Below are 57,671 nucleotides of genomic sequence, written 5' to 3'. Positions count from 1 at the left end.
GAGCCGTCCCCCTCGTCGCTCTACTTCACCGACCGGGACGGGTCGCATGTCTGGCGGCTGCCGGAGGTGATCGAGGGGGACCGAGCCCGGCCCGAGGTCGTGCGCTGAGCCTTTCGCCGGCAAGGCTCAGGAGAGGGGAGGAGTTCGCACAGAGACGCCAAGACGCAGAGAGGACGAGACGCAGCCGGAAAGACCTCCGTGCGTTGGTTTCCTCCGCGTCCTGGCGACTCCCTGTGAGGGCTCACACGTCGAGCGGCTCGTACAGCTCGGGGGTGCGGCTTTCAAGCAGGGGGATCAGGCCGTTGGCGACGTACTGGGCGAAGTGGGGGGCGGCGCGGTGGGCGTCGAGGGCGGCCTGGTCGTCGTACTGCTCGTAGAGGAAGAAGCGGCGGGGGTCGGTCGTCGACCGGTGGACGAGGTACATCCGGCAGCCCGGCTCGGCCCGGGTGGCGGGAATCAGGTCGCGGAAGAAGGCGATGGCGTCCTGCTCGCGGCCTTCCTTGACGACGTAGGTCACGGCGACGCAGATCATCGGCACGCGCTCCCGGTAGGAAGAGGCAAATGCGCCGCCCGGGCCGCCCCTCCTCGGCGTCAGGCGAGAGGGCAGCCCGGACGGATCACATCAAGGATCAGACGGACTTCGAGTCGATCCAGGTCATCAGGCTGCGGAGGCGCTTGCCGACCTCCTCGACCGGGTGCTCGCGCTCGACGCGGCGGGTGGCCTTGAAGCCGGGCTGGCCGGCGCGGTTCTCCAGGATCCACTCGCGGGCGAACTGGCCGGTCTGGATCTCGTGGAGGATCTTCTTCATCTCCTTGCGGGTCTCCTCGGTGATGATCCGAGGGCCTCGGGTGTAGTCGCCGTACTCGGCGGTATTGGAGATGCTGTAGCGCATGTAGTTCAGGCCGCCCTGATACATCAGGTCGACGATGAGCTTCAGCTCGTGCAGGCACTCGAAGTAGGCGCTCTCGGGCTGGTAGCCGGCCTCGACGAGGGTCTCGAAGCCCATCTTCACCAGGGCGGAGACGCCGCCGCAGAGGACGACCTGCTCGCCGAAGAGGTCGGTCTCGGTCTCCTCGGCGAAGGTGGTCTCGAGCACGCCGCCGCGGGTGCCGCCGATCCCCTTGGCGTAGGCCAGGGCCAGGGCCTTGCCCGCTTCGGAGCAGCCGTCGCCGGTGGCGATCAGGCAGGGGACGCCGCCGCCCTTCTCGAACTCGCTGCGGACCAGGTGGCCGGGGCCTTTCGGGGCGACCAGCGCGCTATCGACGCCCGAAGGGGGCTCGACCTGGCCGAAGTGGATGTTGAAGCCGTGCGAGCAGAGCAAGAGGTTGCCCGGCTTGAGGTTCCCCTTGATGTCCCGGTTGTAGACGTCGGCCTGGACCTCGTCGGGCAGGAGGATGTTGACGAGGTCGCCGGCCTCGGCGGCCTCGGCGGCCGAGACGGGCTTGAAGCCGTGCGAAACGGCCAGCTCGTAGTTCTTCGAGCCGGGTCGCTGGCCGACGACGACCGTGCAGCCCGAGTCCCTCAGGTTCTGGGCGTGGGCGTGCCCCTGGCTGCCGTAGCCGATAATGCTGATCGTCTTGCCCTTGAGCAGGCCAAGGTCGGCGTCCTGGTCGTAATACATCGTCGCCGGCATGGGCGGGTGTCCTTCTTTCTCTCTTCAGTCTGAGTCGGGCAGCACGGTGCACGAAACGGTGGGAGGGATGCGGTCGCGGAGGAGTCGGTTCGTCGCGCGCGGTCGAATCCCGCCCACGCGATTTGCGCGACTTCTTGGGAGGATGTCTTACCATAAGAGCGGGTCGGATCGCCAGATGGGTCGTCCGCCGGCCCGAAGATCGCCCGATTCTCCAATCCGTGCGAGGGCATGTTGAACGAGAAACACGGCCTGTTGATTCACCGCATCACCCCATTCAAATGGTTCGCATCACGCAAATGAGGCGTGCTAGGGTGTGCCCACGGCCGGGCCAAGGATTCCGAAGTCGCATCCGGACGGCCCTCGCCGATTCCCCCCGGAGGTTTCTCATGATTCGCTCGCTGTTGATTGCCCTCTGCCTGCCCTTGATCGCGGCCGCCTCGGTCGTCGCGGAGCCGGTCAAGTACACCTTCTCGGGCGTGGCCTCGGGTCGGGCAGACGGCTCGGCCTTCTCGCAGTCCTCGTTCCTGGTCGAGGTCCTGGCGGATACCGACGACGTGGTCCCGATCAACCTGACCGTCTCGGGCCAGGACTTCGTCATCTTCGCGGTGCAGAGCCAGCAGGCGTCGTTCTCGATCGATACGGTCGGCTCCGGCATGTTCACCACCGACACACTCGTGTTCGTCAACCAGACCGTCGGCACGGCAGGCTTTTCACAGGGCACGCCGACCCTCCCGCCCACGGGCCAGGATGTGTTCGCGCTTGCCAACGGTTTCTTCGCCTCGTACGACCTGCGCAGCTCGACCGGCCTGATCCCCGATCCGTCCCCGCAGGTGCCGGCGACGCTCGAGGCGATCGAATCCACGCTCGGCCTGATCCTGTTCACCTCGCTGGACGGCCCGGCGACCTTCCAGGCGACCGTCGTCCCCGAGCCGTCGAGCCTGGCGCTGGTCGGCCTGCCGGCCCTGATCGGGGTCTACTGGGGCCGTCGCCGGCTCCGCAACCGGGCCTGATCGCCCCGAATCCGCCCGCAAGGGCCGGCGCAGGTCCTTGATGAATCGGCGATTGCCTCGCCGTCGCGGCCCCGCGGGTTGGACAACGCAACTGTCCCCCGCCGGCCGCGCCGGATGGGCCTCGAACGGCCCGGACGAGCGCCGCTCAACGGTCTCCTCCGTGGCCATCGGCGGCATGGCCCGATAGAATGCGATCCGGGGCGGAGCATCGCCCCTCCCGGAGAATCGGACCATGCCGGTACACGACTGGACTCGCGTCGGCGCGGGGACCTTCCACGATTTTCACTGCTCCTGGATCACGCATCTCAAGGAGGCCCTCAACCTGCGCCTCCCGGAGGGGTTCTATGCCCTGGCCGAGCAGCATGCCGGGACGATGATCGCCGACATCCTGACCCTCCAGACGCCGGGGTCGCAGGCGGACGACCCTCCCGAGCAGGGGGCGATTGCCGTCGCCGTAGCCCCCCCCCGGACGCGACGACGGCTGATCCCCCCTCCCTCGGCCACCTATCGGGCCGAACGGAGGTCGATCGCCATCCGCCACACCAGCGGGCACCGGCTGGTGGCCCTGGTCGAGATCGCCTCGCCCGCGAACAAGGACCGCGCCTCGTCGGTCGGTGAGTTCGCCGAGAAGATCGTCTCGGCGCTGAAGGCGGGGGTGCATGTCCTCCTGGTCGACCTGATCCCCCCCGGCCGTCACGACCCGAACGGCCTGCACGGCGCGATCTGGTCGGCCTTCGCCGGGGAGCAGGACGAGATCGACCCCGAGGCCCCCCTGACCCTCGCCTCGTACGTGGGAGCCGCGCCGACGCGGCTCTCCGAAGCCTACGTGGAACCGGTCGCCGTGGGGATGCCCCTGATCGACATGCCCGTGTTCCTCGATCGGGGGAGGTATGTCAACGTCCCCCTGGAGCCGACCTCCGAGGCGGCCTACCGCGGCATGCCCGGCTACTGGCGCGAGGTCATCGAGGGCCGTCGCGAACCCGATCGGGCCTGATCGTGTCGGGGGGGGGGATCGACTCGCACCGGCGAGCCTCATCGTCATCGTCCCCGGCGTGATCCGCACCCATGAACCGATCGACCGGCGCCGCGATCGCAAGGGAGACGCTGGCGATCCTCGAATCGGGCCGCTACCGGCCCCCCGGCGGCGGCGAGGTCGACCTCTCCGGCGACCTCGCCCGGGCCGTCTCGCGGACCAGGCTCTACGGGCCGAGGGACCTGCCGGGCGACCCGAGCCCGCCCGAGGGCGTCGACCGGCCCGGGACGGCGGTCGAGGTGACCGGGGAGACGACCCTGGAGGCCGCCCGACGCCTGGCCGAGTCCCTCGGCGTCGAGCCGCTCTGCCTGAACTTCGCCTCGGCCCGCAATCCGGGCGGCGGGTTCCTCAACGGGGCGAGGGCGCAGGAAGAGTCGCTGGCGCGGTCGAGCGGGCTGTATGCCTGCATCGCCCCGGTCGAGGGGTTCTACGGGCCCCATCGGGCCGGGCGGAGCCTGCTCTACTCCGATCGCCTGATCGTCTCGCCCGGCGTGCCGGTCTTCCGGGACGACGGCGGGACGCTGCTGGATCGCCCCCATCACGTCGGCTTCCTGACGGCGGCGGCGGCGAACGCCGGGGCGATGGCCCGGAACCAGCCGGATGAACTCCCCAGGATCCCCGCGGTGATGCGCCGGCGGATCGCCCTGGTCTGCTGGGCGGCCCATCGGGAGGGGTACGACCACCTGGTGCTCGGCGCCTGGGGATGCGGCGCCTTCCGGAACGACCCCGCCCTGATCGCCCGGCTGTTCGCCGAGCAGCTCGGCCCCGGCGGCCCCTGGTCGGGCGTCTTCCGGCGAATCGCCTTCGCCGTGTACGACCCGGGCCGGGAGCGCCCTTGCTTCACCGCCTTCGAGCGGGCGATCGGGGGGCAGTCACCGGCGATACTCCCCTGATCCGGACCTCGCCCCGGCCGGAGAGCATAAACGCTCGCCGATCACTCCTCCCCCTCGACGACCTCGATCACGCCGTCCATCGGCACGTCTCGGACGACCTGATCGGGGGCGTCGGGCCCCGGCCACCGGATCGCGACGGACTCGATCGCCGAGGCGTCGCCCAGGCCGATCGTCTGAGCCAGGGCGTTGCCGCCGAAGCTCGTGCCGGGAGAAACGAGCCGGTGCAGCCTTCGGGTCGAGCCGTCGGGGTCGCGCAGGGTGATCGTGATGCGGGCCCCCAGGGCCGAGCGGTTCGATCGGGTGCCGACGAGCCGGAGCGTCAGCCAGCGGTGGTCGTGCCCGGGGTTCTGGAAGAGGGCGTTGTACGAGCGGTCGCCCGGCACGGCCCCGCCGAGCTGGACGAACAGGTCGGCCGCGCCGTCGCCGTTGAAGTCGGCGATCGAGACGCCGTGCCCTTTCTGCAGGTGGCCGGTGCCGCTGGAGGCGGTGGCGTCCGCAAACCGGCGGCCGGCATCGTTGCGCAGGAGGACGTTGGGCATCAGGTACGAATAGCCGGGGCGTCCGGTGGCGAGGTAGAGGTCGACCCAGCCGTCGCCGTCGAGGTCGCCGAAGCCGGAGCCCATCGGCAGGACAACGCGGTCGAGGCCCAGGGCCGGGGCCTTGTTGGCGAACGTGCCGTCGCCGTTGTTCCGATAGAGACGGAGCGTCGGCGGGCCACTTTTCTCGGCCAGGAACAGGGCATCGGGGCCGGGGTTGTGAACCGATTGCTCCCGACGGGGCGCCGGCCCCTCGACCCGGTCGATCACGAAGCCGAGCAGGTCGGCCGAGTAGTCGGCGACGAACAGGTCGAGCCGGCCGTCGTTGTCGAAATCGAGCCAGCCGCAGGAGAAGCTGTCGATCGGCCCGAGCACCCCTGCCGCGAAGGCGACGTCCTCGAAGGAACCGTCGCCGTTGTTCCGATAAAGCCGGTTCGGGGCGGCCATGTTGGACACGTAGAGGTCGGGCCAGCCGTCGTCGTCGAAGTCTCCCCAGCTCGCCCCCTTCGCGTATCGGCCGTTGGCGACCCCGGCCTCGGCGGTCACGTCGGCGAAGGTGCCGTCGCCGTTGTTGCGGTAGAGCCGGCAGAAGCGCTGACGGTCGTCGCCGCCGAGGGAGTCGGGGTCGAGGAATAATCGCGATTCGTCCAGGTCGCCGCCGCGCGACTCGCCGCAGACGAACAGGTCGAGGAGGCCGTCGCGGTCGAAGTCTCCCCAGGCGGCCGACTGGCTGGCGATCGGTTCGGCGAGGCCGGCCTGCGCGGTCACGTCTTCGAAGCGCTCGCCGCCGAGGTTGCGCAGCAGGGTCATCGGCGCCGGGTTCTCCCAGCCGCCGCGCAGCAAGATCACGTCGAGATGCCCGTCGTTGTCGAAATCGGCCTGGGCGCAATTGACGGCCAGGACGTGCGGATCGAGCCCGAACCGCGCCGAGGCATCGGCGAACGTGCCGTCGCCGGTGTTGAGGAACAGCCGGGGGCCGAGGTCGGTCTCGTAGCTCGTCCAGAAGAGGTCGGGCAGGCCGTCCCCGTCGAAGTCGTCGAAGACGCTGCCGCCGGCCATGTCCGGCCCCGCCGCGAGCAATCCTGCGGCCTCGGCGACGTTCGGGAACCGGGAGAAGGTCCGGTCGTCGTCCTGACTGGGCAGGGGCAAGGCCCGACGCCCCGGATCGGCCGAAGGCTCGCCGAGCAGGTCGAGCGCCAGTTGCAGGACCCAGTGCATCGCCAGGTCGTCCGGCCGCCGACGGAGGTAGTCCGAGAGCCGGTCGGCCGCCTCCCTCGCCCCGTCGGGCAGGAGGTGGACGGCCCCCGGGGCGATCGGCCAGAGGCAGGTCGAGGGGCCGACGCAGCCGATGCAGTTCTCCGTCTCCCCTCTGCGGAGGGCCGCCACCCCCCGGAGCGCCAGCAGGTTCTGCCGCAATCCGACCGGCACGAGCGGATCGTCGGCCGACTTCGCGGCGCGGTCGAGCCACGCCTCGGCCTCGTCGAAGGCCCCTTCATAAAGGCATAGGATGGCGATGTCGCGCTCGATCGTCGCCCGCAGTTGGGGGGCGTCGAGTCCCTTCGCATCGATCGACCCCAGTTGCTCCTGGAGCGTCGCGATCCCCCTGCGATTCCTGCCCCGGATCGACGCCACCACCTGATCCAGGTTCCCCCGATCCGCCACCGGGCCGTTGAACCGGCAAGCGAGCGTGAAGCCGCTCTCGTCGATCGGCTCCGATCCGTAGGGCGGGATGGCGAGATACCGCTCCGCCGCCGAAAGGGCCGGAATGTCGGCCCCTGGCTCCGTCATCGGCCCGTGTTCAAGAGCCTTGACCGCCACGGCGGTCGGTTCGTCCTGCGGACTCGGCGAGCATCCGCCCGCGAGGGCAAGGATCAAAAGCAGTCGAATCGCCCGCCGACGTGAGGGATCAGTCGCCGTCGGGCTGAGCGTCCTCGGCTCGCGAGAGGATCTCTCGCAATTGATCGTGCAGTGCCTCGACATCGTTGGGGTCCATGTCGTCTCTCGTTCGGAGTTCGTCCAGGACTCGCTCGGCGTCTCGAAGCTGAGTCGGCGTCACGGCAAAACGATGCGTGTCCATGATGTTCAGGGCATGGCACTGGACCTCGTATCCCCCCAGGCCAGCCCATCGGACCAGTTCAGCGAACCGCGACGAGCAATTGAAGGTCCCGAGGACATGGACCAGGGTCCCGCGATTCTCCCGGTTTTCAGGGCGCTCGACCTGGCGGCAAAGTTCATCGACAGCAGCCTCGGCGAACTCCTGGATGCGAAGCGCCGCGGCATTGCGGCGTCTCGGGTCGGACGAACCGAGGGCTGCAAGCAGGGCGGTCAGCGTCTCGTGACGGTCGCTCAATGACGAGCCTCGAATCGCTTCAGGGTGGGAGTTCAATCACAACCCGTGTCTCGATCGGCGCCGAGGGCCTGGGTCATCGGCCTCGGCCGCCTCGGAGGCAAGGAGACGACCTTCCGGCCACCTTCTCGCTCCTGTCGTTTGAGGTCGCGATGAATCGCGTCGAGATCATACTGGAATTGCCTGGCATATGTATCCCGGGCGCGGCGAACCTCGTTGACGACGTCATCCGTCCTCATCCGTCCGATCCTCCAGGAGTTCCTCGGGCGTGCAAATGACCGGGGGTTCGTAGCCGTCCTCTCGGCACACGGCCTCGATCCGGGGCCGCAAGACCGCGTTGGCGATGTGGTTGCAGTTCCAGGTCAAGGAGATACTCCATCCCGTGAACGGTCGCCACGGCGACATGGAGTGCGTCAATCGCGGCCCGTTCCGGCAAGGGGACGCGGCCCCGCAGGCTCCGGGCCAGCGAGACCGCCTCCTCCGTCTGCTCCAGCAACTGCAGGTCCCGGATGACCTCCAACCGCTCGGCCGCGGCCTCGGGGTCACCCGCCTGACACTCTCGGATCACGATTGTCTACCCAACGGAAATCAGGGCCACCTGCCACGGCCCATTGACGGTGGGATCTTGACAGCAGAGGCTATAAGAGCAGTTAGGCGGTCAGGTCAACGTAGAGTATGCATCCGAAGTCGAAGGCATGCGACGACGCTCCGGCTAGTATTCTAGTCGAAACAACAATCTCCCGGCCAATGCTCGGGCAATCGAAGCAACTCCCGAAGTGCCACGCCGCTCTTAAATGTCACAACCTCGTCGACGACGACCGCGTGCGGAAGCTCGATAAGCGGCCCTGTGTACGGCAATGAAGCCCAAGGGTTAAGCCAGAGGGTGAGCCCCGCAACGCCTAAATTATATGGATTCAGCGTACTGAATAACGCCGCCGAGACTCGCCGATGCTGTGGGCCGGTCGGGCCGAGCCAGAACCCATTCCGTTCACGACTTGCAGTCCCCTCGCCCGTCACGATGTTAACGGTCACATTCTCGGAACCGAAGAGTGCATCAACGAAATCGTTCCGACACGTTCCCCACTCACTCATTGAGTTTACTGCAATTATGAATGGATCAGCTAACTGGCCGTACTTGCTGCCCTTGCGCGTCAACGCTTTCCGGATAGCGCCTGACGAAGATCCCCACCGAGTCTTCGCCGGGAACATGCCAATCGCTCGCTTACCGACTCGACCGCGGGCCTCGAGCTTCACCGGGATTAGCGTAAACTCCACAAACGCGGGCCCCTCTTTGTACGTGAAGCGAGGTAACGCCTCGTAGTCGTTGACTGCGAAGACATTTAGAACCGCCTCATAGTCTAGTTGAGCCACTTGCTCCTGTACGAAGCGTCGGAATCGCCGTGCACTAGGTGGGCGGCCCGAAGGGATCTCGACCGATACCAGATCAAGGAAGTAGTCATTCAGTGAAAGTTGGTTAACTGCATCATAAAACACCGCCAAGGCGCGGTCCCTGCCAAGCTCCGCTGCGGATTTATCGGATGATACCCGAGCCTCTACAAAACAGACGCCGCATGCAGCTGTGGCAGCAAAGTCAGGCTTCGACGTTGTAGTGTGAAGCTTGGGATGAACGGTGACGCGATGTCCTAACTGAATGAGTACTTCATGAAGCATCAGTTCGAAGAAGGCAACATCAAACTCAATTTCGAATTTCCGTCGGAGCTCAGCCGACTCAGACATAGGGTAACGCGAGAACCAGACTTCAAGTAGGTCACGAACATTCGCGGCAAAGGGTTGGGCCGATGTTGTGAGGAAGCTAAACGAATCGGCAAAATGAGCCGCAGGAGCTCGACTGTCGCGCGGCACGTCTGGAAAGAGCGGCACTGTCACCCTCCAAGCAGGAAGTGTATGCGGAAGAGTGGCCGGGGCACGAAGACTTTGCCCTGGCCACTCGCTCGCAGCACCATCGGCACAATGCCGTCTAACTCGGGATGGTCGTCTCCACGTCAACACGAGGTTTCATGATGCGACAGGCCCCAGGCTGACGAGCATTGCCTCACGATCACCAGCCCAAGGCCGACGCAGACCGACATGCCGTGGTGAGACGACGGATCGATCGGAAGACGCTCAAAGCTGCGAGTGCCCGACGACTTCCTCGGGCTCGTTGTCGACGTCGGACTCGACGACCTCGCCGGGGGCGGTGCGGACCGGCCGGCTGGAGCGGACGAGGGCGATGCGGCCGGTCCGGGCCAGCTCGCGGATGCCGTAGGGGCGCATCAGCTCGATGAAGGCCTCGACCTTCGACTCCTGGCCGCTGACCTCGATGATCAGGTGCTCGGGGCTGACGTCGACGACCCGGCCGCGGAAGTCCTGGACCAGCCCGCGCAGCTCGGCCCGACGCTCGGGAGAGGCGTCGACCTTGATGAGCATCAGGTCGCGCTCGACGAACGCCTCCCGGGAGATGTCGATGACCTTGACGACCGTGACGATCTTCTCCAACTGCTTGCGCACCTGCTCCAGCTGGCTGTCGTCGCCGATGACGACGAAGGTGATCCGGGAGAGGTTGGCGTCTTCCGTCTCCCCCACGGCCAGGCTGTCGATGTTGTAGCCGCGCGAGGCCAGCATGCCGGAAATGTGGGACAGGACTCCCGGCTGATTCTGGACCAGGGCGCTGAGCACGTGGCGATGGCGGTGGCGGTCCCGGGCCGGGCGGTTCGTCTCGGACATCGATTCCTCTTCGAAAAACAAAGTGTGGCCCGCCCTCTCGGGCTGGCAAGCCTACCGGCCGGGCGGCCCGAGCCGCCCCGGTTCACCGATCTCGCCAATCGTCGCAGGGGCCCGGGCCGTCGCCGCGTTCGTCATCCATCGGGCACGGAACGCACGAGCACGGATTCCGATTGCCTGGTCCAGGAGGGCTGAATCCGTGGAGAAGGGGCCCCCTCCTCCTCCAGATTCGGTCCTGGACGCGCGGAAACCGCTCTTCAAGTGTACGGGCCTCGTTCCCGGCCCCGCAAGGCCGAGCGTCGAAGCCCGATGGTCGCCCGACACCGCGCAACGGGTCCCGGTTCGGGCCGTCGGGTCCCCGGCCCCGGCCCCGGCTCCCTTCGACCGAACGATCCTCGATGTCCCTTCGTAGCGTACGGAGACGGGGCCGAGACGCGTCCCGGCCCGCCGCCCTCCGACACATCGGCGACGGCCACGGGAGCGAACGGGCTCCGGCCCGCCGATCCGGCGATCGCCGCCCGATCTCCCGAAGCCAGGCGGGCCCCCGAGATCGGGCCGGCTCGGCCCCCCAAGGGGTCCCTGGAGACCGTTGCGAAACCGAGGGGCTCGTCACTAAGATGAACACCCCACAGAAACCGAACAGGACCGGCACGACGAGGCTTCGGCCCGAATTCCCCCGCGCCCGATCGGTCCGAGGCACCCGTCGCGATCCGCTCGCGGGGGCCCCCCGACCCGTCGGGCGAGTTGGGCCGGGCAAGCCCTGTCGGGCCGGGGCGTCCCCGCCCAGGCACCAACCCACCCCATATTCTGGCGTCGCGTGAAGGATGGCTCTGGCATCATGACCACCACGCCCGTGATGATCGAGGCCCGCGGCCTCACCAAGCAGTTCGGCTCGTTCCTGGCGGTCCGAGACGTGAGCTTCCAGGTCCCGAGCGGACAGGTCGTCGCCTTCCTCGGCCCGAACGGCGCCGGCAAGACGACGACGATGCGCCTGCTGACCGGCTTCATCGCCCCGACGCACGGCCAGGCGTCCATCGCCGGGATCGACGTGCAGGCCGACCGCATCGCCGCCGCCGAGCGGCTCGGCTACCTGCCCGAGAACGGGCCGCTCTACCCCGACATGACCCCCATGGCGATCCTCGAATTCTTCGGCCGGGCCCGGGGCATGGGCGCCTCGGCCCTGAAGGACCGGATCGAGGCGGTCGTCGGGCTCTGCTCCCTCTCGACGGTCGCCTACAAGCCGATCGCCAAGCTCTCGAAGGGGTACCGCCAGCGCGTCTCGATGGCGCAGGCGATCCTGCACGACCCGGACGTCCTGATCCTCGACGAGCCGACCTCCGGCCTCGACCCGAACCAGATCAAGGGGGTCCGGCAGCTGATCCGCGACCTCGGCCGATCGAAGACGATCCTCGTCTCGACCCACATCCTCCAGGAAGTCGAGCCGGTCGCCGACCGCGTGCTGTTCATCCACGACGGCCGCCTCGTCTTCGACGGCGCCCCGGCCGAGATGCGGGCCGGGGTCGCCTCGCTGGAGGAGAAGTTCTACCAGCTCACCGCCTCGCCCGCCTGATCGGCCTGGTAGGGTCGAGCCCTCGTCATTGAGGGCAAGCGGCCCCCGATCCTGGCCGTCTCGTTCGACAAGCTGAGCTGAACCAGACACTCGTTCATCCAAGTCATTTGTCTTGATTCGAGGGACCGCAACGGTGACGACGATCCAGAACGAATCAACCCGGACGACCGCCCCCGGGCGGCCCGCGGCGGGGGCCATCGCCCTGCCCTTGCCCCGGCCGTTCGTCGTGGGGGCCGTCTGCCGGCGCGACCTGGCCCGCTACTTCACCAACGTCGCCGGCTACGTGTTCATCGTCCTGTTCATTGTCACGAGCTCGGTGGCCGCCTTCTGGCCCGAGGCCTTCTTCGCCAACAACCTGGCGACCCTTGGCCAGCTCAACGACCTGATGCCCTTCCTGCTCCTGCTGTTCATCCCGGCGATCACCATGAGCGTCTGGGCCGACGAACGCCGACAGGGGACCGAGGAACTGCTGCTCACCCTCCCGGCCCGGGACCTTGAGGTCGTGCTCGGCAAGTACCTGGCCGCGCTCGGCATCTACACCGCCGCGCTCGGCTTCCTCGCCTTCGGCCTGACGGTCGTGCTCGCCTGGCTCGGCCGCCCGGATCTGGGGGTCCTGCTCGCCACCTTCCTCGGCTACTGGCTGATGGGGGGGATGCTCCTGGCGGTGGGGATGGTCGCGTCGTTGCTCTCGGGCAATGTGACGGTGGCCTTCATCCTCGGGGCGCTCTTCTGCGCCGTGCCGGTGTTCGCCGACCTGCTCGGCGGGCTCTCGGGGGCGGGGGCGGCCCGGGTGATCGAGTCGGCCTCGGCCCCGTCGCAGTTCCGCGAGTTCGGCCGGGGGGTCGTGCCCCTCTCGGGCGTGCTCTACTTCGTCGGCCTGGCCGCGGCGATGCTCTATGTGAACGTCGCCCTCGTCGGCCGTCGCCACTGGGCCGGCGGCGAGCGGAGCGTCGGATTGTGGGGTCACGCCCTGGTCCGGATCGTCTCGGTCGTGGTCGTCGTGCTCAGCCTCCAAACCCTCGTCGCCCGGGCCGGCTGGCGGCCCGACCTCAGCGCCGAGCGGCTCAACACCCTGTCGAGCGAATCGCGACAACTGCTCCGGGAGATCCCGAGCGATCGCCCCGTGTTCATCGAGGCATTTTTCAGCCCCGAGGTCCCGCGCGATTACGTCGAGGCCAAGCAGAACCTCGTCGGCCTGCTCAAGGAATTCGCCGCGATCGGCGGCAGCAAGATCCAGCTCAACCTGATCGAGACCGACCGCTACGGCGAGGAAGCCCGGCGCGCCGAGCAGCAATACGGCATCGTCCCCCGCCGCGTCATCACCATCAGCGCCGCCCGCCAGGGGTTCGACGAGATCCTGATGGGGGTCGCCTTCACGAGCGGCCCGGAACAGGTGGTCATCCCCTTCTTCGACCGCGGCCTGCCGGTCGAGTACGAGCTGACCCGGTCGATCCGCACGGTGGCCGGGGCCGACCGCAAGAAGGTCGGCATCCTCGACACCGACGCCGGCCTGCTCGGCAGCTTCGACTTCCGCTCGATGGCCTCGAACCGCGAGTGGCAGGTCGTCACCGAGCTCCGCAAGCAATACGAAGTCACCAGCGTCCCGGCCGACGCGCCGATCCCGAGCGACCTCGACGCCCTGCTCGTCCCGCAGCCGTCGAGCCTGACCGAGCCGCAGGTCGCCAACCTCGTCTCCTACGTCGAGTCGGGCGGGCCGACCCTCCTGTTCATGGACCCCCTCCCCCAGTTCGACCGCTCGCCGCAGATGTCGCTCGCCCCGACCCAGCCGAAGGAGCAGCCCGGCGGAATGTTCGGCGGCGGACAGCCGCCCGAGCCGAAGGGAGACATCACCCCCTTGCTCGATCGGCTCGGCATCGACTGGGCGCAGACCGAGATTGTCTGGAACCCGTACAACCCGCACCCGAAATTCACGGAGCTGCCCCCCGAGTACGTGTTCATCACTCCCTCCAGCGGCGCGGCCGACGCCTTCAACCCGAGCGAGCCGATCGCCTCGGGCCTGCAAGAGCTGATCGTCCTGTTCGGCGGCTACGTCCTGCCCCGCACCGGCGCCGACACCGACTTCACCCCCCTGCTCCGCACGAACGACGAGGGGGGCATCGTCCGCTTCGACAGCCTCGTCAGCCCCAGCTTCTTCGGCATGGGGATCGATCCCAGCCGCGCCACCCGACTGGCCACGAACCGCGCCTACACCCTGGCCGCCCGCCTCGAAGGCAAGGGGGCGGGTGAGGGTGACGACGACGAGGAGGGGGGCAACGGCGGCGTCAACGCGATCGTCGTCATGGACCTCGACCTGATCTCCGACGCCTTCTTCCAGCTCCGCCAGGCCGGCTCCGAGGAGTTCGAGTTCGACAACGTGGCCTTCGTGCTCAATTGCGTCGACACCCTGGTGGATGACGACTCGTTCATCGACCTGCGCAAGCAACGCCGACGCCACCGGACTCTCACCCGCCTGGAGGCCGCCGACCGCGCCTTCGAGGCCGACCGCCTCGACCAGGAACGCGAGGCCGAGGCCGAGGCCGACGACCAGCTCGAGGCGGCCCGCTCCCGGATGAACGACAAGATCGCCGCGATCGAGGCCAACACCGAGCTGGACGACCGCACCAAGCAGGTCATGCTCGCCCAGGTCCGCGAGGTCGAGCAGCGCCGCCTGACCGTGGCCGAGGCGAACATCGAGGACGCCAAGCTCCGCAAGATCGAGGACAGCATCGCCGCCAAGGAGACGCAGCTCCGCGCCATCCGAGGCCAGGTCCGCATGGCCGCCGCCCTCGTCCCCGCCCTGCCCGCCCTTGCCCTCGGCATCGCCGTCGCCGTCATCCGTTCCCGCCGCGAGAACCGCGGCGCCAACCCGAACCGATTGGCCTGATCGCAGGAGGCGGCGGGCGGTGGGCAGTAAGCAATCGGAAGTCAGAGCCTGGGAACCCTCCTCTGCCTGACTGCCCACTGCCTCACCCCTCTGCCTACTGCCTCCTGCCCCCCAAAGAGCCACCACCATGAACGAAACCGCCAAGACGCTCGCATTCGCCGGTGTCGCCCTGGTGACGCTGGCCGCCGCCTCGCTGGCCACCTGGCTGCCCGACTGGCGAGGCCCCGGCGCCGGGTTCGACGACCAGGGGGAGGCCTTCTTCCCCGCCTTCGCCGAGGCCGTCGACGCCGACCCGCTCGCCGCCAGGGTGCTCGAGGTCGTCTCGTACGACGAGGACACGGCCGAGGTCCGCCCCTTCCAGGTCGAGTTCCGCGACGGCGAATGGACGATCCCCTCGCACCACGACTACCCGGCCGACGCCCAGGACCGCATGGCCCGCCTCGCCGCCCAGGTGGCCGACCTGACCAAGGAGGCCATCCGCTCCGACCGCGCCAGCGACCACGAGGAGCTCGGCGTCATCGACCCGATGGACGAGAAGATCACCACGCTCAAGGGCCGAGGCACCCGCGTCACCCTCCGCGGCGCTCCGGGAGGCGAGGCGATGGCCGACCTGATCCTCGGCCGCCCCGTCCCCGACCGCGAGGGGCTCCGCTACGTCCGCATCCCCGGCAAGAACCGCGTCTATTCGGCCGCCGTCGACCTCGACCTGACCACCCGGTTCGCCGACTGGATCGACACCGACCTGCTCAGCGTCTCCGCCCCCCAGACCCGCCTCATCTCCTACGACACCCGCAAGGTCAACCCCGACGAACGCACGGCCGACGGCGCCTTCGTCGTCCGCCCCGGCGACCCGCTCGTCATCCGCCGCGACGACGCGAACGCGTGGACCATCGCCGACCTGGACCCCGACCAGGAGGTCGACGCCAGCAAGGTCGGCGACCTGATCCGGGCCGTCGATGCCCTGCAGGTCGTCGGCGTCCGCCCCCTGCCCAGCGCCCGCAACGCCATCCTCCGGTCGCTCGTCAGCAAGGGGTTCTACCCGACCCAGCAGGGCGACCTGCTCTCGAACGAAGGGAGCCTGACCCTGGCCAACGACGAAGGGGTCGTCTACACCCTCCGCTTCGGCGAGATCACCCTCGCCACCGGAGACGAGCTGACCGCCGGCGTCGGCGAAGACCAGGACGCCTCGGCCGAGGAGGAAGGCGAAGCGGCCGACGCATCCACGGATGAGGAATCCTCCGAATCCGGCCAGACCGAGGGCCGCTACCTCATCGTCTCGGTCGCCTTCGACGAGACCTACCTCGCCGACGACCCCGACGGATCGGCCGACACCCTGCCCGACGACGTCTTCGCCCGGGCCCCGGACGACCCCGCCCGCGTCGAGGCCGAGGCGAAGCTCGCCGCCGAGGCCGAGCGCAAGCAAGAGGCCCGCGATCAACGCATCAACGAAAGCAAGGACAAGGTCGCCGAGCTGAACCGCCAGTTCGCCAACTGGTACTTCGTCGTCCCCGGCGACGACTTCCGCAAGATCAATCTCGATCGCGAGGCGTTCCTCAAGGCCGCCGGCGAACCCGACGCCGCCGACGCCGACGCACCCCCTCCCCCGATCGGCCCCGGCGGCTTCGGCCCCGGCGGCGGGCTCCCGCCCGGCCTGAACCTCCCCGGCCTCGGCAGCCCGCAGGGTTGACCGGCTCGGCACCCCAGGCATTCGAATTCGGCCGCTCGCGTCGGAGGATCCATGACGTCTCCGCTCGATCCCCCCGACGCCCGGCCCGATCGCGTCATGCGACTCCGAGGCGTCCGGGTCCACAACCTCAAGGGGGTGGACCTCGACCTCCCTCGAAACGAGCTGATCGTCTTCACCGGCGTCAGCGGATCGGGCAAGAGTTCGCTGGCCTTCGACACCCTCTACGCCGAAGGCCAGCGGCGCTACGTCGAGACCTTCTCCCCCTACGCCCGGCAGTTCCTGGAGACGCTCGACACCCCCGAGGCCGACCGGATCGACGGGCTCCCGCCCGCCATCGCCGTCTCGCAGCGCCAGGGTAGGCGATCGAGCCGGAGCACGGTCGGCTCCGTCACGGAGGTGCATGATTACCTGGCGATCCTCTACGCCAGGCTCGGCCGGGTCTCCTGCATGAACTGCGGGCTTGAGGTCCGCCCGGCCGACGCGGGCTCGGTGATCGCCGCCGTCGAGGAGTTGCCCGAGGGGGCCCGCTACCAGATCGGTTTCCCCCTGGAGATCCGCCCCGACACCGACCGAAGCGCCCTGGCCGACCTCCTGCGCGAGGACGGCTTCCTCCGCATCCGCGTCGGCGATCGGGTCGAGACGATCGAGGACGCCCCCGTGCCCGACCCGGGCGACGATGCCTCGGTCGATGTGATCGTCGATCGCCTCGTCCGGGGGCGCGAGGACCCGGGGCGCCGGGGAGACTCGATCGAGACCGCCTTCGACCGCGGCCTCGGCCGCTGCCGGGTGATCGCCGACGACCTCGTGCGGACCTTCTATCGCGGCTGGCGATGCTCCGCTTGCGGCACCGACCACCTGGCCCCCGAGCCCCGCCTGTTCCGCCCGAACAGCCCGATCGGCGCCTGCCCGACCTGCCAGGGGTTCGGCCGGGTGATCGACCTCGACCTGGACCGGATCGTCCCCGACCCGTCGAAGTCGATCGAAAGCGGGGCGATCGCCCCCTGGACGACGCCGAACTACCGGGAACACCTCGACAATCTTGTGGGCCTTGCTCCGAAGCTGGGGATTCCGACCGACCGGCCGTTCAAGCTCCTGGAGCCGGAGCAGGTCCGCCTGATCGTCGAGGGGGCGCCCCGCCAGGGCTTCGCCGGGCTCCGACGCTTCTTCGACGCCTTGGAGCGGAAGACGTACAAGATGCATATTCGCGTCTTCCTCAGCCGATGGCGCGGCTACCGCCCCTGCCCCGATTGCGGCGGGGCCCGCCTGCGGCCCGAGGCGCTGGCCGTGAAGGTGGCGGGGCTGGACATCGCCGGCCTCTCGGCCCTGCCGATCGGCGAGGCCCGCGCGGTGATCGACGCCTTCGCCTCGACCGAGGGCGTGGCCGGGCCGATCGCCCGACGCGCCATCGAGCCGGTCCTGACGCGGCTCGGCTACCTCGCTCGCATCGGCCTCGACTACCTAACCCTCGACCGCCAGGCCCGGACCCTCTCCGGCGGGGAGACGCGGCGGGTCGCCCTCACTCGGGCGCTCGGCTCGGGCCTGGTCAACACGCTGTACGTCCTCGATGAGCCCTCGATCGGCCTGCACCCGAGCGACATCGACCGCCTCGTCTCGGCCCTCGTCGACCTGCGCGACCGGAGGAATGCCGTCGTGGTGGTCGAACATGATGAAGCGGTCATGCGAGCCGCCGACCGGATCGTCGACGTCGGCCCCGGGGCCGGGGCAATGGGCGGCCGCATCCTCTACAACGGCCCTCCCGAAGGCTTGGCCACCGCGGCCGACTCGGCCACCGGCGCCTTCCTCGCCCGGCGTCGTCGGGTCGTGCCCCCCGCCCGGCGTCGGGAACCGGTCAGGGACAAGGCCCTGACGCTCAAGGGGGCCACCGGGAACAACCTCAAGGATCTGGATGTCTCGTTCCCACTCGGCCTGATCTGCGTCGTGACGGGCGTGAGCGGGTCGGGGAAGAGCACCCTCGTCGATCGCACGCTCTACCCCGCCCTGCTCCGCCGCTTGAAGGGCGAACACGAGCCGGGCGAGCCGTTCCGCGAATTGCTCGGCACCGGGTCAATCGACGACGTGGTGCTCGTCGATCAATCGCCGATCGGCCGGTCGGCCCGGTCGAACCCGGCCACCTACGTCAAGGCCTTCGACGAGATCCGCAAGACCTTCGCCGCCACCCACGAGGCCAAGCTACGCAACTACGGCCCGAGCCGCTTCAGCTTCAACGTGGCCGGCGGCCGGTGCGAGGCGTGCGAGGGGAACGGCCACCAGATCATCGACATGCAGTTCCTCTCCGATGTCATGGTCCGCTGCCCCGAGTGCCACGGGACCCGCTTCCGATCCGAAACCCTGGAGGTCACCTACCGGGGGAAGTCGATCGCCGAGGTGCTGGACCTGACCGTCCGCGAGGCGTTCGCCTTCTTCAAGAACCGGCCCAAGGTCCAGGCAAAGCTGCGCCCGTTGATGGGAGTCGGGCTCGACTACCTCCGGCTCGGCCAGCCGGCCTCGACCCTCTCCGGCGGCGAGGCCCAGCGCTTGAAGCTGGCCTCGTACCTGCCGACCTCCGCCGCCTCGGCCGCGACCCGCTCGGCCTTGCCGTCGTCCCTCCTACTGCTGGATGAGCCGACGACGGGCCTGCACCCCTCGGATGTGTTGACGTTGATCGATTGCCTGAGCACGCTGGCGGACCTCGGCCATTCGTTGATCCTGGTCGAGCACAATCCCGAGCTGATGCTCTGCGCCGACTGGGTCATCGACCTCGGCCCCGGCGCGGGCGACGCCGGCGGCCGGATCGTCGCCGAAGGGCCCCCCGAGGCGATCGCCCGGGCCGACACCCCCACCGGCCGCGCCCTCGCCGCCGCCCTTGCCGCCGCGGCCGAGGGGCCGGATGATGGGGGGTGAGCTTGATGAAACCTCCGAATGGATCGAGGAGAACACCATGGCGACTCAACCTGATCTGGAAGCTCGTGTCGCAGCAATCGAGGACGATCTCAAACAACTGAAACAGTCCCTGGGACAGGCGACCTCCAAGGCGCCCTGGTGGGAGTCGATTGTCGGAACGTTCGAAAACGATCCGCATTTCGAAGAAGCGATGCGACTGGGTCGTGAGTACCGCGAGTCGCTTCGTCCGAAACCCCGGGCCCGTCGTCGATGATCCTCCTGGACACCGACCTCGTGACGATCCTCCTTCGCGGAACGGGTCGTGACCGTCAAAGGCTGTCCGAACGGCTCCGAGACCGATCGGCTGAGGCAATCACAACGACGATCATTACCTACGAAGAACAGACCCGGGGATGGCTGGCATATGTCTCCAAGGCCCGGACGATGCCCGAGCAAATCGTAGCATATCAACGACTTCAAGATCATCTCGACTGTTATCGTCGCATCGATGTGGTTCCCTTTGATGAGCAAGCCGCCATCGAGTTCCAGCGCCTGAGGCAGGCTCGGGTGCGGATCGGGACGATGGACCTGAAGATCGCCGCCATCGCCCTGGCCAGGGATGCGACCCTGGTCACGAGGAACCTGGGCGACTTCGCCAGGGTGCCCGGGCTGAGGGCGGAGGACTGGACGAGCGATCAAGAATCGGCAGACCAATAAGCTTGAACAATATGATTGGAGCACATGAATGATTGCCACGACGACGCTACTCTCGGTCTTGCTGGCGACCGTGGGGACGAGCGTGCAGGAGCAGGCGACGGAAGGCCAGACCGTGACCGTCGCCGATACGGGGGAACTGCGGAGGGCCCTGGGATCGGCGAAGGCGGGGACGTTCATCGCCCTGGAGCCGGGGGTGTATGAGGGGGGGACCTTCGTCCGCGACCTGGCCGGCGAGCCGGGGCGGCCGATCGTGATCGCGGGGGCCGACCCGGAACGGCCGCCGGTGATCCGGGGGGGCAACTCCGCGTTCCAACTGAGCGGCCCGGCCCACGTGGAGCTGCGGGACATGGTCTTCGAGGGGGCGACCGCCAACGGCCTGAACATCGACGACGGCGGATCGGGCGAGGGGTCGGCGCATCACATCGTCCTGCGTCGATTGGTCGTGCGCGAGGTGGGGCCGGACGGGAATCGGGACGGCATCAAGCTCTCGGGCATCGACACGTTCCGGGTCGAGGATTGCACGATCGAGCGCTGGGGGTCGGGCGGTTCGGGCATCGACATGGTCGGGTGCCACGACGGCGAGATCGTCGCTTGCGTCTTCCGGGACGGGGGCGGCCGGGGGGGCAACGGCGTGCAGGGGAAGGGAGGGACCGCCCGGGTCGCGGTCAGGCAGTGCCGGTTCGAGCAATCGGGCGATCGCGCCCTGAACCTCGGCGGCAGCACCGGCGAGCAGTTCTTCCGGCCGCTCGACCCGGGATACGAGGCGAAGGACCTGCTCGTCGAGGACTGCGTCGTGATCGGCGGCACGGCGGGGGCGGCTTTCGTCGGGGTCGACGGGGCGGTCGTCCGGCACTGCGTCTTCTACCGGCCGGGTCGGTTCGGCCTGCGGATCTTGCAGGAGAGCGTCGGCCCAAACTTCGTGCCGAGCCGCAACGGGCAATTTGTTGACAACATCATCGTCTATCGATCCGACGAGATGGCCTTGCCCATCAACATCGGCCCGAACACGGCCCCGGAGACCTTCACGCTGGCGCGGAACGTCTGGTATTGCCTCGATCAACCGCAGCGAGGCCCAAGGCTCGACCTGCCGGAGGACGGGGGCCGATCGGGGGTGGACCCCGGCTTCGTCGATCCGGAAGGGGGCGACTTCCGGCTCCCTCCGGACAGCCCGGCCCGGCCGGCGGGGCCTCGGGAACCGGGGCGGGACTGAAGGCGGGCGAATTGTCAAAGAGCGGGGCGAGGGAGACGTTGCGGGCGATCCGGCGAATGCACTTGCATTCAAACGCTCATCAGTCGCTCGGTCGAGCCAGGGTGGTCAGGACGAAGCGCCGGGCTTGACTCTGGACGCGAGGCCCCCTCACCCCGGCCCTCTCCCCGCGGGCGGGGAGAGGGGGGAAGGGATGGTTCGGCCAGAGGAGCGGACGGAGGTTCCATGGGGGTCATTGCTCCGAACCGAGAACCCAGGACTCATCAAAGATTGCGTGATTGACGACGGAGCGGCGGTCGGAGGTGAAGACGACGTGGATGCGGCCGTCGCGGGCCTGGAAGGCGATCGGGTAGCCGTAGTCGCGGTCGCCGTCGGCGAGGACGCGGCGGTGGGGGTAGGTGGCGTCGCGGTCGGTCGAGAGGGCGAGGGCGAGCGGGGTGCGGCGGGTCATGCTGTCGTTGTAGACAAGTAAGAGGTTGCCGCTGCGGAGCTTGAGGAAGTCGACGGCGGCGTTGGGGTTCGGGAAGGCGGAGTTGAGCCCCTCGGTCCAGGTCCGGCCGCGGTCGGCGGACTCGGCGCGGATGATGTAGCCGTCGGTGGTCGGGCCGTAGTCGCCGCCGCGTCGGCAGTAGGCGACGATCCGGCCGTCGGGCAGTTGCACGGGGGCGGGCTGGAGGTTCCCGCGGGCCGACCGGATGCGGCCCAGCTCCTGCCAGCCGGCGAAGGGGTCGACCGGGTCGAAGCGGTAGAAGACCGAGCAGGTGTCGGGGCCGACCGACTCGGTGTCCTCCCCCGTCTCGAAGTAGGCGGGGAGCAGGTACGAGCCGTCGTCGAGGACGATCGGCCGGTTGCGGACCATCATGCCGGCCTCGGTGGCGAGGATCGAGGCGTCGGACCAGGTCCGCGCGCCGTCCCGGGAGACCTTGAACTGGATCCGGGAGCTGGACCAGGTCTCGCCGAACCGGACGACGTAGAAGAGCCAGACGAGGCCCTCCGGATCCTGCCAGACGACCCCGTTGCCGGCCGATCGGAAGGGGTCCCGGGCGATGACCTCGGGGAAGGTCCAGGCGTCGGACCCCTTGGCCAGGCGCGACCCGTAGACGGCCGTATCCGTCGCGTACTCCCCCGCGCCGCCGTAGTAGACGAGGTACAGGTCGCCGTTGGCCAGCTCCTCCATGCAGGCCGGATGCTTGTACGGCCCGGTCTCGATCTCCGGCCCGAAGACGCGGCGGATCGTCGGCGATCCTTCAGCCGGGGCGTCGGCCTGGGGAGGGGCAGCGGCAATCATGACAAGGCCAGCGGCGAGCAAGAGGGTCGACATGGGTGCACAGTCCTGGAGTCGAGAGAACGGTCTGAGGTTGGCTCGGATTGGCAGCGGAGCAGAACGAATCGGATCGGATCGGATCGAGGGGTCGTCGGCGACCCGGCTCGGGATTGGATTGGGAATTACCCTATCGCCCGGGTTGGCGTTCGACAACGGCCTCGTCGAGCGTCAATGGGAGGGCGGTCTGGGGGAGCGGCCTGGACAGCGAGCGGTTCTCGAAGACTCGGTGCGGTCGAGGCGGGTGGGTGGCCAGGACGGGGCGCGGGTGCGCGGGACGGTGCGCCCCTGGGTGCGCTACGGACAAGGGGAGAGAGATTGGGCGTAAGGGGTTGATCCGAAAGGGATTTCCAGCCATGTCCCCGGAGTCCGTTTCGGGAACGGGGTCGTCGGCCGCTCGGGGGGGAGGATCGGGACGGATCGGCAGCGGGCCGAAGGCGGTTGGGTCGGCCGGTGCGCCCCCGAGTGCGCCGGGCGGTGCGCCCCCGGGTGCGCTTCCCCGGACGCCGCGGGGCACGGAACCTCCCTGCACTCAAACTGATACCCCACAGGAAGTTGCCGCAAATCAACCTGATCATGCGAGGGGGTCTGGACGGATTCGTTTCGGGAATACGGCCGCAGGGCGAGCAGTCGGGATTCGAGCCGGAACGGCCCTCGATTGATCCCGTCCGTAAAGGGGAAGGAGGGAGGGCGATTCGGATGATTCTGAGCCGCCGGGTGCGCGAGGCGGTGCGCCGCCGAGTGCGCGGGGCGGTGCGCCAAAGGCAAGGGACGGAAGGTGTTGCGGGAGCACGCCATCGGGAAAATCCCGGGGTTCGTTTCGTGAATCGGGAGAGGGTGGATGCTTCATGCTTCCGTTCGATCGGCAACAAGACAGCACGCAATTCCAATCACACAAACACCCAAGCAATCTTCATGAAGGAGGTTCGACCGACAGATCGGGGAAAGGCCCCAATCAAGAAGATCGTGAGAAAGGGAGGGGGTAGTCACAAAAAGCGGTTGGGGAAACCGGATTCCGATCGGAGGAGGTGGCGGGGGCGAGGGGTCTTGTACGCGGGAGGCCGGGGCAAGCGGGGGAGGGTCGAGCAGTCGTCGCGCGACTCGGGTCGGTCCGGAGGCTCGAACGGAGGAGCGTCAGAGGGGAGGAGAGAACGAGCAGGGCGAGAGGGGGGGGGAGGATCGGGGACGCATCGGGCAGAAGTCAGGCGCGTCCCCGATCGGGAGGACGGAGGAGGTCAGGGTGCGGGGGCGGGGGCGACGGGGCGGCCGTCGAGCAGGGTGTCGAGCTGGCGGGCGAGGATGTCGAGCACGGCCTCGCCGGTGCCGAGGTGGACGGCCTGCACGGTGCCGTCGCGGGAGATGAGGACGAGGGTCGGGATGGAGGTGATGCCGTAGGCGTCGGTCGCGCGGCCGTCGGGGTCGAGGGGGACGGGCAGGTCGACCTCGAGCGCGTCGAGGGTGCGGCGAATCTCCTCGGCCTCCTCGCCGACGTTGACGGCGTAGCAGACGACCCCGCGATCGCGGTACGGCTGCAGGGCGGCCGAGAGCCGGGGGAGCAGGTCGAGGCAGGGGTTGGCCCAGGACGCCCAGAAGCAGAGGACGACGACGTCGCGACCGGCGTGGAAGGCGAGGTTCGTCTTGCTGCCGTCGAGCCGGTTGAGGTCCAGCTCGGGGGCCGGGCCGCCGACCAGGGTGCCGGCCGAGCCGTTGGCCAGGGCGGCGTAGATGTCCTCGACCCGGGTGGCGTCGTCGGGAAGATCCAGGGCGAAGGCGTCGTCGGGGATCGGCCCGCCGAGGGTCCAGTCGAAGGTGGCGGTGGTGACGAGCCGGTCGGCCCGGCCCTCGCCGGTGGGGACGGTCAGGATCCGGACGAGCTTGCGGGGCAACGGCTCGGCCTCGGGGCCGATCCAGAGTTCCTCCTCGTCGCCCCGCCAGCTCAGGGAGTAGCGGTCGAGCGCCCGGCCGTCGAGTTCCTCGGTGCCGAGGAAGGCGCCGCCGGTCGCGTACGACCGGACGAGGTCGACCAGGTCGGGGCGCAGGAGGGTATCGATCAAGGACCCGCTGAGGCTGATGGCGACGATCGGGTTCCGTTCCAGGGCCCGGGCCGGGTCGTTGAGCTGTTCGGCCTGCGAGTAGAGGCCCCTGGCGGGGTAGAAGGTGGTCGCGGTCTGGCCGTCGCCGACGACGATGAGCGACGGCTCGGGGCGGTCGCCGGGCCGGACCTCGATCCGGAAGCGGCCGGGGCGCCGGACCCGGAGCCGGTAGAGGTTGGTGCCGGCCTGGTCGTCGTCCCGGGCCCCTTCGACGGTCCAGTCGAGCCGGACGGTCAGGTCGAACGCCTCGAGGTCGGCGAGGTAGCCGACCAGCCGCTCGTAGGCGGCGATCAGCTTCGGGTCGTTGGCGCCGGGGGCGTCCGGGGGCGCCGCCTCCTGGGCGGGGGGCGCGGGGACGGCCAGGGCCAGGACGAGCGTCGGGACGATCGAGAGCATGGAATGTTGACCCCATGAACGTGCTTCGAGGCGTTTGGATGCTCAGTACGGCGACGGCGATGGGGCCGGGGCCGATCCGGAGACGACGGCCCGGGCCTGGTCGATCAGGTCTCGGATGCGGAGGATCCGGGCGTTGTTCGGGCCGATCTGCCCCCGGCCGACGCGGAGGGTGCGGTCGACGAGGCGCCGGATGATCGCCTCGGACTCGGCCTGCTGGCGGCCGACCGCGGGGTTCCAGCCGCCGGCCGAGAGGCCCTGGCGGAGCCCGGTCAGGGCGTTGCGCAGCTCCTGGGCGTCGCGGTGGAACTGGGGGCCTTCGGGGATGACCGACAGGTTCGGGCGGATGCCGAGCAGGTAGACGTCGACCTCCCGGATCGCCTCGTCGACCAGGGGGACGGCCCGGGCCGTGGGGGGGAGCACTCCCCCGCCGCCCCCCGGGCCCGGGATGCCCGGCCAGGGGAGCTGGCCGTAGCCGGGGGGGTCGATGAGGACCGGCTGGTTCGGGTCGTACCCGGGATCGCCCCCAGGCCGAGCAGCCGGCCCAGCTCGTCGATGCCGCGCTCGACGTCGGCCCAGTTGCGGGCGATCCCGCGCGGGGGGCGGCTCCCCTGGATCACCGCCCCGGTGCGTCGGGCCTGGTTGCGGACCGGCCGGAGGACCGGCCCGAGCTGAGACGCCAGCACTTGCCGACGCGCGAGGTCGTTCACCCGGTCGAGCCCCGAGGCCATGCCGTCGAGGTCTCGGAGCACGCCGTCGAAGGGCGGGTAGGTGCCGACCTCGCGCCCGATCCGGTCGCGGAGGGCCTGGATGGCGGCCAGGGTCTGCCCGGAGAGGTCGGCCACGCGCCGCCAGTCGTAGCCGGGGGCCGAGGGGGGGCCGCCCGGCGGCCGGCCGGGGGGGGCCGGGAAGGGGGGCCGCCCGGGAGAGGGCGGGAAGGGCGGCCGGCCGGTCGGCGGGCGGCCCGATCCGCCATCGGCCCGGCCGCCCAGTTCGGCAACCATGCGGTCGATGCGGCGGGCCGAGGCGGCGGCCCGGGGTGCGGTGCCGGGAGGGCGGTTCAGCTCGCGCTGGACCTCGGCCAGGGCGCGTTCGACGCCGTCGAGGGCCTGGAGGAGGCGGTCCTCGTCGGGCCTTCGCCGTCGCGCCTCTTCCCGGTAGGCGTCGGCGGCCCCGAGCAGGGCATTGCCCCGGATCTCCAGGTTGCGTCCCTGGCGGGTGCCGGCGAGCTCGTCGCGGGCCTCCCAGAGGAAGCGCTCCGACTCGGCCACGAGCTGATCGGCCGGGACGCTCGGCGACCGGCTCGGGCCGAATTGGGCCGGGGCCTCCGCCCCGAGACTCAGCCCCATGACCAGGGTCACGACCGCCACGACGCAGGATCGGCACATCTTCGGGGATATCCTCTTTTTGTTGAGCGGGGGATGCGGCCTCCGAGATCGCCTTCCGTGGTCGCGGCCTCGCTCGCCCGATCGACCGGGCATCGGGGCGGCGGGCCTGGGCCTTGTTGATGTCACGAGAAGAACGGGAGCAAATAGCGGACCAGCAGCGCGGGGGGCTGCTTCGGCAGGATGAGCAGGAGGCCGATCGCGATGCAGGTCATCTGCGAGAGGACGGCCAGCCAGACGACGCCGAGGCTGACGGAGCGGGCCTCTCCCGAGGGCCGGGCGCGACGGCGGCGACTCCGGCCGGGGCCTCCCGGGCGCAGCATGCTCCGCGCGCGGTGGATGTAGGCGTTGCCGAGCGCGAAGTGGACCAGGGCGCAGCAGAGGACGCTGAAGAGCAGGAAGACGCTCCCGGCATGCTGCGCGACCCCTTCGCCGCCGCGGAGGTCCTGGAAGGCGAGGGCGGCGAAGGCCACGAGCGTGGCGTTGTCGGACCCCCTGAGGATCTCCTCGTTGCCGAACAGGAGCAATTCCTGGCGGACCCCCTCCTCCGGGGTCGCGTCCGAGGGGGGGGGCGTCTGATCCTCGGGGGGCGGGGAACTGCTCATGATTCCCTGGGGTTGGACACCGCGGAAGGGCGGCTCGGCGACCGCCCGGGGGTCTCGATCGGGCCAGAGGGCCGGATAACGACCAAGGGAGGCAACGGCTCACGACCGGGCCGATCGGACCGAGGCCGACCGGAGCGATTGCCGGATCCGGGAGCCTCCCCGGCGCACGGTCAGGGCGGCGACGATGAGGACGGTCGCCCGCATGGCGCCCGACCGGGTTTCGGCGCCGGGGTCGTCGTCGCCGGCGGCGACGGCGGTCGACGAGGCCGCCTCGGCGGCGTCCGCCGCGCCGACGGCCGGCGCGACGGTCGCGGTCTCGGGGGCCATCGTCGCGTCGGGGTCGGGGTCGGGGCCGGGGTCGACGACGGCGGGGGATGGCGAGGCCGAGGCGATGGCCTCGGGGCCGACGGCCGCGGCGTCCGGGGCCTCGGCCGATCCGGCGGCCACCCCGGCCGATTCGGTCGGGGGGGGCGGCGCGGCCGGCGCGGTTTGCTCGGCCGAAACGACGGCCGAGGGGGCCTCGACCGGGATCGGCGGCGGGGAGGATGCTCTCGGGGCCGGGTCGGGGGCATCCTGGCCGACCAGGGTGGCGATGGGGGCGGCCAGGGTCGCCGGGGACGGGGACGGGGCCGGTGCCGGGCGGCCGGGGCCATCCGGGGCGATGGCCAGGGTCGCGGGCCGGGGGTCGGCGGGATCGGCCGGCAGGAGGGCTTCGGCCAGGGCTTGATCGGCGGCCTGCGCGGGCGGGACCGGCTCGGGGGCCTCGACCGTCACGGGGACGCCCAGCACGGCGGACTCCTGGCGATCGTCGCTGACCGTGACCGTGATGACGAAGGAGCCGATGCGGTCGTACAGGAACGCCGATTCGAAGGCGGTCGAGCCGGGCGGCAGGTCGATCCGGGACGGTTCGCCGGCCCCCCAGTCGATCGAGACCGTCAGGGGGTCGAGGATTCCCGGGTCGGACACGGCGGCGGCCAGGTCGACCGGGGTCCCGAGCGTGACGCGACGGGGGGCGAGCACCTGCTGCAAGGCGGGGGGGGCGTTGCGCACCCGGACCAGGGCCGAGGCCTCGGACGCGTCGGCGCCGTCGCTCACGCGGACCGTGACGGAGTAGTCGCCATCCTGGAGGTAGCGATGGGGCCGGGGGGGGATCGGGCCGGGCCGATCGACCGGGAACGTCTCGACGGCCGAGCCGTCTCCCCAGTCGACCGCCACCGACCAGCCATCCTCGAGGCCGGGGTCGTCGAACGACCCGATCGCGAGGATGGCCTCCCGGCCTTCGATGGCGTCCTGGTCGGCGGCGACGGTCACGGAGGGGGCGGCGTTGCGGACGACGACGGCCCGCCCGGCCTCGTCGAAGGCCCCGCGATCGTCCTCGACCCGGACGGAAAGGCGGACGGTCCCATCACGGGGGACGGTCAGCCAGGCTTCCCCGGGGGTCTCGGACGGCTCGATCCGGCCGTCGCCTTCGAGGGCGAAGCGGAAGGTGATCGCGTCGTCCGCGTCGGGGTCGGAGGCGGAGACGATCACCCGGCTCGGCCGGCCCTCGACGACCGGTTCCTCGACCCGGAGGGAGGTGATTCGGGGGCTTCGGTTCTGCGGCTCGGGCGGGAGGTCGACGTCGATCAGGGCGGCGTCGATCCCGACCGTGAAGTCGAAGAAATTGTCGCCGGGGTCGTCGTCGAGGAGCTGCACGACGATCGCGCCGGTGTCCCGGATCGAGTCGAGGACGAGGCGGAGGACCTCGGGGTCGGTGACGTGGAAGAAGCCGGTGTCGACGCGGTCGTTGCGGAAGCCGCCCTCGGGGTTCTCGGACAGGATGGCGGTGCCCGAGGCGTCGGTCTCGACGGTCGGCACCCGGTCGAACCGGCCGACGGCGATGCCGTTGAGCAGGAGGGTGTTGTCGTCGCGGTCGAAGTCGCCGGGCCCGGTGTCGCCGTCGTCGACGGTCAGGCGGACGCTCAGCTCGGCCAGGGCGCCGCCGAGGGCGTCGACCACGGCGGGGGAGAAGCCGGGCCGCTCGCCGATCGTGCCCGGGTTGCCGCGGGACTCGGGGGGATTGCCGCCCTCGAAGTCGCCGACGAACAGGTCGCGGGCCCGGATCTGCGAGACGACGCGGCTGCCTCCCTCGCCGATCAGGTCGATCACGATCCCCCCGACCGGCGAGACCCCCGCCGGCAGCAAGGCGCCGCGGGTGGGGGAGGTCAGGGTGAAGGTCGTGAGCAGGACCTTCGGTTCGAGCCGCTGCAGCTCGGGCCGGGCGCGAAGCGATCGGGGGTGTCCGCGGGGCCGTGGCATGGCGTTGGACCGATCGGGGGAAGACGAGGGGTTGGCACGACGCGGGGGCCGGCCAGGCCCGCCGGCACGCCCCGGGGACCGGGCCCGATCCCGGGCCCCGTCGGCACGAACGTTTCGAATACCCGGACGGCGTCACGCATCCCATTGTAGCCGAGGGAGGCGGGTTCGGCGAGCACCCTCGCGTGATCCGCTTGAATGAACACAGGGACACGCAGCGCAATCGTCCGGGCGCAACGACGTGTTCAAGGCTTCCGTTGTTCAACGGTGCAACGATCCGAGGGGCCTGCCCGGCGCGTCGCCCCGCCCGAGAAAACCTGCAAAAGGGGGGGACGCGCACCACCCCGACACGGGCCACGACGGCCCGGTCGGGGCGGTGCGATCGGCCGTCGGGGTGCGTCCTGCCCGCCCGGGGGACCTCGCGCGACGGGAGTCGCGGGATCGGGCGGGGCTCGCCTGGGAAGGCCGGCGGATCCGATCAGCGGGGCAGGAACTGGACGGCGTCGAGCACGACGTGACCGTCGGTCCCCTCGTTGCGGACCTCGACGAGCGATTCGCCATCAAAACGGAAGGTGCCGAGCGACTGGAAGGGGCCGGGGCCGGCGGGGGCTTGCCGCTGGTTGAGGGTCAACGCGGCCTGCCCGTCGGCGTGCCGGATGAGGATCGGGACGTTCGTGGCGCGGTTCGAGGACGGCGCGAAGGCGATGCGGACCTCGTACGATCCCGGCTCCAGGGTGGCGCGGTAGGAGGCGGACTTGCCCCCTTTGTGCTCGTCGCCGTCGTGCCGGTAGCCGAGGTCGACGAACGGCCGGAGCGCGGAGCTGATGCCCCAGTTCCCGACGAGTTCGGCCGCTTCGTCGTCGATGACGACGCCGTCGAGGTCGGACGACTGGAACGAGACGTTCGGGCGGTTGGAGGTCGAGTCGGGCAGGTCGAGCACCTGGCCGTCGTCGAGGAGGCGGGCGGCGAGGGCGTCGGCCGGGATCCCCTGCACCGAGGTCCCGTGGTCGATCGCCAACACGGCCCCGGTGGCGGCTGCTTGGCCGAGGATCATGAAGACCGGCTCCATCCGGATCGAGCCGTAGGCGATGTGCGACGACGAGAGGCAGACGGGCACGACGAGGTTGGCGCACTCACCTTCCCTCGGCACGAGGGCGCGGTAGCTGATCTGATAGGGGCCGCCGGGGCTGATCTGGATGTCCCCCTCGTTGCGGGCGTGGCCGTGCTCGTCGACGTAGCGCTGGACGTTGTGGCTGTCCATGTTGTACGAGCCCATGCCGACGGAATCGGGCGTTTTGTCGACGCCGCGCAGGTGCCGCTCGGTCATGACGAAGTCGGAGACCATCCGGCGGGCCTCTCGGACGTAGATCTGATGCGGCCAGTGCCCGTTATCGGTGAACTCGTCGCGGGAGAGGCCGTAGCTGGCGGCCTTCGAGCGGATGTCGTCGGGGATGTCGGGGTCGTTGGCGAGGAAGTACATCAGGCCTTTCTGATACTGCTCGTGCTCGGCGATGATCTCGCGGCGGCGCTCGTACGAGGCCTCGGGGTAGTCGTAGTTCTGGCCGATGTTGTCGGTCGAGAAGGCGCCGTGGTTGTTGGTGTCGGTCTTGCGGTTCGGGATCGGGTCGAACTTGTTGAAGACCCCCTTGAAGCCGCCCTGCAAGTAGCGGCGGAGCAGCTCGTACTGGGCCGGGTCGTAGCCTTCGGGCTTGGCGAAGGGGACGCGGTTCTCGGGGTGGTCGGTCAGGCACATGCGGAAGCAATAGGCCTGGAGGCGGTGGTCGGCTTCGCCGTCGGCGCCGGGGTCGTCGTCGTGGATGAGGGGCAGGAGGCCGCTGGAGGGGTCGCCGGGATTGACGTAGGGGTCGACCGGGAAATCGAACTGGTGGCTGACGGCGCGTTTCTTCTGGACGCCGTTGAGGGTCTCGCCGTACCGGGCATTGGCCTCGCGGCCGACCGTGTAGGAGACGCCGGCGGCGGCCATCAGGTCCCCTTCATACGTCGCGTCGATGAACATGGCGCCGCGGAAGGTCCGGCCGTCGAGGGTGGTGATGCCGACGATCCGGTTGCCGTCCTTCTGGACGCCGCCCTCGCGGTCGAGCCAGGCGTCCCGGACGACCGGGATCTCGTGCTCGGCGACGAGGTCCTCGAAGACGGCCTCGGCGACGTGGGGCTCGAAGATCCACATGGTCCGGTTCTCGCCGTCGATGGCGGGGGTCCCCTGCCCCGCGTTGCCGTAGTCGTCGCGGGCTTGCCAGCGCCAGGCGTCGGGGTCCTGGTACTTCCGCCAGACGCGGTGGTAGAACTCCCGGGAGATGCCGCCGATGCCGTCCTTGCGGCCGCTGTCGGTCCAGCCGAGGCCGCCGCTGGAGAGGCCGCCGAGGTGGACGTCGGGCGAGACGACCACGACGGACTTGCCCATCCGGTCGGCCTGCACGGCCGCGGCGATCCCCGCAGACGTGCCGCCGTAGACGACCACGTCGAATGGCTCGGGCGGCCCGATCGAGGAGAGGGGGGTCGAGGACACGGCGGCGATCAGGAGCAGGAACGTCATCACACTCACCCAAGGCAAGGGAGAAAGAAGGGCGCACGGCGAAACGACCCCGAGGATCGATCCGCCGAGGGCCGGCGTCTCGGCCTCTCATTGAACCATCCGGGGCCGCTTCGAGCCATCGATTCCCGGCACTCGGGGCCCGTCAGGGCGATTCGACGACCTAGACTTCCCAGGAGGCGACGATCCCAAGTGGCCCTCCCCCGATCGTCCGGGATGGGCGATCCCCGACGCCGAACGCGATGAGGACGCGATGAATCCCCTCCGGGCTCTCCTCGGGATTCCGACGAAGGACGGCCAGCAACGCCGTCCGGGCGGTGCGAACCGCAGGCGTTCGATCCGTCATGCGTCCGATGTTCCGGTCGTGCTCGGCTGGTGGGACGAGGAGGAGTTCCGGTCGATCGCCGGGAACCTCGTCGACATTTCCCAGGGTGGGGCCGCGGTGGTCCTGGGCCCCGGGGCAGGCCCTCCCGGGGGGATCGCCCACCTTCGGCTCGACGAAGCCGAGGGACGCCCCTGGGTCGCGGTCGAGATTCGGTCTGTCCGGCCCTCGGAGGGGGGGGCGACGGTCGCTCACCTGGAATTCGACGGCGGTTGTTCCTATGCCTTGTTCCGCAAGGCGCTGCCCGCGACCCGCCTCGACAGCCCGGGGGCCGGTTACGCCTCGGGGGAATTCGACACGAGGACCTGGCGATGAGCCCGCCGCCCCCGCCCCGATCGCCGAGGCCCGGGCGCCGGGCCTCGGCGATCGCCCGGAGGGGAGGGGGCGCGGATCAGTTGGCCTTCGTCGGCAAGGGGGCCTCGAGGGTGTCGCCGTTGGGGGTGAAGCCGTCGCCGCCGAGGTCGAGGAAGATCGGGTTGGAGACGGCGATCGGCCGATCGTCGGCGTGACCGCCCTCCCCGAAGACGGCGCCGAGCGTCGAGCGTTCGCCGACGGTGGCGACGATCACGTGCGTATCGGCCTCGATCGTGAGGGGGATCTCGCGATCGAAGGCCACCGGGCCGTCGTCGCCGAAGGCGTCGGGGGTGTCGGCCCGGGTGTAGTTCAACGCCCCCGACGCCCGGCCGTTGAGGAAGACCTGGACGCGGTCGACGTCGAACCAGTTGGGGCACTGGACCCGGACGCGGAGCGTGGCCGAGCCGCCGGGGACCTCCAGGTCGCCCCCGGGGATGGCCTCGGCCCCGTTGGATCGGATGGCGACGTCAAGGAAGGGGCCGTTGGTCATGATCACCTGGCCGGATTCGGCGGCGCGGACCATGTCGGCGACGTCGATTTCCCTCGGGTCGTCGGTCGGGCTCTTGAGGTAGTTGCGCAGCCATCCGGAGCCGTGGAGGTTGTAGTGGGCGTCGGTGTTGACGACGCCGGGGAAGCGGTGCCCCTGGTTGATCATCTGCATCCAGTTGACGATCGTGTTGTTGTACGATCGGCCATTGCGCTCGATCCGGGCCGGCTCGAAGATGAAGTGGGGCGGGTGGACCTCGATGACGTCGATGTGGCCGAACATCCCCCGGAACCCCTGATCGGGCTCGCCGTCGCCGTTGCGGTCGAAGAAGACGTGGCCGAGGTCGGGGTGATTGAGCTGGATCAGCTTGTCGCTGTAGCCGTCCCAGAGGGCCAGGCGCTCGATCTGCATCTCGGGGTCGAGGTCTCTCATCGGGCCGCCGCCGTCCTGGACGTGCTCGCGGAGCACGAGCGGGAAGGCGTTCTGGTGGTTGACGTCGCCGGGGATGCTCGTCAGCTCGATCCCCGTGCAGGTGGCCATCAGGTGCTCGGCCCCGAGCGACCGCAGGTGCGGCACGTAGGTCGACAGGCGGTTGTGCTCGGTGCAGGGGGCGAACTCGACGTGCTCGCAGAGCAGGTTGAGCACCCGGCCGAGCTGGCTCGACGAGTTGTCGCCCGAGGGGGTCGAGTGGCTGTGGAAGTCGGAGCTGACCCAGCCGGTCGTGTCGACCGACCGCTCCAGGGTGGCGGCGAGGGTCGTCTCCTCCCCTCGATCGACGGCCAACTCGGTGAACACGGCGTCATATTCCGGCCCGTAGCTGACGATCACGTCGTACGAGCCGGGCAGGAGCGGGACCGAGAAGGCGCCGTCGTGGGAGTAGTAGAGGTTGCCGACGGCGTGCGTCCCGGTGTCGGGCCCGAAGTCGGGGGTCGGGGTGCCGTCCTTGCCGACGAACTGGACCTTGCAGGGAATCGGGCCGCCCTGCTCGCTCGTGATGCTGGCCGCGACCCGGCCCGGCCGGGGCAGCGTGGCGGCGTATCGGCCGGGGCCCTGCTCGGTCAGCTCGCCCGTCCGATCCCCCCACGGGGCGACCACCTCGACCCGGTAATCCGAACCGTTGTCGGGCACTCGGGCCGTCAACCGGCCTTCGGCGTCGGTCCGGCCGCGGCCGAACAGCTCCCCGTCCAGTTCCAGCGTCACGTCGGCCCCGGCGACCGGGGCCCCCGAGGTGTCCCGGACCGTCAACGAGGCGGGCGTCAGCCGATCGCCGCCGATCGCCGCCGCCTTGAGGCCGAACAGGTCGCCCGCCGGGAAGAACCGCCGCGACACCGAGAGCCGATCGCCGGGCTTCAAGGCCACGTCGTCCTGCTCATCGAGCACGTAGCGGAGGGTCGAGAGGTGCCCCCGGGTCTCGGCGTCGAGGGCCAGGCGGGCGACCGATCCCGAGGCCTCGGCCTCGCCCGGCTGCACCCCGTACGCCTGGCCGAAGTGGCGGTCCTCGGCCCAGAAGAGCGGGGTTCGGCCGTCGGCGGCCTTCTCGAAGGTCCGCTCGGCCCGCAAGACGTCGGCCGGATCGACCGTCAGGTCGCGGCCGGTGTCGTTCGTCCAGGTCGTCTCGATGGTGATGGCGTCGGCGTCGTCGGCCAGGGTGTAGCGCAGCTCGACCAGGGGGCGGTCGGGCCTCGGCTTCGACAGGAGCTTCAGGGTGATCGACCCGGCCCGGACGAACATCGACGGCCTCGCCTGGTTCGTGCCGTCCGCCTCATTGCGCTCGACGTCGAAGATCTCGGGTTGATCGACCTCGACGCCGGCAAACTGGAAGTCGTTCGTCGGCGAGGCGGCGAAGAGGACCTGGAGCTGGTCGCCCCCGCCTCCGTCTCGCCTCGCCAGGTCGATGATCATGCCGCCGACGTCTCGGACCATCATGTTGGCGTTCCGCATCCGGACCGGCCGGGCGATCACGGCCACGACCCGGTCGTTGCGCAGCACGATGTCGCCGTAGATGGCGTCGGCCTCCTTGCCCGTCGGGGCGTACGCATCCCAGGTCTGGGGGGAGAGGGTGACCAGGTCGGTCCCCCTCGCCCCCGGGGCCAGGATCGCCAGCAAGGCGCCGGCCAACCATCCGCCGCGAAGGAAGATTCTCATGGCATCGTCATCCCTGGAAACTCGAATCGGAAGTCAAGGGGGGCAAGCCTCTGGACCGGACTCATTGAACGCCCCCATCCCGCCGATCGCCAGCACTTTCTCCGACGTTCTCGCCGGTTTCACGAGACATTCATCCCGCCCCCGGATCGGGATCTTGCATATCCCGATCAAGAAAGGATAGATTGGCTCTCCGTTCCGATCCCACCCCCTTTGGTCTCCCGAGCCCGAGCCGTGATGGTGCGTATCTGCTGGCTGATGCTGATGCTGGTCATTGGCTGCGGGACTGTGGTGCTGGCCGGGCCGGCCGGCGACCCGACGGCCGTCGGGGACGGTCCGATCGCGGAGAGCCCCGCCGAGGGGGCCGAGGCCGGGGATCTCGTGGTCGAGGACGAGGCCGGGGCTGGGGCCGAGGCGGAGCGGCCGGCGCTCGGCTTCGGGGCCTGGTTCACGCTGGGATTGACGGCGATCGTCTTGCTGACGCTGGTCCGGGACTGGGCGCCGCCGGACGTCGTCTTCCTGGGGGCGGCGGTCTTGCTGGCGCTGGTGGGGGTCCTGGAGCCGAGCGAGGCGTTCGGCGGGTTCTCGAACCCGGGGGTGTTGACGGTCGCCGGGATGTTCGTGGTGGCCGCCGGCCTGCGCGAGACGGGGGTGCTCGACATCATCGGCGATCGCCTGCTCGGCCGGGTCGGGACGCCCGAGGGGGCCCGGAGGAGGCTGGCGGCCCTGGTCGTGCCGAGCTCGGCCGTGATCAACAACACGCCGATCGTGGCGATGCTCCTGCCGGTGGTCGTCGACTGGTGCCGGAGGCAGCGGGTCGCGCCGTCGTCGGTCCTGATGCATCTGTCGTTCCTGTCGATCCTCGGCGGCTGCTGCACCCTGATCGGCACGAGCACGAACCTCGTGGTGCACGGCCTCCTGCTGAAGCAGGACGACCCGACCTTGCCGGGGCTCGGGTTCCTGGAACTGGGATGGGCGGGGATCCCGTGCGCGTTGGTCGGCGTGGCGTATCTGCTGGTGATTGCTCCTCGACTGACTCCGAAGCGCAAGGACGTGCTGCAGCAGTTGAGCGAGTCGAGGCGCGAATACCTCTCGGAGCTGATGGTTTCCCCCGGCTGCAAGCTGGTGGGCAAGACGGTGGAGGAGGCCGGCCTGCGGCACCTGCCGGGGCTCTTTCTCATTGAGATCGACCGGGACGGCGAGGCGATCGGCCCGGTCGAGCCGGATGTCGAGCTGCACGCCGGCGACCGCCTGATCTTCACCGGGGACGTCTCGACCATCACCGAGCTGGAGAAGGTGCCCGGCCTGATGCCGGCGGCGCAGCCGGAGTACGAGATCGCGGCCGGCTCGGGCGTCGACCGGCCCGGCCACCGGCTCTGCGAGGCGGTGCTCAGCTCGGCCTCTCCCCTGGTCAACCGGAGCGTCCGCGAGGCCGGGTTCCGGGGGATGTACGACGCGGCGGTCGTCGCCGTCCACCGCAACGGCGAGCGCCTGGCCGGCAAGGTCGGCGATATCGTCTTGCGGCCCGGCGACACCCTCTTGCTCCAGGTCGGCCCCGACTTCAGCCGGGCCTTCCGCGACCACCGGGATTTCTACCTCATCTCCGAGGTCGAAGGGTCGACCAGCCCCCGGCACCTGCGGGCGCCGGTCGCGGCGATCCTGACCGGCTTGATGGTGCTGGCCATCGCCGCGAACCTGGTCGAGCCGGCCGTCGCGGCCCTGCTCGCCGGGGGCTTGATGGTCGCCACCCGATGCCTCGACCGCCCGGCGGCATTGCGGTCGGTCGAGTGGCCGGTCTTGCTGGCGATCGCCTCCTCGCTCGGCCTGGCCGAGGCGATGGACAAGACCGGCGCCGCCGCCGCCGGGGCCGAGCTGCTGGTCGCCGCCACCCGGTCGCTCGGCCCGATCGCCGCGCTGGCCGCGCTCTATCTCGGCACGATGATCCTCAACGAGCTGGTCACCAACAACGCCGCCGCCGCCCTCGCCTTCCCCCTGGCCCTGGAGACCGCCCGGACCCTCGGCGCCGAGACCCGCCCGTTCATCATCGCCATCACCCTGGCCGCCTCCTTCGCCTTCGCCTCCCCCATCGGCTATCAGACCCACATGATGGTCTACGGCCCCGGCGGCTACCGCTACGGAGACTTCCTCCGCGTCGGACTGCCCCTGAACCTCCTGCTCTGGGTCACGGCCGTGATCCTCGTGCCCATCATCTGGCCGCTCTGATCCCGCCCGGCCTGCACATCGGCCGGGCGGCCGGGGACGTCTCGACCAACCGGGGCCACCCGCGCGAAGCCCCGCCGTCCGGCAATGACCTTTATCTCCGGCAACCGCTGAAAGACCGGCGCCTGAAACAACCGGCTCTCGATCCTGGGATTTGCCGGGTTTGCCATGCGTCAGGATGGCGATGACGCGAGATTTCCTCGAAGGATGCAGGGCTCGTTCGCGATCGGGTGCGTCGGGAGACGCGAGGGGCCGCGTCTCCCGACGCCGGATCGCAAGATGTTCACTCGGCCGGCGCAGGACGAATGTGAGCGTGTGAACCTGGTTTGCCCCTCGGCGAGCACGTTGACGCCCCGGAAGGTCGTGGCCGATTCGACCGCCTAGCGGTCGGATTCAATGCTTCACACCGGCCCCGGGACGCATCAATCATCATGATCCTGGTCCAGGAGATATTTCTTGAACCAGGCCAGGTCCCACTCCATCTTCGCTTGCCTGTGCTTGTAGGAGCCGAGCGTGTGGCCGTCACCGGGGTAGACGACCAGTTCGACGGCGACGGGCGGGTCGTTGGGGTAATACCGCAAGGCGCGATGGAAGGCGCGGGCGTGCGAGGCCGGCACGCGGGCATCGTTCTCGCCGACGTGCAAGAGCATGGGCGTGCAATAATCCTCGCCCAGGCCGAACATCGGAGACGCCTTCCGGTAGGCGTCGGGACGCTCCCAGGGCAGCCCCCGGAGGTAATTCACGACGTGTCCCGGGGTGTCCTCCTCGGCCCATTGGATGGTCATGTCGAACACGCCGGCGCCGCTGCTGGCGGCCTTGAAGCGGTCGGTCCCCGTCGCGAGGCAATTGGCGAGGTAGCCGCCGTTGCTCCAGCCGATGACGCCCAGCCGATCGGGGTCGGCGATCCCCCGTTCGATCATCGCATCGACGCCCTTCAAGATGTCCTCGACCTCGATGTCGTTCTCCCGGCCGATGAGGTCGGTGAGGAAGGCGTCGCCGTAGCCGGTCGAGCCGCGATAGTTGGGGCTCAGGAGGGCATAGCCCTGCGCCGGCAGGAGCGTCCTGCCATAGAACCAGAAATGGAAGGAGTACTTCGTGGAGGCCGTCGGCCCGCCGTGCAGCTCGACGATCAGCGGCAAGCGGTCGCCGGGGGTGTAGTCGGGGGGCAATTCCAGGATGCCTTCGACCTGATCGCCCTCGGCCCCCTCCCACTGGACGAGCGAGATCTGCGGCAACTTCCAGGTATCGACCTGCGGGTTGAGGTTGACCAGGCGCTGCGACTCGCCGGAGTCCGAATCGACGAGGAAGAGGTCGCGGTGGTACGTCAGGCCCGACTGGAGGACGGCCAGCGTCTCCCCGTCTCGGGAATGGCTGAAGTCCTCGACGACGACGTCTCCCGGGGTCAGCGTGGTCGTCTCCGGTTGATCGTCGGAGAGCCCGTTGATGCAGTAGACGCGCTTGCGGGCATGGTGATCGCCGAGGTAACACAACCCGTTCCCCTCGCTCCGCCACGCGATCGGCCCCACGAAGAAGACGTCCTCCGGCCGATCCATCTTGCGGACCTGCCAGCCTTCGTCGCCTTCGCTCGCGACGAACAGCTCCGACGGGTAACCGTCGAACGCCACGGAGAAGGCCAGAGACTCCCCGTCGGCCGACCAGGAAGGGAACTCCAGCCAGCCGTAGGGGGACGGGGCCTGCTCTCGCCAGAGTTCGTCGGGGAGCGTCTGCGACTCGCCCGATTCCAGGTCGACGACCCGGACCTCGGACTTGCCCTCGTAATTGATGATCAACTCATCCGGCACGGCGATCAACGCGGCGTGCCGCCCATCGGGCGAGACGGAGACGTCGTGAATGTAAACATTCTCATCGACGAGCTTCTTCGTCCGCCAGGTTTCCAGGTCCAGCTCCCAGAGCAAGGACACCTGATGGACCCCATGACCGTAGTCCAGGTCGCTGAATCGCTCGCGTAACTCCTTCCACGAGTCCTCGACATGCTGCTTCGAGGTCGTGTAATAGAGCGTTTTCCCGTCCTCCGCGATCTGGAAATCGTCGATCCCGCCGGAGACCCGGGTGATCGGCGTCTCCCGGCCGTCGCGGACGTCGACCCGCCACACCTGTGCCTTGCCGTCGAGGGGAGGGGATTCTTCCCCCGGGCGTTTCCGGGCGCTCAGGAAGTAGACGGACCGGTCGTCCCGGCCCCACTGGGGGTCGGAGTCGGCGGCGGGATCGAAGGTGAGCCGCCGCGTCTCGGACGTGTCCGCGTTCACGACCCAGAGGTCGAGATTGCGCGGGTCGTCCGGCGTATCCCACCGCCACTCCGCATAGGCGACGTGATCCCCGCTGGGCGAGGTAACGCACGCGACCGCGAAGCCCTGCGTGAAATAGTCGTCGATCGTGATGTCATGGGTCCGCTCGACCTCGTTCGCCCCGGACGTCGCGACGAGCAGGGCGGCGAACACCGACACCCCCCGCATCGTGGTCATCATTGGTCGCCTGGAAACCATCCTTCGCTCCCTAATGTTCAAGATCACACCCGCATATCAAGGCATTCAAGGCTTAATTCAACAACATCATCCCGGGCTGACAAGAGGTTGCCGCGTTTTTCGCGATCAACCCCGCAAACCAAAGGCGGCCAGGAGAGCCATCGGAGCAGGCCGATCCTGTGCCGTTCGCCCCAGGACTCGCAGGACCGGGACACTCGGGGCGATCGACGCCTTGGCTCCGAGGCCCATGGCGGGGCCTTCGTCTTGATCGGCTTCAGGGGCCCTCCTCGGGCACCGCGGGCTCGCAGCCCGAGAGGATGCGCTCGCCCGAGGGGCCGTATGTCGGATTCGGGGGCGGCAAGGGAGGGGCGCTCTTGATGCAGGCGAAGGCAAGCAACCCGCCGAGCACGACCCCGCCGAACACGACCGCCCAGGAGCCCCCCCCTCCGGTCTCGGCCCGCCCGGCGGCGAAGACGCCAAGGACGAGCGCCGTCGTCAGCAGGAGATAGCCGGCGAGGCTCTGGTCGGGGGCGTGGCCGATGCCCAGGATCCCCGCCGGGCAATCGAGCACCCCCGAGCGGTCGAGGTAAACGTGAAACCCGGCCAGCGAGAGGCCCGCCACCGCCATCGGCAGGGCCAGCGGGGCCAGCGAACCGGGACGCGGCACCGGGAGCACCGCCATCCCCATCACGAGCAGGCCTACAACGCCCATGACGAACGTCCGCTCGTAAAGGCAGAGCGGGCACGCCTTGAGCCCCATCCCGATGCTCAGGAAGAGCGAGCCGGCAAGCATCGCCGAGGCAACGGCCAGCGCCAGCCTTGTCCAGAAATTGGCCTTCATCCCGCGTCGATGCTCCCGAAACAGAAAACGATCGGCCGGCACGTCTCGACCTCGTCCCCGGTCCTCGATCTCCGGGGCAAGCTCCCCGGGCGTTCAATGATGCGCGGAAGAGGCGGAGGAAACCACCGATCGTGCGGCGACGGCAGGGAAAACAGGACGCTCCTCGAAGCAGTTCACCCGCCGACGCGGCGCCATTGCAAGCACGGATCGGGACGTTTGAGCGAGGCTCAAGGCTCCCGACCCGTTGCCCCCTTTCGCCGGTCAATCGGCCGACACGACACGACACGGGATGGAATGGTCTGGGTCGGCCGGATCGGCTCATCGGCCCCGATCGAACTCAATCCAGCCCGAGCCGGACCAGGAGTAATCGACCATGACCGGGGATTCGAGCGAGAACGGGGCGGTGATCGCGGTCATGAAGAAGCTGCCGTCGACCACCTGCGCGAACCGCCCCGTGCTGCCCGAGGTGGGGGTGAATTCCGCGAACCAGACGGTGATGAACAGGCCGTCTCCCACGGACAGCAGCTCCACCTGCCCCTGATAGTCCACGAGGAACACGTCGCCGTTGGCCGCGGTGAAGGCCACCGGCTCGGCGCTCGAGAACGAGCCGGTCGTCGGGCCGGTGAACCCGTCGAGCCGGACGAGGCCCTCGGCCCGGTAGCGCCCCAGGTAGGTGGCCGTGCCGACCGCGTCGTGCGGCGACGCCTGCCCCGGCACCAGGGGGATGAAATCGGCCACCCCCGCTCCGGTCATCCGGAACGGGACCACCTGGGCCCGGGCCGGCACGGCCCCGGCAACAAGCACGAGCAGCAATCCGGCCAGAGAAAGCACAGCCGCAGCAACCCTTCGACGAATCAATCGCATGGTCGAACTCCCCTGAATCTGCATGACCTGACGGAGCAAGACGGCGCGATCGGCCCGAGGGCTCGAAGATGAGCCGACGGCCGCGTCGCCGCGATTCAAAGAACAAACGAGCGAAACGATTGACCCCGCGACCGATCGTCGCCCGACACGAGCCATCCACGGTCGCGAATCGGCCAATCCGTCTATTGGTCCCCAATGGACCGTTCCGAGGATAACAAGGTGCTGGCATCAACGGGAATCTGGTGGATCGGGCCGGATCGGCCGGCCGGCCGGATGTTGACGACAAGCGACGCCATCCGCCTTTATTGTGCGGCCGTCGGGACCTCGAAGTGGGCGAGGGTTGCGACCTCGACCGCCTCCAGGCCTCCCAGGGCGATGCGCGTCCCGTCTCTCGAAAGCGCGATCGAGGAGAGGCCGCGGCCGGGGAACCGGTAGCGGCGCTCGACGCGCAGGGTTTCGGCGTCGAGCTGCCAGACCCGCTCCCGATCAATCAGGGCCAGCAACGACCGTCCGTGAGGCAAGAGAAGCAGTTCCTCCGCGTTGCACGAGACGGATTGCAGATCACCTCCGGAACCCAGGTCCCACCTCAGGATTCTCCTGCCGAACTTCGTAATCCACCAGAGTGTCTGGCCGTCGGCCGAGAACACCAGGGGTCTGAGAAGGCCCGGCTCGGTCAGGACCGAGGCCCGCTCGAGGCCGGTCTCGGACTCCCAAACGGAGACAAGTCCATCCGAATTTGTCGACGCGACCGAGCCGCCGTCGGGCGAGAAGTTCAGCGCAATCACCGGCGTCTCCGATGCCATCCGATCGAACAGCATCGCCCCGGTGTCCACCTCCCAGATCCTGAGGTGGCCGTTGGCATGCCCCGAGGCCATCCGGCCGCCGTCGGGCGAGAACGCCAGGGCCCGGACCGAAGTCTGATCCGGGCAGAGACACCCTCGACCCTCGCCCGTCCTCACATCCGTCAACCGGATCGAGCCGTCGAGTCCGCCCACGGCGACGAGGTTGCTCTCAGGATCGAATGCAAAGCTCTGGATGGAACGGCCGTCCTCCCCCAGGGTGATCCAGGGCCCGCCGTCCTTGGCCTCCCAGAACGCCAGGCGGCTGTTCCCCTCCAGCGTGGCGACCCGGGAATCGTCCGGCGTGAACGCGACCCTGAGGATCGGGAGGTTGGATTGTCCCATGCTCAATCGGAGTGAGTCTTCACCTGCCCGTCGATCGATCGGATCTTCGAAGCCGATGACCACCGCAATGACCCCCACCACCATGGCGAACCAACCGGGGGTCAGGGTGTGGACCCTTCGCTTCGAGACGGTTGAAAACTGCCTGGTGGGGTGCTTCTCTGGGCCGAAGCCGGGCCGAGCACCAGAATGGATCATGGCAAATCGCCTCCCTGTTTGGTCGAAAGGCGGGATTTCCGGCTTGCTCGATCGGCGAGGGGCGTCGGCCTGATGGAACCAAAGCCTCGCCCATCCCCTGCTCGGTCGAGAACTCCGGCCGATCCGATCGCGTTCCGTTCCGTTTCGGTCCGATCCGGTCCGATCCGGTCCGATCCCTTGCGTTGCGTCCCGAAACGCGATCCGTCAGTCGGGGCGAGGTCCCCGTCAGGGTTCCCGGCCGCCCCATCCCGTCCGTCGAACCCCTCTCCTCGCCGACGAGCGGGAAAGGGCTGCAATGATGTCGTCACACGAACACACACGCACCAACGCGGAGTTCGATCGTTCCTGCTCTCACGCGACTACATCACACCCGCACACACCCTTGAGGCATGAAAGACACGCTCATGCTCTCTCGAATTCAGACACGCGCACAGAGCGTCGAGCCATCGGCTCGGGCGGTTCGGGGACAGGCCGGCCGGCCGAGTCGTTGGGGATCGGCGGCCGAGGCGACGATGCGGTGTCGGCATCACGAAACCGATTCGGAGTTTCATGGCGGCGGCTCCCGGAACAGGAGTTGTGGAATCCGCTGATCTCCTGATCTTGCTGCACGTCGTGCGATCGCGCGTGCAACACGTCTGCTCGGAATCTTCCGTGTCGATCGAGCCGATGCCCAGTCTCCAGGGCGCTTGACCCGGGCTTGCCTCGGAGTTGGAGTAGAAAATTGAGCTTGAGCGTGCGATCGAGATCGACACCGGCCTCGGCACGCGGAGCGGGCCGACGGCCTCGAACGACGAGGGCCAATCCTAAAGCGTCGGAACGAGTCAGTCCATTCCTCATTCCAGGAATGCCGGAATTTTCGATGGATCGCCGCCAGGTCCTTTGTGTCGACGGCTCGGAGGGTCTGGAGACTCAACGGCAGTACGCGAACGACCCATCACTTGCGAACACGAACGCAAAAAAAAGGCCCTTGCCCTGCGATTCTCGCAGGGCAAGGGCCTCTCGAAATCGCGACCAATTGCCTCGAATCATGCAAGTCTAACTGAATGCGTCTCGGCCGCGTTTACCCTCTCCCATCTCAAGGTCTCCGGGATTACCTGACACGGCCGGTCCTTTCCCGAATTCGGGGACGGCCGGCCTGCTGGCAATTCAGAACCCCGGCTGGCAGAAGCAGCAGGAGGAAAGCACCACATCCGCCTCCTCCCAGGCGGTTTCCCACTGATCGCTTACCTTCCTGGCCTCGTCGTCCTTCCCCTGGAATTCGAGGGCCTGCATCAGGCCGAAGAGGGCCCAGCCGTTGTGCGGGTGCTGCGTCAGGTCGTCCCGGCAGACCTGCTCGGCCTCGGCGAAACGGCCCGACTGGAGCAAGGCGGCGGCCAGGGCGTGCCGGACCGGCTGGATCCAGTCGGGAGGCTCGGAGTAGCGCAGGAGGTCCTGGAGGCGGGCCCCCTCGCGGAGGGCCTCGAACGCCTCGTCCTCGCGGCCGTCCCGGTAGAGGATCTCGCCCCGCATCAACTGCTCTCCCACGGCGAGCAGGTCGGCGGCGGCGTTGTTGCCGAAGGTGGCCCCTTCGGGAACACTGTCGCGGGCCAGGAGGAACAACGCCTGCTCGGCCTTCGCCTCCTCGACCCGGTCGAGCGCCGCCAGCGAGACGGCCCGGGCGTAATGCCGCAGGGCCCGGGCGATCGGGAAGGCCGAGTCCGGCTCGGGGGCCTCCAGGATCTCCTCCCAGCGGCCGAACCGCATCCGGACTTCGAGCGGCATGGCCAGGTAGCCGTCGGCGATGCTCGCGTGCTCGATCGCCCAGGCTTCCGGCATCAGGGTCATCATCTCGTCGATGGCGTCGATCGCCACCCGGCTCTTGCCGCGCATCATGGCCGCATAGGCGAGCATGTGATAATTATGGGCAATATACAGCCCATAGAACCCCGGATCGGGCCGGAAGGCCAGGAACGTGCGGTCGGCCTCGATCGCCTTGCGGTTCGACTCCTCGGCCTTCGCCCAGTTGCCGACGCGCACATCGATATGAGACGGCATGTGCACGTTGTGCGAGAGCCCCGGCTGGAGCCCCCGGAGCCGATCGGCCGCCGCAATCGCCCGTTCGGGTCGGGTCGAGGCTTCAATCGCATGAATATACAGGTGATTGGCCAAAGGGTGATCGGGGTGCGACGCCAGCGATTCCTCGATCAGGGCCACGATCTCCTCGGTCCCCTCCTTCGGCTCGCCTTGCTGGGTGTAGAGGTCCCACGGGTGGAGGTTCATGAGGCTCTCGGCCAGCAACGGCCCGAGGTCCGGGTCGTCCGGGTGGCGCTCGCGGAGTGCTCGCATCGCCTCGGCGTAGGCCCGATCGAGGGGCAGGCGGTCCTCGGGCGGATCGGGCACGCAGCGCTCGGCCAGGGCGTCGATCAGGGCACGCTCAAGGGCGCTGGCGCGGCTCTCCGGCGCCCGGGCCCGCTCGATGGCCTCGAAGGCGACGTTCGCCTTCTCGGCATCGACGACCGGCAGGTTGATGTGAGGCCCCTGCGCGTATGCCAGGCCCCACCAGGCCATCGCGCACGACGGGTCCAGCTCGGCCGCCTGGCGGAACGACCGCGCGGCCTCTTCCAGGTTGAAGGCGAAGAGCAGGTTCAACCCCTGATCGAAATAGCGCTGCGCCTCGGGAGACTCGGTGCTCACCGGCCGCGAGTACGCCCCGATCCCTTCGATCAACGGCTCCCGGTCCGGCCCTCCGTCCGCCCTCGCCTCGGGCATCGACGGGGCAAGCACCACGATCGCCAGCAGCATCGCGCCTCGGAATTTCCCTCGCCTGTTCGCGAAAGTCATCGTCCACAGTCCTTTTCTTGTTCAACTCAAAGGGAGAGGTGGGGGGGAACGCATGCAAGGCACCGAGGGAACATCACTGATGCCATCACGCGATTGACCCATCATGGCCGCGATCGACGTCCGCCACTCCGGATCGAGATTCCCTCCGAATCGAGATATCTCAAATGGACTTCGGAATCGCCAGCGGAAATCCGCCACGATCCCCGGAAAAATCGGCGACGTTTCGGCCCTGAGCCGCCTCGGCGCCGCGTCAGGGCGATGGCAAGGCCACGCGCTCGGCCCGGCCGTCGGCGAGGATCACGACCAGGTCGTTCGTCCGGCGGCTCGATGCCGCGGCCAGCGCGGGGGCAAGGGTCAGGGGGGTCGAGGACAGCCGCACGGGCTGCCCTTCCCGCAGTCGGAACCAGGTCACGCCGGCATCGCCGACCGCCGCCATCAGGCCCGAGGGGGTGAGCTCGGCCACACGGAAGAGGTTGTCGAAGGGGCTCGACCAGGTGGTCGACTCCAGCCCTTCAAGCATTATCACCGTCTGATGAAATTGGCCATTCGCTGAGACGCCCATCACCCCCATCAATCGGCGCCCGGCGCCCAGCCAGGACACTCGGGCCGGCCCCCGCAAGGCCGAGGCCGAGGCCACCGAGGGCCCGGGGGCCCAGGGGATCGCCAGGCGGTCGATCGGCCCGATCTCGGTCGCCAGCAAAGGCCAGGAGTCGGCCGGGCCGAGTTCCAGCAGGGTCGTCGCGTCGTCCGGCCCGTCGATCGGCGGCAGGAGCAGGGCCGAGCCGGGGGGGCCGCCCCCGTCGCCGCCGATGGGCCCGGCATCGCGGGGGATCTCGGCCCAGGGGGTCAACGACGCACCCCGCAAGAGCACATAGCGCCGGCCGTCCCAGAAGCCGACCGAACCGATCGTGTCGCAGGCCGCCGGCACGAGGAACGGCGGGTGCTCCGAAGACCGGCACGTCTCCGTGCGCCCCTCGATCATCGCGTACGAGCCGTCCGGCCGCCTCGAATAGGAGGCGAGCACCGTCCGGTTCGCGTCGCGGTCGTGCCAGAGCACGACCAGCAATTTCCCCGAACCGTCGACGGCCAGCGAGGCGACCGGCATCGCGTACCGCCCGACCCGGGCGGCCTGCCCGGTCGCCAGGTCGAGCTGCACCACCTCTCCCCCGGCATTGCCGACGAAGGCCAGGCCCGCCCCGTGCGCCACGGCGGTGCTCGTCAAGGGGCCGTCGGCGACCCGGAACGTGTGGCCCGGCCGGGGACGCTCGGCCTCCGATCGGCGTGCCTGGCGCGATCGGACGGCGTACTCGGCGTCCCGGATCAGGTCGGCCGACCACTGCCGGGCCGGGCCGAAGACGGTCGAGGCGACCCCCGCCATCCCGCCCCCTTCGGCCTCGGCCCGCTGCCGGAGCTTGCCGGCCAGGCCCATCAAGGCCCGGTCGCGCAAGGCGTCTCGCCAGGGGGCCAGCGTCGCCTGGTCGGCCAGGGCGGCCAGCTCGTTGTAGAAGCGGGACGCGTCGGGCTCCAGGCCGGGGGGGGCGAACAGCGCATCGGCCTCGTCGACCAGCGATCGGAGCCGGAGCCCGTCGCCCGAACCGGCCAGCGCCCTCGCCAGCTCCAGGGCGCAGCCGATCGCGTTCGGCCCGGGCCTGGCCCCCCAGCCGGCCTCGAATCGGGCCGACGCCAGGTCGGGCCGATCGGCCCGAGACCGGAGCAGCAGGCCGGCCTTCAAGTGGTCCCCCTCCTGCTCGACGATCCGGTCGGCGGCCCGGACATACGCCGCGACCGCCTCCTCGGGCTCGCCGAGGCGGGCAAGCAGATCTCCCAGGCGTTCGAACTCGTCGATCGACCGGTACAGGTCGATCGCGCGGTCGAACTCGCCGGCCGACTCGAACGCCCGGGCCGCCGCCGCCCGGTCCCCCAGCTTTTCCAGGAAGATCCAGGCCGCGTCCCGCGCCAGCCCCCCTTGGAGCAGGGCGTTGGCGGCCAGGCGGTCATCCTGCAAGAGCTTCGCATAGATGAACGCGGCCCTCCGGAAATCGCCCCGGCGCGCGGCATCCTGCGCGGCCCGGTGATACTCCCGGATCAGCTCCTGCTGGACGTCCATCCCCCCGAACCAGACACTCGACCCGTCGCCCCCTTTTCCCGAAAAGGCCCCGCCGAGGATCTCGGCCAGCGAGTAGCGGGGCTCCCGGTCCGGCAGGCGGGCCGACCCGGCGATCGAGGCCCCGCGTTCGGTCCCCTTGCCGATCGGCAAGGCGCGTCGGAGGGCCCGCTCGACGTCCCCCTCGCGGAACTCGCGGAGCAGATCGCGCAGGGCCATCTCCTGCTTGCCGAAGACCGACTCGCCCAGCCTCGGGGCCATCCGGAGGGCCGACGCGGCCCACCTCGCCCCCAGGCCCGCCAGGCCTTGCGACCCGAGGGCCCGGCCCAGCCGGATCAATCCCCGGCCGGCCCCGAGCGCCGCCCCGCCGAGCAGCCGGCGGGGCACGCCGGCCCCCTCGGGACCCGCCGGGGCCCCGGCGAGGCCGTCGTCCTCGTCGGGGCCGAGGGGCGGCTCGCCCCCCCCGCCCTGCCCGCCCCCGTCGCTCGGCTCGAACGTCACCTCGACCAGGCGGTCGGCCTGCTGTGCAGGCCCCTCGGGGAGCGGCCCCCAGGCCTCGGCCGATCCCCGGCGGTCGACCGTCACCAGGTCGGGCATGCCGAGCGGCCGGGCCGGGTCGAACTCCAGGGCAAGCCCCCCCGGCAAGAGGACGAGGCCGACGTCCCGGGTCATCCCCCGCACCTCGTCGTCGAGCAAGGCCGGGATCGGCTCGGCGTCGACCGGCAGGTAGAGCGCCTGCCCTTGCCTCCGCAATCGGATCGCCCCGGGCACGATCGCCCCGATCTCTCCGGGCGACCCGGCCGCGACCAGCAAGCCGGCGGCGACCGGGAAGACCCGGGCCGACCCCGGCCGTTCGCGTTCCAGGGTCGCCATCACGGCCAGCGCCGTCGCCGTCGCCGTCGCCCCCCCGGCGTCATCGCCCGACGGCAGCAGGACCGCCTCGGCCGGCATCGCCTCCGGTCGGCGCCTCAGTTTGATCGGCAGCAGGAGGGTCGGCGGGTCGGTCATCGGGTCGCTCGCTCGCTCGCTCGCCACGTGAGGGTTCAGGGAGTCGGGCCGGATTGGGCGGCCCGTCGGAGGGCCGAGGCCAGGCGATCCTCGGCGCCGGGGGTCGGGGCCGTCCCGGTCAGGCGGACGGAGCCGAATCGATCCCCGTTGGGCATCCAGGCGGCGAAGGACCCGCGATCGAAGGCGAGCAGGGCGATCAGGGTGCCCCCGGGATCGGCCAGGGCGACCTGGCCGAAGGCGTCGACGACCGCCTCGAGGCCGCCCCCCCTGGCCGACGCCCTGAATCGGCCCATGTCGTACCGGGCCCACGCCGGGAGATGCCCCATGGCGCCCCTGGAGAGCCTCGGCGAGGCCGGCCCGCCGGCCCGGAACAGGTCTCGCCTCACGCTCTCCTCGTCCCCCCTGGCGAACCGCATCCCGAGCCGGGGCCCCCCCCACCAGATCAGGGCCGCATGCGGATCGTCCCGGAGCAGCATCCAGTCTCCCCCCAGGTGCAGCATCAACCGGGCCCCGTACTTGAGCAGCGACGCCGGTTTCCGGGCCGAGGGGGGCCGGCCGGGGGTCTGCAGGAGCAAGACGGGGGTGGACTCCAGGACGTAAACCGCGTAAGAGAGATCCTCGAAGCGTAAGGCGGCCATCGTTCCGTCCAGGGAGAGGGCCAGGCCCGCCGGCTCGCGGGGCATCTGCGCCTCCGGGACGATCGGGACCAGCTCCGCCCCGAACTTCCGGAAGATCCACCAGCGGCCCTCGTCCGAGCGGCCCCCCCGGGCGTAGATCGCCAGGGTCTGGCCGCGGCAGAGGGCACGCTCCAGGTGGTGATGCTGCAGGAGCGGCCGGCCGTCGGAGACCGGGCGGAAGCGTCGCCAGGGGGGCGACATGCCCTCGACCGCGATCGTCCCGGTCTCTCGCCGCAGGCGGACCGAGGGGCCGATCGCGGGGCTGGTGTCGTCGTCGTGCAGCACGACCAGGCGGGGGGGGGCGACGGGCAGATCCTCGACCCGCCCCAGGTCACGGGCGACGACCTCCGAGGCGCCCCGGTCCTGCGACGAGAACCGGCCCCCGGTCCTCAGGTCGAGATACCAGCTCTCGGATGCCCCCCGGGCGATCAGGGCGTGCGACTCTCTCAGGTAGAACCAGAGCCAGTCGCGCTCGCCCGAGAGGTATTTGACGAACACCCGGACCCGCCGGGCCACCAGGTCGTAATGCACGGCCGCCGGCCGCCCCTGCTCGCCGACCCGGCCGAGGACGACGAACCCGCCGGCCACGCCGAGCATCGCGTCGGCCTCCCGCACGACCTCCCCCCCCGCGAACCCGCGGGGCAGGGGCTCATGCAACGGCTCGTTGAGCCGCCAGAGATGCGGCACGCCCAGCGGGCCGATCGCCGCGAACCACTCGCCCGAGGCGTCGAAGGCGCAGGGCGGCCCGGAGCCCGTCGGGGCGGCCGGGGCGGCCGGCGAGAGCCGGAACGGGAAGCCGATCGGCTCCACGTCGCCGATCCAGGAGCCGGGCGGCGTGGCCCTCGGCCTGCGACGACCCGGGGCGGGCCCGGGCGGCGAGGGCCCGTCGACCGGCTCGGCCCGGGACCGCGAGAGGACGACCGGGCGTCCGCGGCGGACCTCGGCCAGTTGCACCTCGCGCCGGTCGTCCACGAGCACGGCGAACAGCCGGTCCCCCTCGCCGACCCCCCGGGCGGCGGCCTCGACCTCCGGCTCGTCCAGCCCCCTCGGATGGGTCAGGAGCACCAGGTCCCGCCTCGGGCGCCCCCCCTCGCCGACGGCCGAGCGGAGCAAGGGGCCGGGATGGGGCGACAGGTCGCTCGCCTCGAGCAGGGCGGCCAGGGTGTCCGGGTCGGATCGGGTCGGGTCGATCCGCCGATCGGGGTCGCTGGAGACGCCCAGCAGCAGCCGCCTCCCCCGGCGGTCGGCCAGGCCGGCCAGCGCCACCACCGCCGCGGCCAGGACCGTCCGGACCCCTCCCCAGGTCCGCACCCCCTGGTCGAGCAGCACGACCAGGGTCTCCGACTCCTCGGCGTGCGGCTCCTCGCGCTGGTAGAAGAGCAGCTCGCGATCGGCGAAGCGGCGGACGAACTCCTCGGCGTCGATCGCCAGCTGGCTGAGCAGGAGGCGCTCGGGGGCCCCCCGGTTGGCCAGGTCGGCATAGCCGCCGGTCGGCACGGTCTCGGGCGACCGGCGGCGAGGGGGCAACGCCAGGGCCCCGACCAGGCGGTCGATCAGCAACGCCGACGCCGAGAGCCTCGGCCGCTCCAGCAGGGGTTCGAGCGCCGATCGGTACGTCCGGGGGCGTTCCTGCTCGACCCGATCGGCCAGCGCGTCGGCGGCCGGCTCCGGGCCCCGGCCGACGCGCAACCAGTGCCGGATCGCCTCCGGGCGCTGGCGGATCAGGCGATCGAGCACCCGGCGCTCGAACTCGGCCGGGGTCATCGGCGGGTCGTCCAGGCCGAGGGCCGGCCCCCCTCCCCCTGCCCTGCCCCGGAGATGGGCCCCGGTCGTGCCGCCGAACCCGATCTCGACGGCCCGATCGTCGGGGATCGCGGCCGGATCGCCCTGGCTCTCGACCACGGCCCCGGCGGTCAGGGTCAGGCAAACGGCCTCGATCTCGGGCGGGTCGGGCAGCGGGGGGACCCCCTCGCAGAGCATCGCGCAGAAGGCCCCGGCGTTGCGGTGCGGGCGGCCGAGCACGCTGAAGGCCCCGGGCAGGTCCATCGGGAAGGCGTCGGCCTCGCCGAGGGTCAGGGGGCCCCGGAGCAGCAGGTGCATCAGGTGCAGCACGTGGGCGAAGTGGACCGGGTCCCGGCCGTCGGCGAACCCGTCGAGGAAGAGCGAGAGCTCCCGGCTGAAGACGAACGTCTTGCCGTCCGGGAATTCCAAAGCCTCTCCCGCGACCGACCACCGCAGGCCGCCGAGCCATCTCGCGTACGATTCGGGGAGGTGCAGGTAGGCGTCGGCCGAGATCATGGCAAGGCCCCCGGGTTGCCCCCTCCCCCGGACCCCGGGCCGGTCGCCCGCCGGTCGATGCCGGCCATCCCCCGGACCGACGCCCTGGAGACGACCGACAGGCAACGATCCGGGATGACCTCGACCCTCCCTTCCCGATCGAACAAAGCCAGATCCGCCCCCCGGAGGCCGACCGCCTCGGCCAGCATCGGCTCGGACAAATCCGGGTCGAGGCGGAACCCGACCGGCCGCAGCACCCGGTCTCCCCAGAACCGGCCCAGGCCGACGACCGGCGGCAGGCGGTCGCCGATCAGAAGCACCCGATCCCCCGCCCGGCTCCCCCGGAGCCCCTGCAACCGGGCCGTCGGCGCCCGCTCGACCCACGGCAAAAGCCCCTCGATCGCCACCAAAACGGCCGTCGCCCTCCGCTCGGCCGCGTCCCGGACCAGGCGAAGCCGGATCGGCTCGACGACGGTCCCGGCCCGCCTCCCCCGGATCGCCTCCGGCACCAAGGCCCGATCGAGGGGCCAGCCCCAGTCCGGGCGATCGATCCCTTCCGGAGGCCCCTCTGCAAACTCCGGCAGGCGACGACCGACCCGAGACCAAAGCCCCCCTCCCCCTTTCCGGAAGAAGACGACCCCCGGGACCGGCAGCAACGCCTCGACCACCGGGTCGCGAGCCCCGGGGGCCGCGGGCTCCCAGGCCACCCAGGCCAGGCCCGGACCTCCTTCCCCCCCCGATTCGCCCTGCACCTGCACCCTCACCCCCGGCCGGCCGCGCAACGCCGCCAGGGCCGCCAGGTCCGGTCGCCCGATCCGGGCCACCCGAACCCCTTCCAGCGGGATCGACGCGATCGGCGAGCGGGCGGCGGGGCGGTTCATGGGCCGTTCCGGTGCGAGGCCATCGGGCGGAATCCTTCGATCCTGGAAACCGAGTCGGACGGGCATCCCCTCCCCCAACGATCGAGCAGGGATCACCCCAGGCGATCGAGCAGCGCCGCCGCCCGGTCGATCAGATGACGCCGGGCCTCGTCGTCGACCACCCAGCTCGCCCGGTCCCCCAGCTCGGCCAGGCGGTCGCGGAGCCTCGCGGCGGCGAGCAAGGCCAGGGGGCGTTCCTTCGCCTCGTCGAGCTGACGGGCCACCGCGTCGAGCTGGCGGGCCAGGTCCTCCCCGTCGACCCGATCGGGGGGCTCGGCCAGGGGGTGCCGGGCCGCCTCGGGCCCCTCCTCGGCCGCCTTCTCCAGCACCGAGCCGACGAGCGACCGCAGCGGGTCGATCTGCTCCTCGCGGTCCCAAACATACCGCAGGACCCAGAGATCCGAGGCGGTCGCCCTGCTCCGGCCGCTGAGCAGGCTCGATGCCGCGACCAGCTTCAGCACCTTCACCGCCCGGCGGTCGGACAGCGCCAGGCCCAGATCCCGGATCTTCCAGACGAGGTCCGCATACGAGGCCGACACCCCCGACAGGTCGACCTCGAAGATCCGGCGGGACAGGGCCCTCAGGTCCCCCGCCGAGACCCCCGCCGCCGACCCCTCGGCCCGCTCCAATTCCCAGCCGGCCGACAGCAACCGCGGCATCGCCTCCCGGGGCAGGTGGTCCACATGGCAGCGGATCAGGAACCGGTCGAACAGGGCGTTGAGCGCCTCGTCCTCGGCCAGGTGGTTCGAGGCCGTGAACAGCGAGAGCAAGGGGAGCCGGTGCACCTCGGCCCCGCGTCGGAACCGCCGCTCGTTGAGGACCGTGAGCAGGTTGTTCAGGATGGCGCTATTGGCGTTGAACAGCTCGTCGAGGAACGCGAACTCGGCCTCGGGCAGCATCCCGGCCGTCACCGTCGCCACGGTCCCCTCGCGCAATCGGGCCAGGTCGATCGGGCCGAACAGCTCGTTCGGCTCGCTGAATCGCGTCAGCAGGTACTCGAAATAACGCCCCTGCACCCGCTCGGCGAACCCGCGGATCACGGCCGACTTGGCGGTCCCCGGCGGGCCGAGCAGGAACAGGTGCTCTCCCGAGACGACCGCCAGGGCGATGAGGTCCACCACCTCGTCCCGGCCGACGAACCGCCGCTTGAGCGGGTCGATCACGTCGCGCCTCAGGCGATCGACGACGATCGAGGCGTGGGGGTCAAGCTCGGCCAAGGGGGCATCCTCCGATCGGTCGCATCCGCATCAATCGCCAGAAGCCTCACAAAAAAAAGGGGGGCGGGGTCGCTCACTGTTGCGTCGATCCGCCGCGCGACGGGCCGGGGGCTTCCAGGAGAACCGTCCTGTCGCCGCTCGGGATCGCCTCGCCCCGCCGTCGACGGCCCCGACGGCCGATCACCATGATCCCCGGGGGCCTGGCGAGGGGCGAGCTTCGGGTCCAGGTCCGGGGCCGGAGGCCGCTCCTGCCCGGCTTGCGTCGTCCTCCAGCAGGAAGTATGGGCGGGCCGACCCGGTCGCGTCGAGCACCATCTCCAGCCAATCGCGCCCCGAGGGGGTCGAGGGGGCCCAATTCGCCTTCGGATGCGTGGCCCATCGCTCGGCGAACAGGAGCAGGAGCCCGTCGTGGCCGTCGAAGTCGATCGGCGAGGTCGGCCCGCGTTCCAGGTCGGCCAGGACCCCCGAGAGCGGCCATCGGCGCAGGGCCTCGGCCAGCCGGCTCGACAGCAAGTCGCCGGGGTCGATCGCCCGGGCCCGGCGATGCACCGCCGGCAGGTAGCGAAACGTCAGGTCCGCCGACAGGTGCTCACTCGCCGATCGCGGCGGGGGCGGGAACCTCAAGGCACGATCGACCACCTCGGCCGGTTCCCCCCGGCTGACCAGGAACCAGCAGGCCCGTTCGGCCCACGCGGCCGCGTCCAGGGCCGACCGCTCGTCGAACCTGAGCGGAGGCCCGGCCATTCCCATCAACGCATCCTCGAACATCATCCTGAGACGCGCCGACGCCTCGGCCCGATCCGCCGCCGAGCCGCCCGCCCGGGGGGCGTCCCGGAAGACCACGCGCCCCTCGCCCTTGAGCCGATCGAGAAACCCGGCCAGCGACGCCATCGGTTCATTCATCCTCGCCGCGTCTCTGCTCATCTCTGTCCCGCACCGTCAAGCCGCCATCCCCTCGGGCCCGCCCTCCCCCGAAGCATAGGACGGGGCATCCTCGCTCGATTGAGCCATTTCGACCCTCGCCCCCCCCTTTGATGCCCGAAGGCCGATCTCGACCCTCGCCCCCTCGCCTCTGCGAACGGCTTCCAGGACATCTGCCGACTCGACTGCCGGGCGGCTCCTGCCGACTCCCCCCGCGGCCGCCCGGCCGGCCCGGGTGGAGAAGCCGGCCGATCCTCCTGCGGATCGAAACGCCCGGCGCCGCGGGCCCCATTCAATAGCACCCGCCTTGACTTGAAATCGTAGGCGATCCACGCCGGGTCTTCAATCCAATCGTGAGGCAACCCTCATGACACGGATGCACTTTTTTTTCTTGCTCGACCCGATCACGGGCGAGAGGTTCCTCCGCGGGCCGAGACGACCTGTTCCTTCCGCGCCACGAGTCCTCCCTCGCGCCGCTTCCCCTCCAGGCGACGACGCACGACGAGGCCAGTGCCCCCCAGCAGGACCAGGACGCCCACGCCTGCCCACGGCGAGATCCCCAGGAGCCCCGGAATCGTAACCTCTCCCCGATCCCCGAACCCCTCGATCAGAGGCCCGAGCGCCGGAGCGACCGCCACGAACACGCCGGCCCCGAACAGCATGCCCAGCACGCCGACCATGGCATCGCGCCGGCCCTCTCCGCAGGCGGCCACCCCGGTGCCGGGGCAGTAGCCCAGCACGGCCATATCAACGTCCCGCCCCCGAAGGCCGCCGCGAATAATGCCGATCGCCTCGTCGGCGGTTGCGAAGGCGAACCACCAGAGCACCCCGATGGCCACCCCCACCATGAAGGGTGGCCAGGCCCTTCGAACCAGAGGGTTGGTCATGATCGTCGCTCCCCCCCTCTCTCGCGGGAAATGCCCGCCCCTTCCCCTTCCGACGGGCATCCGTCGCGGGAAGGGACCATCCCGAGACGTGGAGCGGGCCCGACACCGGGGACCGGGATCGCCCCTGCGAGGTCCCTCCCCTCTCGTCGTCTTCCCCCGACGCGGCAGGGTGATCACGCCGCAACCGCGATGCCGGTCCGGAGTCCCCTCCCGATCGGCTTCGCCCGATGCCCCGACTCCCCCCCTTGCGGCCCAATCCCCGGGCGCGTCATTTGCACCTACGGAACGTGCTGATCCTTCATTCCTTTTCGAATCAGGCATGAGACGAAGGTCACGCGCAGCCCTTCCCGGAGGGGAGATCCCCTCCTCGGGGAACGGGCGATGACTTCCGCCTCCGTTCGGCACCGCGAGCGGGGCAATCCGCCCCCTCGATCACCACGACCACGCCCCCCACCAGGAGAACGACATGGCCCACGAACAGTACAAGAGCTGCATTGACGCCTGCGTCGCCTGCGCCCAGGAGTGCGAGCACTGCGGAGACGCCTGCATCGGCGACGCGAAGATGGCCGAGTGCGTCCGCACCTGCCGCGACTGCGCCGAGCTGTGCTGGACCTGCTCCGGGTTCATGAGCCGCGGCTCGGAGCTGGCCGCCGCCCTCTGCCGGGCCTGCGCCGACGCCTGCGACCGCTGCGCCGCCGAGTGCTCCAAGCACCAGGCCGACCATTGCCGACGCTGCGCCGAGGCCTGCCGCCGCTGCGCCGAGGAATGCCGCAAGGTCGCCGCCTGACCCGGCCACCTGCTCCGATTGCTCACCAAACCACGATGGCCCGTCCCCTGGCGTGCGGGAGCACGACGAGGGACGGGCCATTTGCCGGGAGTGGAGGAGCAGCCTGCCCCCCTCGCACCCGACCCGCCTGGCCGTTACTGGTCGAGCTTCTTGAGCCGCACATTCCTGTACCAGCAATCCTGGCCGTGGTCCTGGAAGCCGAAATACCCTTCCTGGATCAGGTCGGCGACGGCGACGTCCCGGAACTTGTGGTCGGAGCCATCCGGCCGCTTGCCAGGCGTCGCAAACCGGGACTGGTCGATGGTGCTGACCCGCTCGCCATTCAATTCGACGGTGACGATCGGCCCCCTGGCGGTGATGGTCATGTGGTTCCACTCGCCGGCCGGCTTCTGGGCGTTGGCCTCCGGCCGGACCAGGTCGTAGAAGGCCCCCGAGTCGTGAAAGCCGGTCCCCTCGGTGTCGTCGATCGCCACTTCCAGGCCCGTCATCACCGGGTCCTTCGGATTGCCGACCCGCAGGAAGACGCCCGAATTGCAACCGGGCGACAACTTGTACTCGAAGTCGAGCACGAAGTCCTTGACCGGCTCCTTGTACAGGACCACATACGCGCCAGCCCCATGGGGATTCAGGCCGTCCTCCTGCACCACGCTCGACGCGATCGGCTCACCATTGGAATTGTTGATCCAATGATCGGCGTCCGAGCCGTCGAAGAGGGTGGTGAAGTCCTGCGACGCCTCATCCCTCGGTGCCGCCGCCATCGTCGTCGCCGCCAGCAGACCCAGGACCGCGCCTCGGTGCAGAAGGTTCGTCAACGTCGCCATGGAAATCCTCGCGTCTGGGGAAAGGTTCAGAACCGATCGGACTCGGCCCGAGGCCTCGGCTCGCGTTGGCCTCGGCGCCGCTCGCACGTCGCATCATGACCACGATCCCCCCGCCCGGCAAGGCAGCACCCTCGACCGCATCCTGGCCAGGAGGGCTCTCCCCTCTCGGGAATCCCGGTTGCGCGCAGGCGATCACGCCCCCCCATCGCCGGGCAGAGACACGGAGGCTCGATCCAACAAAGTCCGACAACGGCACACGCCCACGCCTCGCGATTCCGCATCGAGGCGAGCGCATCAGAATCGACACATGAACAAAAG

At 69.8% G+C, this 57,671-nt stretch carries 41 protein-coding genes (1 of these 41 running past the window's edge); 14 read left to right on the top strand and 27 right to left on the bottom strand.

Translation table 11 applies throughout. From position 1 onward, the window contains the following. Positions 1–108 carry the final stretch of a BNR-4 repeat-containing protein gene (locus tag AB1L88_RS22290; protein WP_367098900.1) on the top strand. 1,296 nt of this gene lie to the left of the window's left edge, so 108 of the gene's 1,404 nt are visible here — the last part of the coding sequence; its start codon lies off the left edge, out of view; its stop codon occupies positions 106–108. A gap of 133 nt (positions 109–241) precedes the next feature. On the opposite strand, the gene AB1L88_RS22285 is transcribed toward AB1L88_RS22290, so the two are convergent. Both AB1L88_RS22285 and ilvC read right to left on the bottom strand, forming a co-directional pair. Then, on the bottom strand, positions 242–532 hold the full coding sequence (locus AB1L88_RS22285; RefSeq protein WP_152052451.1) for a putative quinol monooxygenase: 291 nt from the start codon (positions 530–532) through the stop codon (positions 242–244). Between the two features lie 97 nt (positions 533–629). After that, complete coding sequence (gene ilvC / locus AB1L88_RS22280) at positions 630–1,634, bottom strand: ketol-acid reductoisomerase (RefSeq protein WP_367098899.1); 1,005 nt, start codon at positions 1,632–1,634, stop codon at positions 630–632. A gap of 386 nt (positions 1,635–2,020) precedes the next feature. Here ilvC and AB1L88_RS22275 point away from each other — a divergent pair, with 386 nt between their 5' ends. The 3 genes from AB1L88_RS22275 (at position 2,021) to AB1L88_RS22265 (ending at position 4,570) form a co-directional block, all read left to right on the top strand. Continuing rightward, positions 2,021–2,644, top strand: coding sequence for a PEP-CTERM sorting domain-containing protein (locus tag AB1L88_RS22275; RefSeq protein ID WP_367098898.1), 624 nt, complete (start codon positions 2,021–2,023; stop codon positions 2,642–2,644). A 232-nt stretch (positions 2,645–2,876) separates the two neighbouring features. Then, entirely contained in the window at positions 2,877–3,638 is a 762-nt protein-coding gene (locus AB1L88_RS22270) for a DUF4058 family protein (protein WP_367098897.1), read from the top strand. A gap of 71 nt (positions 3,639–3,709) precedes the next feature. Beyond that, complete coding sequence (locus AB1L88_RS22265; RefSeq protein WP_367098896.1) at positions 3,710–4,570, top strand: TIGR02452 family protein; 861 nt, start codon at positions 3,710–3,712, stop codon at positions 4,568–4,570. 41 nt (positions 4,571–4,611) lie between these two features. Here AB1L88_RS22265 and AB1L88_RS22260 read toward each other — a convergent pair whose 3' ends face one another. From AB1L88_RS22260 to ilvN, 6 genes are all read right to left on the bottom strand, one after another. After that, positions 4,612–6,894: a CRTAC1 family protein gene (locus AB1L88_RS22260; RefSeq protein WP_367098895.1), complete on the bottom strand. Its 2,283-nt coding sequence runs from the start codon at positions 6,892–6,894 to the stop codon at positions 4,612–4,614. Positions 6,895–7,012: 118 nt separating this feature from the next. Beyond that, entirely contained in the window at positions 7,013–7,456 is a 444-nt protein-coding gene (locus AB1L88_RS22255; RefSeq protein ID WP_367098894.1) for a hypothetical protein, read from the bottom strand. Between the two features lie 32 nt (positions 7,457–7,488). Then, complete coding sequence (locus tag AB1L88_RS22250) at positions 7,489–7,692, bottom strand: hypothetical protein (protein WP_367098893.1); 204 nt, start codon at positions 7,690–7,692, stop codon at positions 7,489–7,491. Beyond that, positions 7,679–7,819, bottom strand: coding sequence for a hypothetical protein (locus tag AB1L88_RS22245; RefSeq protein WP_367098892.1), 141 nt, complete (start codon positions 7,817–7,819; stop codon positions 7,679–7,681). The genes AB1L88_RS22250 and AB1L88_RS22245 overlap by 14 nt, the downstream gene beginning before the upstream one ends. 354 nt (positions 7,820–8,173) lie before the next feature. After that, positions 8,174–9,334, bottom strand: coding sequence for a hypothetical protein (locus AB1L88_RS22240; RefSeq protein WP_367098891.1), 1,161 nt, complete (start codon positions 9,332–9,334; stop codon positions 8,174–8,176). A gap of 243 nt (positions 9,335–9,577) precedes the next feature. Further along, complete coding sequence (ilvN, locus tag AB1L88_RS22235; protein WP_367098890.1) at positions 9,578–10,177, bottom strand: acetolactate synthase small subunit; 600 nt, start codon at positions 10,175–10,177, stop codon at positions 9,578–9,580. A gap of 835 nt (positions 10,178–11,012) precedes the next feature. Here ilvN and AB1L88_RS22230 point away from each other — a divergent pair. The 7 genes from AB1L88_RS22230 to AB1L88_RS22200 all read left to right on the top strand — a co-directional run bounded on the left by AB1L88_RS22230 (position 11,013) and on the right by AB1L88_RS22200 (position 21,122). Then, complete coding sequence (locus tag AB1L88_RS22230; RefSeq protein ID WP_367098889.1) at positions 11,013–11,744, top strand: ABC transporter ATP-binding protein; 732 nt, start codon at positions 11,013–11,015, stop codon at positions 11,742–11,744. A gap of 133 nt (positions 11,745–11,877) precedes the next feature. Continuing rightward, a complete protein-coding gene (locus AB1L88_RS22225) occupies positions 11,878–14,628 on the top strand; it encodes a Gldg family protein (RefSeq protein ID WP_367098888.1) in 2,751 nt (916 codons plus the stop codon). Between the two features lie 127 nt (positions 14,629–14,755). Further along, complete coding sequence (locus AB1L88_RS22220) at positions 14,756–16,315, top strand: DUF4340 domain-containing protein (RefSeq protein WP_367098887.1); 1,560 nt, start codon at positions 14,756–14,758, stop codon at positions 16,313–16,315. 51 nt (positions 16,316–16,366) lie between these two features. Continuing rightward, positions 16,367–19,216 (top strand): excinuclease ABC subunit UvrA, encoded by a 2,850-nt coding sequence (gene uvrA / locus AB1L88_RS22215; RefSeq protein ID WP_367098886.1) that lies wholly within the window; start codon positions 16,367–16,369, stop codon positions 19,214–19,216. Further along, positions 19,203–19,469, top strand: coding sequence for a hypothetical protein (locus tag AB1L88_RS22210; RefSeq protein WP_367098885.1), 267 nt, complete (start codon positions 19,203–19,205; stop codon positions 19,467–19,469). Before uvrA ends, AB1L88_RS22210 begins: the two co-directional genes overlap by 14 nt. Beyond that, a complete protein-coding gene (locus tag AB1L88_RS22205) occupies positions 19,466–19,912 on the top strand; it encodes a type II toxin-antitoxin system VapC family toxin (RefSeq protein ID WP_367098884.1) in 447 nt (148 codons plus the stop codon). The genes AB1L88_RS22210 and AB1L88_RS22205 overlap by 4 nt, the downstream gene beginning before the upstream one ends. A 28-nt stretch (positions 19,913–19,940) precedes the next feature. Then, positions 19,941–21,122: a right-handed parallel beta-helix repeat-containing protein gene (locus AB1L88_RS22200; protein WP_367098883.1), complete on the top strand. Its 1,182-nt coding sequence runs from the start codon at positions 19,941–19,943 to the stop codon at positions 21,120–21,122. Positions 21,123–21,351: 229 nt separating this feature from the next. On the opposite strand, the gene AB1L88_RS22195 is transcribed toward AB1L88_RS22200, so the two are convergent. From AB1L88_RS22195 to AB1L88_RS22170, 6 genes are all read right to left on the bottom strand, one after another. After that, on the bottom strand, positions 21,352–22,440 hold the full coding sequence (locus tag AB1L88_RS22195; protein ID WP_367098882.1) for a sialidase family protein: 1,089 nt from the start codon (positions 22,438–22,440) through the stop codon (positions 21,352–21,354). 1,235 nt (positions 22,441–23,675) lie between these two features. Then, a complete protein-coding gene (locus AB1L88_RS22190) occupies positions 23,676–24,929 on the bottom strand; it encodes a DUF2092 domain-containing protein (protein WP_367098881.1) in 1,254 nt (417 codons plus the stop codon). Between the two features lie 269 nt (positions 24,930–25,198). Then, on the bottom strand, positions 25,199–26,314 hold the full coding sequence (locus AB1L88_RS22185) for a hypothetical protein (RefSeq protein ID WP_367098880.1): 1,116 nt from the start codon (positions 26,312–26,314) through the stop codon (positions 25,199–25,201). Positions 26,315–26,436: 122 nt separating this feature from the next. After that, on the bottom strand, positions 26,437–26,916 hold the full coding sequence (locus AB1L88_RS22180) for a hypothetical protein (protein WP_367098879.1): 480 nt from the start codon (positions 26,914–26,916) through the stop codon (positions 26,437–26,439). A 99-nt stretch (positions 26,917–27,015) separates the two neighbouring features. Then, positions 27,016–29,214: a PKD domain-containing protein gene (locus AB1L88_RS22175; protein WP_367098878.1), complete on the bottom strand. Its 2,199-nt coding sequence runs from the start codon at positions 29,212–29,214 to the stop codon at positions 27,016–27,018. Positions 29,215–29,689: 475 nt separating this feature from the next. Further along, entirely contained in the window at positions 29,690–31,765 is a 2,076-nt protein-coding gene (locus AB1L88_RS22170) for an FAD-dependent oxidoreductase (protein WP_367098877.1), read from the bottom strand. 250 nt (positions 31,766–32,015) lie between these two features. On the opposite strand from AB1L88_RS22170, the gene AB1L88_RS22165 reads away from it, so the two are divergent. Next, the gene (locus AB1L88_RS22165) at positions 32,016–32,459 is read left to right on the top strand and encodes a PilZ domain-containing protein (protein ID WP_367098876.1); all 444 of its coding nucleotides are present in this window, start codon (positions 32,016–32,018) and stop codon (positions 32,457–32,459) included. 76 nt (positions 32,460–32,535) lie between these two features. Here AB1L88_RS22165 and AB1L88_RS22160 read toward each other — a convergent pair whose 3' ends face one another. Further along, a complete protein-coding gene (locus tag AB1L88_RS22160) occupies positions 32,536–35,130 on the bottom strand; it encodes a CehA/McbA family metallohydrolase (RefSeq protein ID WP_367098875.1) in 2,595 nt (864 codons plus the stop codon). A gap of 234 nt (positions 35,131–35,364) precedes the next feature. On the opposite strand from AB1L88_RS22160, the gene AB1L88_RS22155 reads away from it, so the two are divergent. Further along, on the top strand, positions 35,365–37,350 hold the full coding sequence (locus AB1L88_RS22155) for an SLC13 family permease (RefSeq protein WP_367098918.1): 1,986 nt from the start codon (positions 35,365–35,367) through the stop codon (positions 37,348–37,350). 419 nt (positions 37,351–37,769) lie between these two features. Here the strand turns inward: AB1L88_RS22155 and AB1L88_RS22150 are convergent, their stop codons facing one another. The 11 genes from AB1L88_RS22150 to AB1L88_RS22100 form a co-directional block, all read right to left on the bottom strand. Further along, positions 37,770–39,833 carry a S9 family peptidase gene (locus tag AB1L88_RS22150; protein ID WP_367098874.1) on the bottom strand — a complete coding sequence of 688 codons (2,064 nt, stop codon included), beginning with the start codon at positions 39,831–39,833 and terminating at the stop codon, positions 37,770–37,772. Between the two features lie 271 nt (positions 39,834–40,104). Further along, the gene (locus AB1L88_RS22145; RefSeq protein ID WP_367098873.1) at positions 40,105–40,671 is read right to left on the bottom strand and encodes a disulfide bond formation protein B; all 567 of its coding nucleotides are present in this window, start codon (positions 40,669–40,671) and stop codon (positions 40,105–40,107) included. Between the two features lie 318 nt (positions 40,672–40,989). Then, complete coding sequence (locus AB1L88_RS22140; protein ID WP_367098872.1) at positions 40,990–41,535, bottom strand: hypothetical protein; 546 nt, start codon at positions 41,533–41,535, stop codon at positions 40,990–40,992. Positions 41,536–41,837: 302 nt separating this feature from the next. Further along, positions 41,838–42,914 carry a WD40 repeat domain-containing protein gene (locus AB1L88_RS22135; RefSeq protein WP_367098871.1) on the bottom strand — a complete coding sequence of 359 codons (1,077 nt, stop codon included), beginning with the start codon at positions 42,912–42,914 and terminating at the stop codon, positions 41,838–41,840. Between the two features lie 1,146 nt (positions 42,915–44,060). Continuing rightward, positions 44,061–45,734: a tetratricopeptide repeat protein gene (locus AB1L88_RS22130; protein ID WP_367098870.1), complete on the bottom strand. Its 1,674-nt coding sequence runs from the start codon at positions 45,732–45,734 to the stop codon at positions 44,061–44,063. Positions 45,735–45,984: 250 nt separating this feature from the next. Continuing rightward, on the bottom strand, positions 45,985–48,846 hold the full coding sequence (locus AB1L88_RS22125) for a hypothetical protein (protein ID WP_367098869.1): 2,862 nt from the start codon (positions 48,844–48,846) through the stop codon (positions 45,985–45,987). Positions 48,847–48,881: 35 nt separating this feature from the next. Next, complete coding sequence (locus AB1L88_RS22120; protein ID WP_367098868.1) at positions 48,882–51,821, bottom strand: hypothetical protein; 2,940 nt, start codon at positions 51,819–51,821, stop codon at positions 48,882–48,884. Further along, positions 51,818–52,681 carry a hypothetical protein gene (locus AB1L88_RS22115; protein WP_367098867.1) on the bottom strand — a complete coding sequence of 288 codons (864 nt, stop codon included), beginning with the start codon at positions 52,679–52,681 and terminating at the stop codon, positions 51,818–51,820. Before AB1L88_RS22115 ends, AB1L88_RS22120 begins: the two co-directional genes overlap by 4 nt. Before the next feature lie 92 nt (positions 52,682–52,773). Then, positions 52,774–53,937, bottom strand: coding sequence for an AAA family ATPase (locus AB1L88_RS22110; protein WP_367098866.1), 1,164 nt, complete (start codon positions 53,935–53,937; stop codon positions 52,774–52,776). A gap of 180 nt (positions 53,938–54,117) precedes the next feature. Beyond that, entirely contained in the window at positions 54,118–54,840 is a 723-nt protein-coding gene (locus AB1L88_RS22105; RefSeq protein WP_367098865.1) for a hypothetical protein, read from the bottom strand. 422 nt (positions 54,841–55,262) lie between these two features. Then, complete coding sequence (locus AB1L88_RS22100) at positions 55,263–55,745, bottom strand: hypothetical protein (RefSeq protein WP_367098864.1); 483 nt, start codon at positions 55,743–55,745, stop codon at positions 55,263–55,265. 466 nt (positions 55,746–56,211) lie between these two features. On the opposite strand from AB1L88_RS22100, the gene AB1L88_RS22095 reads away from it, so the two are divergent. Further along, positions 56,212–56,532, top strand: coding sequence for a four-helix bundle copper-binding protein (locus AB1L88_RS22095; RefSeq protein WP_367098863.1), 321 nt, complete (start codon positions 56,212–56,214; stop codon positions 56,530–56,532). Between the two features lie 134 nt (positions 56,533–56,666). Here AB1L88_RS22095 and AB1L88_RS22090 read toward each other — a convergent pair whose 3' ends face one another. Continuing rightward, the gene (locus AB1L88_RS22090; protein ID WP_367098862.1) at positions 56,667–57,353 is read right to left on the bottom strand and encodes a DUF1080 domain-containing protein; all 687 of its coding nucleotides are present in this window, start codon (positions 57,351–57,353) and stop codon (positions 56,667–56,669) included. Positions 57,354–57,671: the final 318 nt, after the last annotated feature.

Source organism: Tautonia sp. JC769, assembly GCF_040717455.1.
Classification (GTDB): domain Bacteria; phylum Planctomycetota; class Planctomycetia; order Isosphaerales; family Isosphaeraceae; genus Tautonia.
This window is presented reverse-complemented; position numbering and strand designations above follow the sequence as displayed.

Bases quoted from the DNA above. Each gene is read 5' to 3' on its own strand.
- AB1L88_RS22180 (WP_367098879.1), bottom strand. From the start codon at position 26,916: ATGAGCAGTTCCCCGCCCCCCGAGGATCAGACGCCCCCCCCCTCGGAC.
- AB1L88_RS22165 (WP_367098876.1), top strand. From the start codon at position 32,016: ATGAATCCCCTCCGGGCTCTCCTCGGGATTCCGACGAAGGACGGCCAG.
- AB1L88_RS22170 (WP_367098877.1), bottom strand. From the start codon at position 31,765: ATGACGTTCCTGCTCCTGATCGCCGCCGTGTCCTCGACCCCCCTCTCC.
- AB1L88_RS22095 (WP_367098863.1), top strand. From the start codon at position 56,212: ATGGCCCACGAACAGTACAAGAGCTGCATTGACGCCTGCGTCGCCTGC.
- AB1L88_RS22185 (WP_367098880.1), bottom strand. From the start codon at position 26,314: ATGTGCCGATCCTGCGTCGTGGCGGTCGTGACCCTGGTCATGGGGCTG.
- AB1L88_RS22195 (WP_367098882.1), bottom strand. From the start codon at position 22,440: ATGTCGACCCTCTTGCTCGCCGCTGGCCTTGTCATGATTGCCGCTGCC.
- AB1L88_RS22100 (WP_367098864.1), bottom strand. From the start codon at position 55,745: ATGACCAACCCTCTGGTTCGAAGGGCCTGGCCACCCTTCATGGTGGGG.
- uvrA (WP_367098886.1), top strand. From the start codon at position 16,367: ATGACGTCTCCGCTCGATCCCCCCGACGCCCGGCCCGATCGCGTCATG.
- AB1L88_RS22190 (WP_367098881.1), bottom strand. From the start codon at position 24,929: ATGCTCTCGATCGTCCCGACGCTCGTCCTGGCCCTGGCCGTCCCCGCG.
- AB1L88_RS22140 (WP_367098872.1), bottom strand. From the start codon at position 41,535: ATGCGATTGATTCGTCGAAGGGTTGCTGCGGCTGTGCTTTCTCTGGCC.
- AB1L88_RS22120 (WP_367098868.1), bottom strand. From the start codon at position 51,821: ATGATCTCGGCCGACGCCTACCTGCACCTCCCCGAATCGTACGCGAGA.
- AB1L88_RS22145 (WP_367098873.1), bottom strand. From the start codon at position 40,671: ATGAAGGCCAATTTCTGGACAAGGCTGGCGCTGGCCGTTGCCTCGGCG.
- AB1L88_RS22265 (WP_367098896.1), top strand. From the start codon at position 3,710: ATGAACCGATCGACCGGCGCCGCGATCGCAAGGGAGACGCTGGCGATC.
- AB1L88_RS22090 (WP_367098862.1), bottom strand. From the start codon at position 57,353: ATGGCGACGTTGACGAACCTTCTGCACCGAGGCGCGGTCCTGGGTCTG.
- AB1L88_RS22250 (WP_367098893.1), bottom strand. From the start codon at position 7,692: ATGAGGACGGATGACGTCGTCAACGAGGTTCGCCGCGCCCGGGATACA.
- AB1L88_RS22270 (WP_367098897.1), top strand. From the start codon at position 2,877: ATGCCGGTACACGACTGGACTCGCGTCGGCGCGGGGACCTTCCACGAT.
- ilvC (WP_367098899.1), bottom strand. From the start codon at position 1,634: ATGCCGGCGACGATGTATTACGACCAGGACGCCGACCTTGGCCTGCTC.
- AB1L88_RS22150 (WP_367098874.1), bottom strand. From the start codon at position 39,833: ATGATGACCACGATGCGGGGGGTGTCGGTGTTCGCCGCCCTGCTCGTC.
- AB1L88_RS22200 (WP_367098883.1), top strand. From the start codon at position 19,941: ATGATTGCCACGACGACGCTACTCTCGGTCTTGCTGGCGACCGTGGGG.
- AB1L88_RS22160 (WP_367098875.1), bottom strand. From the start codon at position 35,130: ATGAGAATCTTCCTTCGCGGCGGATGGTTGGCCGGCGCCTTGCTGGCG.
- AB1L88_RS22125 (WP_367098869.1), bottom strand. From the start codon at position 48,846: ATGACCGACCCGCCGACCCTCCTGCTGCCGATCAAACTGAGGCGCCGA.
- AB1L88_RS22130 (WP_367098870.1), bottom strand. From the start codon at position 45,734: ATGACTTTCGCGAACAGGCGAGGGAAATTCCGAGGCGCGATGCTGCTG.
- AB1L88_RS22105 (WP_367098865.1), bottom strand. From the start codon at position 54,840: ATGAATGAACCGATGGCGTCGCTGGCCGGGTTTCTCGATCGGCTCAAG.
- AB1L88_RS22220 (WP_367098887.1), top strand. From the start codon at position 14,756: ATGAACGAAACCGCCAAGACGCTCGCATTCGCCGGTGTCGCCCTGGTG.
- AB1L88_RS22155 (WP_367098918.1), top strand. From the start codon at position 35,365: ATGGTGCGTATCTGCTGGCTGATGCTGATGCTGGTCATTGGCTGCGGG.
- AB1L88_RS22175 (WP_367098878.1), bottom strand. From the start codon at position 29,214: ATGCCACGGCCCCGCGGACACCCCCGATCGCTTCGCGCCCGGCCCGAG.
- AB1L88_RS22275 (WP_367098898.1), top strand. From the start codon at position 2,021: ATGATTCGCTCGCTGTTGATTGCCCTCTGCCTGCCCTTGATCGCGGCC.
- AB1L88_RS22205 (WP_367098884.1), top strand. From the start codon at position 19,466: ATGATCCTCCTGGACACCGACCTCGTGACGATCCTCCTTCGCGGAACG.
- AB1L88_RS22285 (WP_152052451.1), bottom strand. From the start codon at position 532: ATGATCTGCGTCGCCGTGACCTACGTCGTCAAGGAAGGCCGCGAGCAG.
- AB1L88_RS22230 (WP_367098889.1), top strand. From the start codon at position 11,013: ATGACCACCACGCCCGTGATGATCGAGGCCCGCGGCCTCACCAAGCAG.
- AB1L88_RS22135 (WP_367098871.1), bottom strand. From the start codon at position 42,914: ATGATCCATTCTGGTGCTCGGCCCGGCTTCGGCCCAGAGAAGCACCCC.
- ilvN (WP_367098890.1), bottom strand. From the start codon at position 10,177: ATGTCCGAGACGAACCGCCCGGCCCGGGACCGCCACCGCCATCGCCAC.
- AB1L88_RS22260 (WP_367098895.1), bottom strand. From the start codon at position 6,894: ATGACGGAGCCAGGGGCCGACATTCCGGCCCTTTCGGCGGCGGAGCGG.
- AB1L88_RS22115 (WP_367098867.1), bottom strand. From the start codon at position 52,681: ATGAACCGCCCCGCCGCCCGCTCGCCGATCGCGTCGATCCCGCTGGAA.
- AB1L88_RS22210 (WP_367098885.1), top strand. From the start codon at position 19,203: ATGATGGGGGGTGAGCTTGATGAAACCTCCGAATGGATCGAGGAGAAC.